The sequence below is a fragment of the Rheinheimera sp. genome (genome assembly GCF_965283995.1).
Classification (GTDB): Bacteria; Pseudomonadota; Gammaproteobacteria; order Enterobacterales; family Alteromonadaceae; genus Pararheinheimera.
In genome coordinates this window covers 2,652,891-2,710,561 of the sequence record NZ_CBDIQG010000001.1, presented here as the reverse complement: position 1 = coordinate 2,710,561, position 57,671 = coordinate 2,652,891, and the positions used below count along the sequence as shown (strand labels likewise).

At 51.5% G+C, this 57,671-nt stretch carries 42 protein-coding genes and 1 pseudogene (1 of these 43 only partly in view); 12 read left to right on the top strand and 31 right to left on the bottom strand.

The window, feature by feature from the left end:
* From ACQ66Q_RS12120 to rplU, 5 genes are all read right to left on the bottom strand, one after another.
* On the bottom strand, nt 1-336 hold the 5' portion of the coding sequence (locus ACQ66Q_RS12120) for a DUF3718 domain-containing protein (protein WP_430457042.1). The gene continues 42 nt to the left of window position 1, outside the view; 336 of the gene's 378 nt are visible here — the first part of the coding sequence; the start codon lies at nt 334-336; its stop codon lies off the left edge, out of view.
* Between the two features lie 77 nt (nt 337-413).
* Nucleotides 414-905: a type 3 dihydrofolate reductase gene (gene folA, locus ACQ66Q_RS12115; protein ID WP_430457041.1), complete on the bottom strand. Its 492-nt coding sequence runs from the start codon at nt 903-905 to the stop codon at nt 414-416.
* Between the two features lie 9 nt (nt 906-914).
* Nucleotides 915-2,072: an Obg family GTPase CgtA gene (gene cgtA, locus ACQ66Q_RS12110; RefSeq protein WP_430457040.1), complete on the bottom strand. Its 1,158-nt coding sequence runs from the start codon at nt 2,070-2,072 to the stop codon at nt 915-917.
* Between the two features lie 158 nt (nt 2,073-2,230).
* Entirely contained in the window at nt 2,231-2,488 is a 258-nt protein-coding gene (gene rpmA / locus ACQ66Q_RS12105) for a 50S ribosomal protein L27 (protein WP_031566953.1), read from the bottom strand.
* An 18-nt stretch (nt 2,489-2,506) separates the two neighbouring features.
* Nucleotides 2,507-2,815, bottom strand: a complete 309-nt coding sequence (gene rplU, locus ACQ66Q_RS12100) for a 50S ribosomal protein L21 (RefSeq protein WP_031566951.1) — start codon at nt 2,813-2,815, stop codon at nt 2,507-2,509.
* A 210-nt stretch (nt 2,816-3,025) separates the two neighbouring features.
* Between rplU and ispB the strand changes: the two genes are divergently transcribed.
* Nucleotides 3,026-3,997: an octaprenyl diphosphate synthase gene (gene ispB / locus ACQ66Q_RS12095; protein WP_430457039.1), complete on the top strand. Its 972-nt coding sequence runs from the start codon at nt 3,026-3,028 to the stop codon at nt 3,995-3,997.
* A gap of 67 nt (nt 3,998-4,064) precedes the next feature.
* Here ispB and mdh read toward each other — a convergent pair whose 3' ends face one another.
* Nucleotides 4,065-5,003 carry a malate dehydrogenase gene (mdh, locus tag ACQ66Q_RS12090; protein ID WP_430457038.1) on the bottom strand — a complete coding sequence of 313 codons (939 nt, stop codon included), beginning with the start codon at nt 5,001-5,003 and terminating at the stop codon, nt 4,065-4,067.
* 259 nt (nt 5,004-5,262) lie between these two features.
* Here mdh and argR point away from each other — a divergent pair, with 259 nt between their 5' ends.
* Nucleotides 5,263-5,730: a transcriptional regulator ArgR gene (argR, locus tag ACQ66Q_RS12085; RefSeq protein ID WP_208932069.1), complete on the top strand. Its 468-nt coding sequence runs from the start codon at nt 5,263-5,265 to the stop codon at nt 5,728-5,730.
* A gap of 30 nt (nt 5,731-5,760) precedes the next feature.
* Here the strand turns inward: argR and ACQ66Q_RS12080 are convergent, their stop codons facing one another.
* The 7 genes from ACQ66Q_RS12080 to ACQ66Q_RS12050 all read right to left on the bottom strand — a co-directional run bounded on the left by ACQ66Q_RS12080 (nt 5,761) and on the right by ACQ66Q_RS12050 (nt 16,221).
* Nucleotides 5,761-6,687 carry a Dyp-type peroxidase gene (locus ACQ66Q_RS12080; protein ID WP_430457037.1) on the bottom strand — a complete coding sequence of 309 codons (927 nt, stop codon included), beginning with the start codon at nt 6,685-6,687 and terminating at the stop codon, nt 5,761-5,763.
* Between the two features lie 1,404 nt (nt 6,688-8,091).
* Nucleotides 8,092-9,363, bottom strand: coding sequence for an ammonium transporter (locus tag ACQ66Q_RS12075; RefSeq protein ID WP_430457036.1), 1,272 nt, complete (start codon nt 9,361-9,363; stop codon nt 8,092-8,094).
* A 12-nt stretch (nt 9,364-9,375) separates the two neighbouring features.
* A complete protein-coding gene (glnK, locus tag ACQ66Q_RS12070; protein WP_031566939.1) occupies nt 9,376-9,714 on the bottom strand; it encodes a P-II family nitrogen regulator in 339 nt (112 codons plus the stop codon).
* 195 nt (nt 9,715-9,909) lie between these two features.
* A complete protein-coding gene (locus ACQ66Q_RS12065) occupies nt 9,910-10,278 on the bottom strand; it encodes a YacL family protein (protein WP_430457035.1) in 369 nt (122 codons plus the stop codon).
* An 89-nt stretch (nt 10,279-10,367) separates the two neighbouring features.
* Nucleotides 10,368-12,965, bottom strand: coding sequence for a bifunctional aconitate hydratase 2/2-methylisocitrate dehydratase (gene acnB / locus ACQ66Q_RS12060; RefSeq protein ID WP_430458554.1), 2,598 nt, complete (start codon nt 12,963-12,965; stop codon nt 10,368-10,370).
* Nucleotides 12,966-13,251: 286 nt separating this feature from the next.
* Nucleotides 13,252-15,324, bottom strand: a complete 2,073-nt coding sequence (locus ACQ66Q_RS12055) for a M13 family metallopeptidase (protein WP_430457034.1) — start codon at nt 15,322-15,324, stop codon at nt 13,252-13,254.
* A gap of 234 nt (nt 15,325-15,558) precedes the next feature.
* A complete protein-coding gene (locus ACQ66Q_RS12050) occupies nt 15,559-16,221 on the bottom strand; it encodes a TetR/AcrR family transcriptional regulator (protein WP_430457033.1) in 663 nt (220 codons plus the stop codon).
* Nucleotides 16,222-16,345: 124 nt separating this feature from the next.
* Here ACQ66Q_RS12050 and coaD point away from each other — a divergent pair, with 124 nt between their 5' ends.
* A complete protein-coding gene (coaD, locus tag ACQ66Q_RS12045) occupies nt 16,346-16,828 on the top strand; it encodes a pantetheine-phosphate adenylyltransferase (RefSeq protein ID WP_430457032.1) in 483 nt (160 codons plus the stop codon).
* Nucleotides 16,825-18,240, top strand: coding sequence for a capsule assembly Wzi family protein (locus ACQ66Q_RS12040; protein ID WP_430457031.1), 1,416 nt, complete (start codon nt 16,825-16,827; stop codon nt 18,238-18,240). The genes coaD and ACQ66Q_RS12040 overlap by 4 nt, the downstream gene beginning before the upstream one ends.
* Before the next feature lie 187 nt (nt 18,241-18,427).
* Here ACQ66Q_RS12040 and ACQ66Q_RS12035 read toward each other — a convergent pair whose 3' ends face one another.
* The 5 genes from ACQ66Q_RS12035 to nagK form a co-directional block, all read right to left on the bottom strand.
* A complete protein-coding gene (locus ACQ66Q_RS12035; protein ID WP_430457030.1) occupies nt 18,428-19,513 on the bottom strand; it encodes an acyltransferase family protein in 1,086 nt (361 codons plus the stop codon).
* Between the two features lie 69 nt (nt 19,514-19,582).
* Nucleotides 19,583-20,905, bottom strand: a complete 1,323-nt coding sequence (locus ACQ66Q_RS12030) for a sugar MFS transporter (RefSeq protein WP_430457029.1) — start codon at nt 20,903-20,905, stop codon at nt 19,583-19,585.
* 88 nt (nt 20,906-20,993) lie between these two features.
* Nucleotides 20,994-22,124, bottom strand: coding sequence for an N-acetylglucosamine-6-phosphate deacetylase (nagA, locus tag ACQ66Q_RS12025; RefSeq protein WP_430457028.1), 1,131 nt, complete (start codon nt 22,122-22,124; stop codon nt 20,994-20,996).
* A 110-nt stretch (nt 22,125-22,234) separates the two neighbouring features.
* Nucleotides 22,235-23,233, bottom strand: a complete 999-nt coding sequence (gene nagB-II, locus ACQ66Q_RS12020; protein WP_430457027.1) for a glucosamine-6-phosphate deaminase NagB-II — start codon at nt 23,231-23,233, stop codon at nt 22,235-22,237.
* Between the two features lie 13 nt (nt 23,234-23,246).
* The gene (gene nagK, locus ACQ66Q_RS12015; RefSeq protein ID WP_430457026.1) at nt 23,247-24,173 is read right to left on the bottom strand and encodes an N-acetylglucosamine kinase; all 927 of its coding nucleotides are present in this window, start codon (nt 24,171-24,173) and stop codon (nt 23,247-23,249) included.
* Nucleotides 24,174-24,485: 312 nt separating this feature from the next.
* Here nagK and ACQ66Q_RS12010 point away from each other — a divergent pair, with 312 nt between their 5' ends.
* Entirely contained in the window at nt 24,486-27,086 is a 2,601-nt protein-coding gene (locus tag ACQ66Q_RS12010; RefSeq protein ID WP_430457025.1) for a family 20 glycosylhydrolase, read from the top strand.
* Between the two features lie 76 nt (nt 27,087-27,162).
* Here ACQ66Q_RS12010 and ACQ66Q_RS12005 read toward each other — a convergent pair whose 3' ends face one another.
* The 3 genes from ACQ66Q_RS12005 to ACQ66Q_RS11995 all read right to left on the bottom strand — a co-directional run bounded on the left by ACQ66Q_RS12005 (nt 27,163) and on the right by ACQ66Q_RS11995 (nt 30,476).
* Complete coding sequence (locus ACQ66Q_RS12005; protein WP_430457024.1) at nt 27,163-28,155, bottom strand: Gfo/Idh/MocA family protein; 993 nt, start codon at nt 28,153-28,155, stop codon at nt 27,163-27,165.
* Nucleotides 28,156-28,582: 427 nt separating this feature from the next.
* The gene (locus ACQ66Q_RS12000; RefSeq protein WP_430457023.1) at nt 28,583-29,386 is read right to left on the bottom strand and encodes a hypothetical protein; all 804 of its coding nucleotides are present in this window, start codon (nt 29,384-29,386) and stop codon (nt 28,583-28,585) included.
* A 10-nt stretch (nt 29,387-29,396) separates the two neighbouring features.
* On the bottom strand, nt 29,397-30,476 hold the full coding sequence (locus tag ACQ66Q_RS11995) for a hypothetical protein (protein WP_430457022.1): 1,080 nt from the start codon (nt 30,474-30,476) through the stop codon (nt 29,397-29,399).
* 314 nt (nt 30,477-30,790) lie between these two features.
* On the opposite strand from ACQ66Q_RS11995, the pseudogene ACQ66Q_RS11990 reads away from it, so the two are divergent.
* Nucleotides 30,791-30,925, top strand: a pseudogene (locus ACQ66Q_RS11990) (hypothetical protein); the annotation flags it as partial.
* 557 nt (nt 30,926-31,482) lie between these two features.
* On the top strand, nt 31,483-32,991 hold the full coding sequence (locus tag ACQ66Q_RS11985) for a tryptophan halogenase family protein (RefSeq protein WP_430457021.1): 1,509 nt from the start codon (nt 31,483-31,485) through the stop codon (nt 32,989-32,991).
* Between the two features lie 61 nt (nt 32,992-33,052).
* On the opposite strand, the gene ACQ66Q_RS11980 is transcribed toward ACQ66Q_RS11985, so the two are convergent.
* The 3 genes from ACQ66Q_RS11980 to ACQ66Q_RS11970 all read right to left on the bottom strand — a co-directional run bounded on the left by ACQ66Q_RS11980 (nt 33,053) and on the right by ACQ66Q_RS11970 (nt 39,307).
* Nucleotides 33,053-34,573: a tryptophan halogenase family protein gene (locus ACQ66Q_RS11980; protein WP_430457020.1), complete on the bottom strand. Its 1,521-nt coding sequence runs from the start codon at nt 34,571-34,573 to the stop codon at nt 33,053-33,055.
* Nucleotides 34,570-36,120: a tryptophan halogenase family protein gene (locus ACQ66Q_RS11975; protein WP_430457019.1), complete on the bottom strand. Its 1,551-nt coding sequence runs from the start codon at nt 36,118-36,120 to the stop codon at nt 34,570-34,572. Before ACQ66Q_RS11975 ends, ACQ66Q_RS11980 begins: the two co-directional genes overlap by 4 nt.
* Before the next feature lie 121 nt (nt 36,121-36,241).
* A complete protein-coding gene (locus ACQ66Q_RS11970; RefSeq protein ID WP_430457018.1) occupies nt 36,242-39,307 on the bottom strand; it encodes a TonB-dependent receptor in 3,066 nt (1,021 codons plus the stop codon).
* Nucleotides 39,308-39,763: 456 nt separating this feature from the next.
* Here ACQ66Q_RS11970 and ACQ66Q_RS11965 point away from each other — a divergent pair, with 456 nt between their 5' ends.
* The gene (locus ACQ66Q_RS11965) at nt 39,764-40,792 is read left to right on the top strand and encodes a LacI family DNA-binding transcriptional regulator (protein ID WP_430457017.1); all 1,029 of its coding nucleotides are present in this window, start codon (nt 39,764-39,766) and stop codon (nt 40,790-40,792) included.
* Between the two features lie 57 nt (nt 40,793-40,849).
* On the opposite strand, the gene ACQ66Q_RS11960 is transcribed toward ACQ66Q_RS11965, so the two are convergent.
* Entirely contained in the window at nt 40,850-42,100 is a 1,251-nt protein-coding gene (locus ACQ66Q_RS11960) for a DUF819 domain-containing protein (RefSeq protein ID WP_430457016.1), read from the bottom strand.
* A gap of 427 nt (nt 42,101-42,527) precedes the next feature.
* On the opposite strand from ACQ66Q_RS11960, the gene ACQ66Q_RS11955 reads away from it, so the two are divergent.
* Both ACQ66Q_RS11955 and ACQ66Q_RS11950 read left to right on the top strand, forming a co-directional pair.
* A complete protein-coding gene (locus tag ACQ66Q_RS11955) occupies nt 42,528-43,280 on the top strand; it encodes a 3-hydroxybutyrate dehydrogenase (RefSeq protein ID WP_430457015.1) in 753 nt (250 codons plus the stop codon).
* Between the two features lie 77 nt (nt 43,281-43,357).
* Nucleotides 43,358-46,870: a PAS domain-containing hybrid sensor histidine kinase/response regulator gene (locus ACQ66Q_RS11950; RefSeq protein ID WP_430457014.1), complete on the top strand. Its 3,513-nt coding sequence runs from the start codon at nt 43,358-43,360 to the stop codon at nt 46,868-46,870.
* A gap of 12 nt (nt 46,871-46,882) precedes the next feature.
* Here the strand turns inward: ACQ66Q_RS11950 and ACQ66Q_RS11945 are convergent, their stop codons facing one another.
* The 6 genes from ACQ66Q_RS11945 to ACQ66Q_RS11920 form a co-directional block, all read right to left on the bottom strand.
* Nucleotides 46,883-48,352: a diguanylate cyclase gene (locus ACQ66Q_RS11945; RefSeq protein ID WP_430457013.1), complete on the bottom strand. Its 1,470-nt coding sequence runs from the start codon at nt 48,350-48,352 to the stop codon at nt 46,883-46,885.
* Nucleotides 48,353-49,579: a hypothetical protein gene (locus ACQ66Q_RS11940; RefSeq protein WP_430457012.1), complete on the bottom strand. Its 1,227-nt coding sequence runs from the start codon at nt 49,577-49,579 to the stop codon at nt 48,353-48,355.
* A gap of 95 nt (nt 49,580-49,674) precedes the next feature.
* Complete coding sequence (locus tag ACQ66Q_RS11935) at nt 49,675-50,253, bottom strand: DUF3617 family protein (RefSeq protein ID WP_430457011.1); 579 nt, start codon at nt 50,251-50,253, stop codon at nt 49,675-49,677.
* Nucleotides 50,254-50,293: 40 nt separating this feature from the next.
* Nucleotides 50,294-50,941, bottom strand: coding sequence for a response regulator (locus ACQ66Q_RS11930; protein WP_377244765.1), 648 nt, complete (start codon nt 50,939-50,941; stop codon nt 50,294-50,296).
* A 467-nt stretch (nt 50,942-51,408) separates the two neighbouring features.
* Complete coding sequence (locus tag ACQ66Q_RS11925) at nt 51,409-52,035, bottom strand: hypothetical protein (protein WP_430457010.1); 627 nt, start codon at nt 52,033-52,035, stop codon at nt 51,409-51,411.
* A 483-nt stretch (nt 52,036-52,518) separates the two neighbouring features.
* Nucleotides 52,519-54,756, bottom strand: a complete 2,238-nt coding sequence (locus ACQ66Q_RS11920; RefSeq protein ID WP_430457009.1) for a TonB-dependent receptor — start codon at nt 54,754-54,756, stop codon at nt 52,519-52,521.
* 271 nt (nt 54,757-55,027) lie between these two features.
* Here ACQ66Q_RS11920 and ACQ66Q_RS11915 point away from each other — a divergent pair, with 271 nt between their 5' ends.
* A complete protein-coding gene (locus ACQ66Q_RS11915; protein WP_430457008.1) occupies nt 55,028-56,329 on the top strand; it encodes a GntP family permease in 1,302 nt (433 codons plus the stop codon).
* A gap of 15 nt (nt 56,330-56,344) precedes the next feature.
* On the top strand, nt 56,345-57,556 hold the full coding sequence (locus tag ACQ66Q_RS11910; RefSeq protein WP_430457007.1) for an E22 family MetX-like putative esterase: 1,212 nt from the start codon (nt 56,345-56,347) through the stop codon (nt 57,554-57,556).
* Nucleotides 57,557-57,671: the final 115 nt, after the last annotated feature.

The following is a 57,671-nucleotide window of genomic DNA, read 5'->3' as shown; positions in this document are numbered from 1 at the left end:
CGCTGAGCCAGCATGATTAGATTCCGCCCAGGCGATATCACCTGATGCCGTAATTTGCGCGGCAGGTAACTGCTTGATAATAAACTCACCAGCACCAGCTGCGTTACTTTTTACGGCGAATCGAATCAGTGATAAACCGTCACAAAGCACACCATCATAAATGTTGCGTAGCCGTAATCGGTTATCAGACAACAACTTACGAAAGCGATTCTTATCATCTGCTTTGACATAATCACACATCGAAGCGGCCAGCTGTTCCTGAGCCTGAGCGGCTGGTGCAACGACCATTAAACCTGCAGCCAACGACAGACATAACGTGGCGTTTATTAATTTCATAGGCAACCTCTGAGGCAGAATTAGCAAAACAAAATTAATAGTAGCAACATGTTAGGTGATGCGCAACGCTGGAAATTTCAGCGTTCACGTTCAAGTTGTAAGAAGCGGTAATCTACCGGATTCTTATCATCCGCCTGAAACAATTGCTCCGAACTTATCCGCCACCGGCCAAAGGCACGGTAGTCAGGAAAATAAGCATCGCCTGCCACTTCCAGCTCAAACTCGGACAAGTAGAGCCGGTCGGCCATCGGCAATGTCTGGTGGTACAACTCAGCACCACCAATCACCATCACTTCTGGCTCTGCTGAAAGTAACGTTAAAGCGTCGTCAAGACTATTGACCCAATCGGCAGCAAAACCTTCGGGCTTGATTTGACGACTAATCACCACATTGCGCCGGCCGGGCAACAATCGTCCGATGGAATCGAACGTCTTACGACCCATTACCACCGGCTTCCCTATGGTCACTTGCTTAAAATGCGCAAGATCAGCGGGCATGTGCCAAGGCATCTGGTTGTTCAAACCTATTACCCGATTTTTCGCCATGGCTGCAATCAGACTTAACAACATGCGTCATCCTCAACGGCGATAAATCACTTCGACTTCGTAATCATCATCATCGAAATCATCATCGTCATCCAGATCGTCCGCCAGATTCATCGCATCGGCATGATAGTCGTCCCATTTAAACTGCACAGGGTCGAGCAACTGCTCTTTTGGCGCTTCTTTAGGCAACTGATCAAGGTAAGCCTGAATATCCTGACACAGCGCTTCTGTATGCGTTCTGGACGCAGCAGATACCTGATATACCGGGCCATCCCATCCTATCGCAGAGATCACTTTTTGTTTTATTTCTTCGAGCTCGTCTTCCAGTACCAGATCAATTTTGTTAAATACCAGCCAACGTGGTTTGTTTACCAGTTTGTCACTGTATTTGCCCAACTCGTGGATGATGACCTGCGCATTTTCCGCTGGATCTGAACCGTCAGCTGGTAAAACGTCAATCATATGAAGCAACAGACCGCAACGCTCAAGATGTTTCAGAAATTGGATGCCTAAACCGGCGCCTTCTGCTGCGCCTTCAATCAGACCCGGGATATCGGCGATCACAAAAGACTTGCTGCTTTCAGTCCTGACGACGCCAAGATTTGGTACTAATGTCGTAAACGGATAATCCGCAACTTTCGGTTTTGCAGAAGAAACCGCTCGAATAAACGTTGATTTACCAGCGTTTGGCAGACCTAACATGCCAACGTCTGCGAGCAGCAATAATTCCAAACGCAAATTACGTACTTCGCCAGGAGTGCCATTGGTTTTTTTCCGCGGTGTGCGGTTAGTACTGCTGGCGAAACGGGCATTGCCTAAACCATGCCAGCCGCCTTTAGCAACCATTAGTTTCAAACCATTTCTGGTCAAATCACCCAAGACTTCGTTCGTGTCAACATCAACTGCCCGCGTGCCAACCGGCACTCGTAGTACTGAATCTTCACCGCGCTTACCGGTACAGTTTGTACTCATGCCATTCTGGCCACGCTGCGCGATATGCAGTTTTTCAAATTGGTAATCAACTAACGTATTGAGGTTACTGTCCGCAATCAGATAGACGTCGCCGCCGTCTCCGCCATCACCACCATTTGGTCCACCTTTGGATACAAATTTTTCGCGGCGGAAACTGATGATCCCATTACCACCATCGCCGGCTTCGACCCGGATCAGAGCCTCATCAACAAATTTCATTTCGACCTATCCTGCTAAATACATTGCGAACATTATAAACCTATGATTCTTGAACTGCGAAAACAAAGGCCTGTTGTTTCAGAACTATGCGTTATCTTTTTACTGATAAGCAAAAAAAAACCCCGCTTTGTGCGGGGTTTCTTCGGAGATTTCAGCTGTTATTCGCTAACGATGCTAACGAATTTACGGCTGTGCTCGCCTTTCACTTCAAACTGAACTTTACCGTCAGTTAAAGCAAACAGCGTGTGATCTTTACCGATACCCACGTTGGTGCCAGCGTGGAACTTAGTACCACGTTGACGCACGATGATGTTACCAGCCAGAACTGATTCACCGCCAAAGCGCTTAACACCTAAGCGTTTTGCTTCTGAATCACGACCGTTACGTGTACTACCTACACCTTTTTTACTTGCCATGAGTCGTTACTCCTGAAATTAAGCGCTGATGCCAGTAATTTTCACTTCAGTAAACCACTGACGGTGGCCAGCTTGTTTACGGTAGTGCTTACGACGGCGGAATTTGACGATTTTAACTTTATCGCCACGGTCATGTGCGACCACTTCCGCAGTAACTTTACTGCCTTCTACGACTGGAGTACCGATTTTTACATCGTCGCCGTTTACGATCATCAGGGCGGCAAACTCAACCTTTGCACCCATCTCTAAGTCCAGTTTTTCTAGACGAAGGGTTTGACCTTCAGTCACACGGTGCTGTTTACCACCACTTTGGAAAACCGCGTACATAGTTAGAACTCCGTACAGATCACGCCAACCGCAGAGGGGGCGTGTTAATTAGATTCACAGGGCGCGAATTGTACGCAATTTCCCCTACCCTCGCAAGCACAAATATTAAAAAGATCATCAACCAACAAAAAGGATCGAGATTTAGTTTTGCCACTTTCGTTGTTGTTGTAGAATCCAACCATTCTGGTTTCCTGAATTAACTGACCCCGCATGACGCTCGATGAAATCCGCTTACTGAGCCAGCACGACATGAATGCCGTGAACGAACATATTTTTTCTCAGTTGAATTCTGATGTTGCGCTGATCAACCAGCTCGGCATTTATATTGTTAACAGCGGCGGTAAGCGTTTACGCCCGCTACTCGCGGTCCTGGCAGCACGTGCACTTGGTTACCAAGGTGTGCAGCATGTAACACTGGCGACCATTATCGAGTTTATCCACACCGCTACTTTACTGCATGATGACGTCGTCGATGAATCGATGCTGCGTCGTGGTAAAGAAACCGCAAACGCAGTTTTCGGTAATCAAGCCAGTGTTCTGGTGGGCGACTTCTTGTATACCCGCGCATTCCAACTGATGGTGTCGCTTGAGCGTATGCGCGTCATGCAGATCCTGGCAGATGCAACCAACGTGATTGCAGAAGGTGAAGTACTGCAGTTGATGAACGTGAATGACCCTGACACAACCGAACAAAGTTATATGCAGGTCATTTATTGCAAAACCGCGCGTTTGTTTGAAGCGGCAACTGAGCTGGCCGCAATACTGGCTGACAAAGATGCTGCAACCACAGAAGCTATGCGGCTATATGGTCTGCATCTGGGTACTGCCTTCCAATTAATTGATGATGTCCTGGACTACCAGGCAGATGTTCATGAACTCGGCAAGAATATCGGCGACGATCTGGCTGAGGGCAAACCGACATTGCCATTGATCCATGCACTCAAACACGGTAATCCGACGCAACAGGCGCTCATTCGGGAAGCTATTGTCGAAAGTAATGGGTTGCAACACTTCGACGCCATTATGGCCGCGATGCACGATACAAACGCTTTTGGTTACACTCGAAATCTTGCGGAGCAGGAAGCTGAATTGGCCAAACAGGCAATCGCGTTTTTGCCGCCCGGCCCTTATAAAAACGCCTTACTGACACTGGCGGATATCGCTGTGGAACGCTCTCACTAGAGCATCTGGTTGTTCGTGCTAAAATGCAAAAAGCCAGCTGATGCTGGCTTTTTTATAAGGCCTGATATTAGGCCTTATTGACGAACTCTTCACCAAGCGCGATATCTGCTTTTAAAGTCGGCAGCATATCGTTCATTGCTTTTTGTTCGTAGGCACTCAAAGTACCAATGTCTAACAGAGCTTCGACGCCGTTTTTGCCCAGAGTGATCGGCTGAGCGAAGAAACGTGCGTGCTCACCATTGCCTTCCACATAAGCGTACTCAGTAACTGTCTCGCCTTGCAGACCTTTGATTAGTGATACGCAGAAACGTGCGGCAGCCTGGCCCATGGACAGTGTGGCAGATCCGCCACCGGCTTTAGCTTCAACAACTTCTGTACCGGCATTCTGGATACGGTAAGTCAGAGCAGCAACTTCTTCGTCAGTAAAAGTCACATCTTTGACTTGCGACAACAGTGGCAGAATGGTGGTACCACTGTGGCCACCAATAACCGGAACAATCAGTTCAGCCGGGTTTTTGCCTTTTAATTCCGCGATAAAAGTTTCAGCGCGGATGACGTCCAGTGTCGTCACACCAAACAGCCGTTTTGCATCATAAGTTCCGGCTTTTTTGAATACTTCAGCTGCGATCGCAACAGTAGTATTGACTGGATTGGTGATCACACCGACCAGCGCTTTTGGACATTGAACAACAATGGCTTCTGCCAGAGTTTTTACCACACCGGCGTTGATGTTAAACAAATCAGAACGGTCCATGCCTGGCTTACGCGGCATACCGGCTGGGATCATAACAACATCTGCACCTGCTAAAGCGGTATGCAAATCGTCTTTCCCATAGCCCGTCACTTTTACCGCCGTTGGGATATGACTCAAGTCTACAGCAACACCCGGCGTCACCGGAGCCAGGTCGTATAACGCTAAATCAGTACCTGCAGGCAGATTTAACTTCAGTAATAAAGATAGGGCCTGACCTATACCACCAGCAGCACCTAAAACGGTAACTTTCATGCTTATCTCCAATTGTCGGTTCACCGAAAAAAACGCGCCAACAATACTGAAATACGGCGCAAATTACAAATGACTTATACCAAAGTAGCAGCACATTATTTAACCAGACCAATATAGGACAATATTCAGTACAGCCCATAGTTCATCGCATTGTTGCACGGAGCAAAGAATTCACTGGATCCAACAGTAGTTTTTGCTATGGTATGCTTTGCGGCATGATGCTTGAGTAAGACTTAATTAAGTGAATTAACTGGTAACTATGACCAAACAAACCAAACAGGAAGCGCTGATCCAAGCCTTTAAGGCGCTGCTGAAAGAAGAAAGATTCGGTTCACAGAGCGATATTGTCGATGCACTGAAAGCGGAAGGATTCGATAACGTCAGTCAGTCAAAAGTCTCTCGGATGCTGAGCAAATTCGGCGCCGTGCGCACCCGAAACGCTCGCCAGGAAATGGTGTATTGTCTGCCACCCGAATTGGGGGTACCAACGACCAAAAGCCCACTGCGTCAGCTTGTTCTCGATATCGAGCACAATGATGTAATGATTATTATCCGCACTAGTCCAGGCGCAGCTCAGTTAATCGCCCGACTACTGGATTCGGTAGGCAAAGCAGAAGGTGTGCTGGGTACAATCGCCGGTGACGACACTATATTTATCGCACCGACCAGCGTTAAAAACATAAATTTCACATTGAAGAAAGTGACTGAATTATTTGAAAAGGTCTGAGTTATTTGGATACCTTGTCAATATAAAGCATCATAGGCCGGCCTGATCTTCAAGAAACGAGATGGATGGTGCGAAAAAAGCCGCACCGCTATCAGCTTGAACATAATCCAGTAACAGGTCGTAGTTTTGCGCCCCAGAGTCGCCTAAACGCCGGTTAAGCCATGCCAGATAGGCCGTAGGTTCTGCTGAACAAGCCAGAATAACCAACCCCTGCACCTTCAATTGGCCAAACGGCATGTTTTGAAAAACCAGCGGGTAAAACTCGCCAAAATCATCTGTCACAGCAGCCTTAACCGCATGGCTTTGTTCACTTAGCTGCGCCATCGGCAAGTGCTGACCATCAAGTTTGCGCTGACCAATGATAACTTCTTGTTGTTGTTGAGTCAGTTGTTGCCAACGGTTTAAATCAAGCCGATAGCGCTGATAACAGACATAACTGCCTTGAGCCAACTCTGGTTGTGATGTCTCAGATATCAGCGCTAACTCACGTTTTTTGCGGCCACGTGGCGATTGGGGCTGGTCAATGAACCCGGTCAAATCACGACCATCCATAAACCGAAAGCAATGGGTTTGTTCGACCAACTCAAGATGTGGCATAAGCTGCTGATAGCATTGCTGAATAGCCAGATGCAATACATCATATCGATCTGCCCGGATCTTCAACAACACATCATAATGCACAGCAGGCATCGCCAGATCATCGACAAGTAAAGGTGAAAATGGCTGAAAATCCAAAGGCCGTACCGCCGGATAAAGAGCATCCCAATAACCCGGACCTATCGCAATGACGGCATTCAGATTCGCTTCGGAAAATTGATCTGTGAGCTTTTGAATCACACCTGGGATAAGCCCAAGTACGCGCCGGATATGGTGCTCGTGTCCATCTAAAGCATTCATCAGCAACAACAACCCATGTAGGTTTGGTTCTGCACAGACACCCAATTGTTCTCTTGCCATAGTCCCAGCATTACAGTTAGCAGATGTCATCATGCTAACCAAAAAACTTAGTGGCGCCAAATCTACGTGAACTTTGTGAGACATATCTCACATTTGAGTAAGCTAAAGCGCCTTTTGGTCAGTGTTCTTGAACTGAAAAAACACATATATCATTGTATTTATTAAACTTTATTATTTTTGTATGATTATTATTCTATTCTGATTGAGCGTAACCTGGCTCACAGCAACAAAACTCTCATAAATTCGGGGCATAATCCTCTCACCGGTCAGGAAGACATCACGGCAATTGCTGTGAAGACGCAATCAAGGATGGTTGATAAGTCGGATTGTCATGGACAGGCTCAGGAAGAGCTGAGATTTCAGGGTGAAGTCTCTACGGATATGGACACCGGGAACGGTGGTGTTGGCAGGATGCCAGCCAATGGAGTAGTCGCTCTGGAAGAGCAGATGTTGTTCAAGGATTGAATAACACCAAAAGGGACGCTACAGGACGTAGCAGTGGTATCAGGAAGATACCCAAGGGAACAGGACGCTACAGGACGTAGCAGTGGTATCAGGAAGATACCCAAGGGAATAGGACGCTACTGGATGTAGCAGTGGTATCAGGAAGATACCCAAGGGAATAGGACGCTACTGGATGTAGCAGTGGTATCAGGAAGATACCCAAGGGAACAGGACGCTACAGGACGTAGCAGTGGTATCAGGAAGATACCCAAGGGAATAGGACGCTACAGGATGTAGCAGTGGTATCAGGAAGATACTGCAAAGGAATGGAAAGCCAGGATTGGCTTGAAGTAGGACACTGCACTGGCAGCGTTTTATGAGCACGGATGTTAAAACCTTCACAGCGCGTGAATCTCCTTCGGGAGCCAGGGAAGACAACCCTCTGGGTTAGAAATGGAATTTGTTAAAGTATTACGGTAGCCGCATCCCAAAAGGATGCGGCTTTCCTGTTTTTAACACCCTTGATTCTGTTCCAAAAGTCTCTTCAGCCAGAAAAATGTTCAGCGACCACGCCATGAGGCCCATCAATTTTTGACCTATGTATTTTCATTTCCGGCCTGGCATCGGTTTTCTCATATTGACGATGTGACTCGGACTGATAAAAGACAGCACCAGCAAGATCATGACGATTCGACCTCCATAGGTGAGCACTGACAGATGAAATATTCTAAATCGTTGCTTTGACTACTTTTCAGACGAAAGCCTTGCTGATAGATTGGTTTTTGTCCGCACATAAATAAAAAACCCCACAGGTAAGTACCGGTGGGGTCGTCTTAGAAGACAAAGGACAAGGATAGACGATTTGGTGGTAAGGTTCAGTTTCCCGCTTCGGCAGTCACAACAGGCACTGCCGGGCGGGATACTCGCTCCTGAGAAGCCCCACCGCTCTCCTCAGGCTGCTTACTTTAAGGTCGACACAAATTCAGGGTATGCTTCAATACCACACTCAGAACGGTCTACACCTTCATATTCTTCCTGTTCGCTGACGCGGATGCCCATAGTAGCTTTCAATACACCCCAGACAATCAGACTGCAAACGAAAATCCAGACGAAGATAGTCGCTGCACCAACGAACTGACCCAGGAACGACGCGCTGTCTTTGGTCAGTGGCACAATCATCAGACCAAAGAAACCCACTACACCGTGCACTGAAATTGCGCCAACCGGGTCATCAATTTTGATTTTGTCGAAACCGATAATCGCAGCAACTACCAGTACACCTGCTACTGCACCAAAAATCGTGGCTTGCAGTGGCGTTGGTGTTGAAGGTTCTGCCGTGATAGCGACCAGGCCTGCCAGTGCACCGTTAAGTACCATCGTTAAGTCTGCTTTACGGAACAGCACCATGGATACAGTCAGAGCAGCCAAAGCACCACCGACAGCAGCAGCATTGGTGTTGACGAAAACCATTGCGACGCCGTGTGCATTGCCAATATCTGCAAGCTTCAACATAGAGCCGCCGTTAAAACCGAACCAGCCCATCCACAGGATTAAAGTACCCAGTGTTGCCAACGGCATATTTGAGCCTGGGAACGCGTGTGCTTTGCCATCTTTGGTGTATTTGCCTTTACGTGCACCCAGCAGTAACACACCGGCTAACGCTGCAGCACCGCCCGCCAGGTGGACGATCCCTGAACCAGCGAAGTCAGAGAAACCAAAATCAGCCAAACTATACAGACCAAATACTGGCTGACCACCCCAGGTCCATGAACCTTCCATCGGGTACAGGAAACCACACATCACCACCGCAAAGGCAAAGAATGCCCACAGCTTCATCCGCTCAGCGACTGCGCCTGACACGATCGACATCGCAGTAGCTACAAACACAACCTGGAAGAAGAAATCCGCAGCTTTCGAGTAAGCGGCTTTACCAGTGAAGCCATTTTCACGGCCGGCAATACTGGCCAGAGTTTCATCCACGTTCAGGGCTTCAATACCTGACAAGAAGAAACCGCCGCCGTACATGAACTGATAACCACAGATCAGGTACATCAGACAGGCAATGGCGTATAACACAAAGTTCTTGGTCAAAATTTCAGTGGTATTCTTCGCCCGGACTAAGCCCGACTCCAACATGGCGAAACCAGCCGCCATCCACATAACTAAGGCGCCACACACCAGAAAATAGAAGGTGTCCATGGCAAACTGTAAATGATAAATCTGTTCTTGCATGATGGACTCCTGCTAGATCGCTTCTGCGTCAGTTTCGCCGGTACGGATCCGTACCACTTGCTCAAGGTCATAAACGAAAATCTTACCGTCACCGATCCGGCCGGTGTGGGCAGCCTGTTGGATCGCCTGTAACAGACGGTCCACATTCTCATCCAGAGTTGCAATTTCCAGTTTGACCTTCGGCAGGAAGTCCACCTGATATTCCGCGCCACGATACAATTCTGTGTGGCCTTTTTGCCGCCCGAAACCTTTGACTTCCGTCACGGTGAGGCCTTCTATCCCAATGTCCGCAATCGCTTCACGGACATCGTCAAGCTTAAATGGCTTGATGATGGCTGTTACGAGTTTCATAGTTTTTATCCTCATTGATTCCCGGACCGGCGCAAATCGGCCCAGGCAACTTGTTGCTGTTGCTATTTGTATAAGAAAGTCGTGTGCCAAGTTTTTTATTTATTTAGATACAATGAGTTAGAACAATTCAGCAGTTTTCGCGCAAAAAAAACGCACCATGTTGGTGCGTATCTTCCCGATGCAGGTGCAGGATTTTCAGGCAGGCAGAAATTGTTGCCAGGCCTGTAGCAGCTGGATTAAATCTTCAAGGCCACACTCGGATTGCAGGTTAGCGTCGTCTGTGCTGAGTTCAGCTTCGAGAAACTGATCATCTGCATGTTGTTGATCACAGCTTTGATGAAATACTCTGACTTCCATCCGCTCCACCTGCAGCGAATATTCACGGCCATCAAACTGATATTCACTATAAAGACCGAGCTGTTGCAACGCATCCAGCAACGGCTGGTAGCTACCGGCACGCAAGCTAAACTCTTCCAGCAAAAAACACTGCAAGGCATGTTGTTCCGGCGCCAGTTTCAGCAGATAACGCCTGCTGTCCGGCAAATAGATAAAATCATGCTCCATATCGACTCCAAAACAGGTCTTCAGCTGACAGACTGGTACTGAAAAGACAAAAGCCCGCTACTGCGGGCTTTTGTGAGCGAACGAATAAATTAAACAGCTTGCTGAATAATGACGTTCGATGCTTTGCTGGTGTATTGGCTCATCTGATGGAAGTTCAGGTAGCGGTAAGTATCCGCAGCCGTCGTTTCGATCTGTTTCGCATACTCCAGATATTCCGCAACTGTTGGTAAGCGGCCAATGATAGACGCCACGCCAGCCAGTTCAGCAGAGGCCAGATATACATTGGCACCCTGACCTAAACGGTTCGGGAAGTTACGGGTTGAAGTTGACACCACTGTGGTGTTGTCGCCAACACGCGCCTGGTTACCCATACAGAGTGAACAGCCCGGGATCTCAATCCGTGCACCAACACGGCCATAAATACCGTAGTAACCTTCTTCAGTCAGCTGGTCTTTATCCATTTTGGTCGGTGGTGCGATCCACAGACGGGTTGGCAACTGGCCTTTGAACTTGTCGAGTAACTTACCGGCAGCACGGAAGTGGCCAATGTTAGTCATACAAGAACCGATAAAGACTTCATCAATCTTCTCACCGGCGACTGATGACAACAGACGGGCATCGTCCGGGTCATTTGGTGCACACAGGATTGGCTCTTTCACGTCGGCCAGATCAATCTCGATCACTGCTGCGTATTCAGCATCAGCATCAGCGCGCTCCAGTTTCGGATTGGCCAGCCAGGCTTCCATCGCGTTAACACGGCGCTCAATAGTACGAACATCACCGTACCCTTCACTGATCATCCATTTCAGCATCACGATGTTCGATTGCAGGTACTCACGCACTGACTCTTCTGACAGCGTGATAGTACAACCCGCAGCTGAACGCTCCGCAGAGGCGTCTGACAGTTCGAATGCCTGTTCAGCAGTTAAATGCTCCAGACCTTCGATTTCCAGTACGCGACCAGAGAAAATGTTGACCTTGCCTTTCTTCTCAACCGTTAAATGGCCTTGCTGAATGGCGTAGTAAGGGATGGCATGGACCAGATCACGTAAGGTGATGCCAGGCTGCAGTTCACCTTTAAAGCGCACCAGCACCGACTCTGGCATATCCAGCGGCATGACGCCTGTGGCTGCTGCGAAGGCAACCAGACCAGAACCGGCCGGGAATGAAATACCCAGCGGGAAACGGGTGTGTGAATCGCCACCGGTACCAACGGTATCCGGCAGTAACATGCGGTTTAACCAGCTGTGGATCACGCCGTCACCTGGACGCAGTGAAATACCGCCGCGGTTCATGATGAAATCTGGCAGCGTGTGGTGTGTATTCACGTCTACTGGCTTCGGATATGCAGCCGTGTGACAGAATGACTGCATCACTAAGTCAGCAGAGAAGCCTAAACAAGCCAGATCTTTGAGCTCGTCACGCGTCATCGGACCGGTGGTATCTTGTGAACCGACAGTCGTCATTTTTGGTTCACAGTATTGGCCTGGGCGAATACCTTTGACGCCACACGCTTTACCCACCAGTTTTTGCGCCAGCGTAAAGCCTTTGGTAGTGACTTCAGTCACGGCAGGACGCTCAAATACGGTTGAATGGGCCAGGCCAAGCGCTTCACGGGCTTTGTCAGTCAGACCACGACCGATGATCAGTGGAATACGGCCACCGGCACGTACTTCATCTAACAGCACGTTCGAACGCAGTTCAAAGGTTGAAATCACTTCTTCAGTGCCGTGACGTTTCACCACGCCCTGATGTGGGAAAATATCGATAACATCGCCCATCGCCATGCTGTTAACATCCAGCTCGATCGGCAGAGAGCCTGAATCTTCCATGGTGTTAAAGAAAATTGGTGCGATTTTGCCACCTAAACACACACCGCCAGTGCGCTTGTTTGGCACGAATGGCATGTCGTCGCCCATGAACCACAACACTGAGTTGGTGGCTGATTTGCGGCTTGAACCGGTACCGACCACGTCACCGACGTAAGCCAGTGGGAAACCTTTGGCCAGCAGCGTTTCGATTTGTTTAACCGGGCCTTTTGAGCCTGGTGCATCCGGCACAATACCATCGCGCTCGTTTTTCAGCATTGCTAAGGCGTGCAGTGGGATATCAGGACGTGACCACGCGTCTGGTGCCGGTGACAAGTCGTCAGTATTGGTTTCGCCTGTGACTTTAAACACCGTCACAGTAATTTTTTCCGGGATGGCAGGCTTGCTTAAGAACCACTCAGCATCAGCCCAGCTTTGCAGCACGTTTTTCGCATGCTGATTGCCTTTGTCGGCTTTTTCTTTCACATCATGGAAAGAATCAAACATCAGCAGCGTGTGTGACAGGCCTTTGGCCGCGATAGCGCCTAACTTGTCGCTGTCGAGCAGGTCAATCATTGGCTGGATGTTATAACCGCCGAACATAGTGCCCAGCAATTCTGTGGCGCGTTCAGCAGTCACTAACGGGCTTGGCACTTCGCCTTTGGCAACAGCTGTTAAAAAGCCGGCTTTGACATAGGCTGCTTCATCCACACCCGGTGGAATACGGTTTTCGAGTAAGTCGACGAGGAAAGCTTCTTCGCCGGCAGGAGGATTCTTTAATAATTCAACTAATTCAGCCACTTGTTGCGCAGTCAGCGGCTTCGGAGGAATGCCTTGGGCAGCACGTTCGGCGACGTGTTCACGGTATTGTTGCAGCACGGTAATGTCCTCTGGTTGGTCCACCCAAGCCTGTGCTCAAGCGGGTTTGCAGCAAATCAAACGACTGGATTATAAGAAAAATCAGCCGCAAATGACACCGAAGTATATGCCGCACTGCTTATAGTGGCTATAAGTTTGGTGAATGGTTGGCGTTTAAAACAATGATTCGGAAAATTATTGGGCGGGAAATCAGCGAAGCGCCGACAGCTGAATTGAAACTGCGACGTCAAATAACACAAAGGCCGCTTACCGCGGCCTTTGATTTGATTGCAAGCTGGCAGACGAATTACCAGATTTTGACGCGGTTTTCCGGTGCAATATACATCTTGTCGCCTGGTTTGACGTTAAATGCATCATAGAACTCAGGAATGTTCGACACGATACCAATCACACGGTACTCGCTTGGTGAATGCGGATCTGTGGTCAGCATATTGCGCAGATATTCTTCGCGGCCTTTGCGACGCCACACTTGTGACCAGCTCAGGAAGAACCGTTGTTCACCGGTAAAGCCATCCATCACCGGGGCTTCTTTACCGCCTAACGACAGTTTATAAGCCTTCAGCGCGACGGTCAGACCGCCGAGGTCACCAATGTTCTCACCTAAGGTCAGCTCGCCGTTGACGTGCATCCCTTCCAGCGGAGAATACTGGTTATACTGCGCGACTAACTGCTTACCGCGTTTTTCGAACTCTGCTTTATCTGCGTCGGTCCACCAGTTGCGCAGGTTGCCGTCACCGTCAAACTTCGCGCCCTGGTCGTCAAAACCATGACCCAGTTCGTGACCGATCACCGCACCGATACCGCCGTAGTTCACTGCATCATCCGCATCCAGGTTAAAGAACGGAGGTTGCAGAATTGCCGCCGGGAACACGATCTCATTATTGACCGGGTTGTAATAAGCGTTGACGGTTTGAGGAGTCATAAACCATTCAGAACGGTCCACTGGCTTACCAAGCTTGGCCGTCATCTGGCCATAAGCAAACTGTGCAGCTGCTTTATAGTTACCAACCAGGTCGTCGCCTTTGATGCTCAGGTTGCTGTAGTCTTTCCATTTATCCGGGTAACCGATTTTTGGCGTGAACTTGTTCAGCTTTTCATGCGCGGCTTTTTTCGTTTCCGGCGTCATCCATTCCAGCGTGTCGATGCTCTGGTGATAGGCTTTGATCAGGTTGTCGACCAACACCGTCATGCGCTCTTTCGCTTCTGGTTTGAAATGTTGTTCAACGTAAAGTTTGCCAACGATTTCCCCCAGCACTTCATCAGAAGCATTCACGGCTTTTTTCCAGCGTGGTTGCTGCTCTTTGGTGCCTGACAGCACAGTGCCGTAGAAGGCGAACTGACGGTCAACAAAAGCTTTGCTCAGTTTGCCTGAATATTCAGACACAAAGCGGATGCTCAGGTAATCTTTCCAGGTCTGCAGATCAGTGTCTTTGTAGATGCCGGCAAAAGCTTCGAAGTAGCTTGGCTGTTCAACGATGATGTCAGTCACGCCGTCCAGCTTGACGACTTTGGCATACTCTTCCCACGGGAAAGCACCCAGTTTGGCGGTTAAATCCGCCTTACTGAATTTGTTGTAGGTTTTGTCCGCATCGCGATTTTCTACACGGCTCCAGTGTTTCTCTGCAATCTTCAGCTCCAGCGCATAAATACGCTCTGCAGCTTTCGCAGGTTCGGCTACGCCGGCTAAAGTCAGCATGTCGACCAGATATTTTTGATATTCAGTACGGATAGTGTCGAATTTCGCGTCTTTGTTGAAGTAGTAGTCTTTATCCGGTAAGCCCAGGCCGCTTTGGCCGAGATATAAGGCGTTTTGCGTCGACGCTTTGGCGTCGTTATTGACGTACCAGCCAAATGGCAGGCTGGTGCCAGCCAGCTGGAATTCAGCCATCACGCGGGCCAGTTCAGTGTGGTCTTTGATTGCAGCAATTTTGTCCAAATCAGCTTTGATTGGCGTCACACCTTTGGCTTCGATACCGGCTTCGTCCATGTAGCTGGTGTAGAAATCACCGAGCTTTTGTTCGTCAGTGCCGGCGACTTTGTCTTTTTTCGCGGCGGCAGATTCGATAATCGTGCGCATTGCCACTTGTGAATCGTCATACAGTTTGGTGAAAGAGCCATAGTTAGACTTGTCAGCCGGGATCTCGGTTTTTTGTAACCAGGTGCCGTTCACGCTGTAGAAGAAGTTTTCAGTATGTTTGACCGCCGGGTCAAAATTTTCCTGCTCAACACCTGACACCAGAGTTTTGGCCGGGGCTGCTGCAACGACTGGCGTTTCAGCAGGCGCCTGTGCGGCTTTTTCACAGCCGGTCAAACCAAGCGCCAGTGCGACACTCAGCGCCAGTACGGAGATATTTTTCATCGGGATAATTCCTGGTTGTTTTTTTATAAGACCCTGAGTTTTGGGCATGTTGATCTTTATCTGGATCGGGCTGCAGCCTGCTGCAGATGCGCCTGAACTCTGTTTGCATGGTAACGCGGCGCACGTCAGTCGACAACGATACCAACAGGCAAGTTGTAACGAAATGCAACAAAACACTTCATCAGTGGTGAAACTTCTTTAAAGCTTTAGCATCATCTGACCAATACCCGACGATTAATTCAGCAATGACTGGCCAGCAAGATGCTGGTAATGCCGTTGCAGATTCTCGATGCGTGGCAGAGCCTGAGCCGACGAATAAGGTTTAAATAACAACAACACCTTCAAAACGCCCTGGTATGCCTGCGCTTGGTCGATCGCCGCCTGAGGCGCCTGCGTTTTCAGATAGCTAATCCAGAATGTCACCACCAGCTTAATGGTGTGGGCGAAATTGGCGATATCGGCATCATCAATTTCAATAACATCCGCCGCTTTGAGCGCTTGTAATACTGAGACTACTTTGCTTTGCACGCCTTTTTGCACATGTAGATAATCTTGCTGCAACAAAGGGTCGCGGCTGAGAATGTCCGGCAGGTTGGCGTAAAAAAAGTGAAAGCGCCACATCAGTTCAAACACGATATCGAGATATTGCGCCAACGCATCCAGTGCTTCTGAATGCCGGCTTGGCGGCTGCAAACGGTTTTCCAGCAACTTGGCGTATTCTTTAAAAATTTGCCGGACAATGTCTTCTTTATTGCGAAAGTGGTAATACAAATTGCCCGGGCTGATGCCCAGATGGGCCGCAATATGGTTGGTGGTGATTTGTCGCTCGCCTTGCTGGTTAAACAACTCGATGCTGGCTTGTAATATTTTATCTTTAGTGCGCAACTTCTTGTCCATGACCGGCACGGGCTTATAGTGAAAGGAATTATTTTGGTATAGTAACGTCAAATCGAAAAAAATTACCAGTCCTGACTGCTCCGCACGCGTTTGCGTCACAGCAGAGGCAACCACAGGTCCCTGCATGAAAACCAAAGCGATTTACCCCGGTACTTTTGACCCGCTGACCAACGGCCATACTGATTTGGTGATGCGGGCAGCCCGTTTGTTTGACGAAGTGATTCTGGCAGTTGCTGCGAATCCGAGTAAACAACCGATGTTCAGTCTGGAAGAACGGGTCGCACTGGCGCAGCAGGTCTTTGCCGACCTGCCGAACGTGCAGGTGGTTGGTTTTACCGGCCTGTTGGCTGAATTTGGCCGTATCCATCAGGCGCAAGTGTTGATCCGCGGGGTGCGTGCCGTGGCAGACTTTGAATATGAATTCCAGCTTGCCAGCATGAATCGTCAACTGAACCCGGATCTCGACAGCCTATTTATGACGCCATCAGAAAAAAACATGTTTATCTCATCCACGCTGGTCAAAGAAGTGGCGCGGCATGGCGGCGACGTGTCGCCATTTGTTGCACCGCAAGTGCTGGATGCTCTTAACCGGAAATTAGGCCGATGAAACTGAAGCTGTACTCGCTGTCATTCTCTTTGGCGCTTGCTGTCGCGCCAGCAGTTGCCACCCCCTGGCTCGATACGCAGGACAATTATCTGCGTCAGTCGTTACAAAGCCTGGCGCAAGCCGGTTTACTGAGCGGCCCGGTGAACACTTATCCGATCATGTGGAAAAATATTGCTTTGGATTTAAATCGGATCGATAGCGCAGCTTTAAGCCCGGCGCTGCAATTCGCGGTGGCGCATTTACGCAGTGCGTTGACGGTCAACCGGCAAAGTCAGCAGACTGGTCTGAAGCTTAAAGCCAACAGCGCTATAGCCAATCACCAGTATTTTGGTGAAACCTATTATGAAGACGCCGCAGTCAGTCTGTTTCATGAAATCCAATCCGATACGGTGGCTGGGCGGCTGCAAGTGAACCAACGCCAGCTGGATGACGACGACACCGAACAAGCCAGTACCCTGGACGGCAGCTACCTGGCGTTGATCCGCGGCAACTGGGTGTTGCAGGTCGATCAGGCAGCCGTCTGGTGGGGACCGGGTCAACAAAGTAGTTTATTGCTCAGTAATAATGCACGGCCGATGCCCAGTGTGCGACTGACCCGGCATGGCTGGCAGCCAGATGAACGCAGTTGGTTGCGCTGGTTGGGTCCCTGGTCGGCTACAACTTTCCTTGGCTATGGCCAGCATAACAGTATGGTGCCGCAAACCCGTTACTGGGGTGGACGACTGACGCTCAGACCAGTACCGGCGGTGGAACTGGGCGCCAGCCGTATGATCCAATGGGGTGGTCAGGGCCGCAGCAATGGGTTCAGTACCCTGTGGGATCTGGTCAGCTACGACAAACGCGATGAAATTCCAGCCGACCAGCGTGCTGCCGTCGATGCGGCCTGGCACCTGCAACTGGCTGGTTTTCCGCTGACGCTCTATACCGAACTGGCAGATGATGACAATCAGAGCGGCGCCCCGGACGAGCTGTTACAACTCTGGGGTGTACGTAGCTATTTTGGCGAATCAGCCGGCATTCATACAATTAACGTCGAGTATTCAGATACATATCTCAAGTGTGCCGACCAGTTAGACGCCGGAGACTGCGCGTATCAAGGCGGACTTTATCCGGACGGTTATCGCCGCTATGGCCGCATTATCGGCAGTGGTTATGGCGCTGATGCGGAGGTACTGAGCAGTGCCTATCATTATCAGACCACCGCAGGCATCAGCTGGTCGGCTCAATTAACGCTGGCACGCTATCATCAGGCCGCAGTCTCGGATACCAGCTGGCAGCTGAAGCTGGAACACCGCCGCGGGCTGTTTGATGGCTTGCTCAGTCTGCAGCTGCGCTACCTGCAGCAATCACCGCTGCGGCCAGAGCTGGACCATCAGGTCAGTGCCGCCGGCAGTTGGGAATACCGGTTCTAAGCGATTGCTCAGCGCACCGCGTGATTACTGAGCGTGGTTCGGTGTGAATAGCAGGCGAACGTTCAGCGACAGCTGTGCCGGCAGCCTGATACAGCGGATTGGGCCGGCGTTGCGGGATCCGGGCCTGAGCCCGGATACTGACCACACCGACCGGCACTACTGGTTTGTACCGGCCGATGTTACTGGCTCAGAGTTTGATAAAAATCTGCCGGCGGTACAGCCAAAGGGACAATGCCCAAAACAGCACGACATGTAACAGCGCAAACACTAACGACGCCAGTTGCAGTGGCATTGCCAATGATAAACCGTCATACAGGAGCCCGGCGACTGACTGCGTCCCCTCACCTGCCGACCAGCTGAGCCAGCGCCCGGTCGCTACCGCAAACATCCAGCTCAACATATAGATAAACAGTGGATTGGTGCCGTAAATCCGCAGCGGTTCAGTCAGCCGGGTCGCTTTGCGGATATCCACCAGATAGACCAAGACCGCCAGCAGCCACAGTAACAAACCACAACTCAGTGCCACATAAGTACCGGACCACAGCGCTTTATTGACCGGCCAGAACCAATGACCAGCCAGCGCCAGCATCACCAACACGGCGCCAAAAGCGGCGAGATCACGCACCGCTTGCTTTGGTGCTTTACCTTTGAGACCGGTCGCGACCAGATAGCCCAATAACACGTTGACGGTGGCCGGCAAGGAACTTAACAAACCTTCCGGGTCAAAGGGCACACCAAAGCCTTTGTAGACATGCTCAGTGCCAAAAATAGCTAAATCCACCGTACGGACAATATTCTGCTCTAACGAGAATGGCGCAGCGGACAACTGCAACAACGCAAAATAACCGCCAAGCAGCAACACAATCGCAAGCCAAATCCCGCGTTTGGGCAAGCTCAGGATCAGCACTGCCGCAATGACATAACACAGGGCAATCCGCTGCAACACACCAGGAATGCGCAGTGTCGCCAGATCCGGATGCGTTAAGAAATTCAGCAACAAGCCACAGCCAAACATCAACAGGCCACGCTTGAGAATTTTCAGTAGCATGGCGCCATTCAACTGCGCATCTTTTAACGAAAATGCCATCGCTGCGCCGACGACAAACAAAAAGCCTGGGAAGACGATATCGGCAAAAGTAAATCCATCCCAGCTGGCATGCAGCAGTGGGCTGTACACATGTGACCAGCTGCCTGGCGTATTGACCAGGATCATCAGCGCAATTGCGAGTCCGCGCAGCACATCCAGCGCGTAAAATCGTGCGGTATTTTGCATTGTTATTGTTCTCCGAAATACAACAGGGCTGACAAAGCCAGCCCTGTTGTTCCTGCCACTAAATGTCTGTTACCACTGACGTTTTTTATAGCCGCTGAAGGCGTAGTACAGGATAAAGGCGTAACAGGGGATCATCATCCAGTAAGCGCCCTGGGCATCGCCCGACGCGGTAGACAGATAACCATAAACTTTTGGCAGTATCGCGCCACCGGCGATGCCCATGATCAACAACGCGGAAGCTGTTGCAGTGAATTTACCCAGCCCTTCCAGTGCCAGTGGCCACACTGCCGGCCACACCAATGCATTGGCAAAACCCAGCATCGCGAGGAACAACACAGTGTCAGGTACCGTTGGAATACCGGCCCAGCCAAACATCAATGCCGACAGCTGGTGGCTTTCAGCCGAACCAAACATTACGCCCAGCGTAAACAGGATGCCAAACACCGCCGAGCCTTGCAGCGCACGTGGTTGTGACAGGTATTTAGGAATACAGCTGACACCAACCAGGTAACCTAACACCATGAATACCATTGTATAAGATGTCAGTGCACCCCAATGCGACACGTTGAGGTGCTGACCGTATAGACCAATAGTATCGCCAGCGATGACTTCGACACCAACGTAGAAAAACAACGCTGCCACACCCAGCATCAGCTGCGGGAATTGCAGAACTGTAGTGCGATGTTCCGGCGCAACACCTTGCTCAACCGGCTGTTCCAGCTCAGGCTCAGGTAATGGCGAGAACTTCACAAAAGCCATTAATGCCAGCAATGCAACAGTCATATAGATGTATGGCGTGACCAGGCGGTTAGATAACTCCGCAATACGGCTGGCTTTCTCTTCTTCGCTGAGCGCGGCCAGTACTTCAGGCGTGAACTGGTCCATACCAGTCAGGATCCAGGCGGTAAAAATCAACGGTACCAACACGCCGGCGCCTTTATTCACCAGACCCATGACACTGATCCGCATCGCGGCGGTTTCGCGTGGACCAATACAGACGATATAAGGATTCGACGCAGTTTGCAGAATGGTTAAACCAGTGCCTAGCGTAAATAAGGCGACCAGAAACAGACTGTATAACGTGGTTTGTGCCGCCGGGATAAACAACAGCGCACCGGCCGCCATAATACCAAGACCTGCCACCATACCGTTTTTATAACCAACTTTGTTCAGCACCCAGGACATCGGCAATGCCATCACCACATAAGCGATGTAAAACGCAAACGTCACCCACATGGCCTGCGATTCGGTCAGGTGACACACTAACTTCAAAAACGGGATCAAAGATCCGTTCAGCCAGGTGACAAAACCAAACACAAAAAACAAAGTCCCGATGATCACCATCGGCAGCACTGTATTTTTCTGCTGCGGTCGTTCCAATACCGTATCCATATTCACCTCTTATCGGTTGTTCTTATGTGAGCTGACATAGACGTCAGCCTGGTTGCCCTGTGATCTTGCTAGTTGTTGTTACTTCAAACTATTTAAACGACTGACCTGCGATAAAGCACTGTTGTACCACACCTTTTTGATCAAGCAGAACCAAATCGGCGCGGTAACCGGCCGCAATCCGGCCTGCACGGTCAGCGATGCCCAAAAACTCGGCCGGATATAATGCCGCCATCCGCAGCGCTTCGCCTTGTTCAGTGCCGAGTTCTGTCACGGCATACTGCACCGCGCCAGCCATATCCAGTACTGAACCGGCCAGTGAGCCGGCATCATTGGTCAGTTTGTTGCCGACGCGGGTAACTTTACCGGTAAAAAACGGAAATTCAGTATCATTGGTGCCCACCGGTGACATGGCATCAGTCACTATCAGCATTTTGCCACGCGGTTTGGCGGCCAGCGCCAGTTTTGCTGCAACCGGATGAACATGGTGACCATCAAAGATGATACCGCACCAGCTATTGCGATCAGCGAGCGCGACACCCACCATGCCGGGTTCACGCGAGGTCAGCGGCGACATGGCATTATACAAATGGGTAAAACCGGTCGCACCGGCGGCCAGCGCAGCTGCCACTGTCGCGCCGTCAGCGTTGGAATGGCCGAGACAAACAATCACGTTCAATTCAACTAACTGGCGAATTTGTTCCGGCGTTACATTCTCCGGTGCGACAGTCACCAGCTTGATGCCTAAATCGGTGCGGCCATATAAAGCGAGTTCGTCGGCGGATAAACCGCGGATATGCTCCGTCGGATGCACACCGCGTTTTGGTACTGATAAATGCGGGCCTTCGAAATGCACACCGAGAATACCGGGTTCAACCGCGGCAACAGCCGCAGCAATGGCATCGGCGCATTGCTGCATCGTTGCCACAGAGTCAGTGATCACGGTCGGTAACATCGCGGTCGTGCCAAAACCAGCGTGGGCTTTGAGCATGGTGCGCAGACTGTCGATGGTCGGCGCAGTGTTAAATAAAGCACCACCGCCACCGTTGACTTGCACATCAATAAAACCGGGGGCCAGCGTCAGATCAGTACATTCAGCCGCTGAACAGGCCGCGATTTCTGTGATCAAGCCAGCCTCGGCCGTCACTCTGACGTTGGTGTGCCACTGTTCGCCATCAAATAACCGCGCGACTGACCACTGCTGTTGCGTGGGTTGTTGCATCAATTCCGCTCCTCTAATCCTGACTTTTCCAGACGTCCAACAGCCATACTACGTCAGGCACAAGAAAAACGAAACCATTCGTACATTCAAAATGGTTTCGTTTGATTTCGTTAAACTGTTTTGGTTACTTTATTTAAGCCCGGCGGTGCATCCGGGTTGACACCACGGCTGCGCGCGACCGCTTCCACATCGAGATAAAAGCGTTGTAACAATAACAACGGCAGGACACGTGGATGGCTGGCAAGCAGACCATGATGCAGGTGGACCAGACTGGCGCCACGGCTTTGCACTTCAGCGATCTGCGCTTTGTGCGCCTGATAGGCTTCGTCCTGGATCGACACGTCAATAATGGCGAACTGATCTTTCACCAGCGTGACCGGGCCGTGCAGAAACTCTGCGCTGGAGAAAGCTTCGGCATGAATGCCGCAGACTTCTTTTAACTTCAGCGCAATTTCACGAGAAATCGCATAACCAGGACCACGGCCGAGCACCACACAATGCTGCACGTTAGCCACAGCTTCAGCGGTCAGTTGCGCCGGTAATTGTTGCGCTTCGAGCAGCAATTCCGGTAAACGATCAACTGCCGCCTGCAGGTCTGCATCACAGGACCAAACTGCAACCAGCTGCAATAACGCGCTTAAAGTAGCCAGATAACTCTTCGTCGCAGCAACAGCTTTTTCCGGACCGACAAATAACGGCACGACAAAATCGGCCTGCTCTGCCAGCGGCGACGTGGTGTCATTCACCAGGGCAACCACCAGAGCGCCGGTGTTCTTCGCCATCGCGACCTGCGCCAGAATGTCCGGGCTGCGGCCACTTTGCGAAATACAAATCACCAGTGCATCAGTCAATTGAAGCTGTTTGTTGTACACACTGGCAATCGATGGCGCAGCCGCCACAACCGGCAGACCAATCACACTTTCAATCAGGTATTTGCCAAACACACCGGCATGATCTGATGAACCACGGCCGACCATGTAGACATATTTCGGCTGACGCTGACGGATCTGCGCAACCACGGCGGCAATAGTGGCCGCATTGGTCTGGAGCTGCTCACGGATACGGATTGGGGCTTCTGCGGCTTCTTGCGCCATGATGGTGCTGGTCATGCGAATACTCACTTCATTGATTGGAGACGGATAAAAACTCGTGCTGACCTTGGGCCCGGCGCTGCCGCGCGAACCAGACAGCACCGAATTCAGGGGACGCCTGCGCAGGTACAATCAAGGCCTGGACCTGTGCGGATAAATAAGGCTGCACTTTATAAGCAAGGCCGCCGATCAGTGCAAGGCGCGGCGGATCCAGACTGAACAGCCGCAAAGCAATATTCTCGATATGACGGGCACCGGCCTGAATAATCTCAGCAGCGACCTGATCTCCCTGTTCTGCTGCAGCAAAAACTAGCGGTGCATAGCGGGCAAATACAGTTGGGGTGGCATGCATAAAATGACTGACGATTTCCAGCGTGGCGCTGACACCAAGCGCTTCTGTGAGCAGCTCAGTCAGCAAAGTCGCGGCACCAATCTGATCTTTGTGCAGCAGCACATGGTGTACCAACTGATTACCGAACCAGGCGCCACTGCCGTTATCGCCATAAGGGAAACCATGGCCACCGATATCCAGACACTGGCCTTTGACATCTGCCAGGCCGCAGGAACCTGTACCGATAATAATTACGGCGCCATCTTCGCCTTTGTGTGCGCCAATGCACGCCGTATGCAGATCGGAGGTCAAATGGAATTCGGCAAACGGATGTTGCCATTCACTGAACAATTGGAAATATTGCGGCATATTGACGCCGGCAAGGCCGGCACCGGCGATAAGACGTGACATGTCATTAAATGTCATGCCGGCAGCCTGCAAAGCCTGCTGGGTAGCGGTCAGAATAGAATCCGTCGCGACTTTCATGCCACGCAATGGATTGGCGGGACCACCCAGCCCCTCGCCTAACAGCTGATCCGCTGCATCAACGATCACGACACGGCATTTGCTGCCGCCGCCATCAATGCCTAAATACAATGGGCTGTGCTGCCCTGCTTCGCTACTCATCAAGCACCCTCGTTGCACGCAATGCGGCTGTCTTTGCCGTGTCTGAAGGCCGGTAATGGCCCCTGTAGAAAAATTCGGCACTTTTAATTATGACAGCGTTGTCATTTTTTCAGTTCAGCATATAATAATTTTGACAAATAACAAGACCCCTGATTAAAAATCAGACTTAATTTAGCTGTATTGTCAGTGCGCGTAGGAAAAATAAAATAAAAATCAGCGAGTTAACTCAGTCACTATACCGTAATCTCTGAGGAAAACCGCTTAAAACAGATCAGCAGTGTGTCCGCACTGCTGTTTGCAACAGGAAATACGATGAAGAGATCTCAGCTTGTTTTTGCTACAACCGCCGCTGCGCTGCTGTTTGCGCCGACGCTGTTTGCCCGCCAGTTTAGCCAGCAGACAGATTTAGAGACATTCGCCAGTCAGGCCCAGTTTGAAATGGCCGTGATCAGTAATTTTCAGGACAAACCCGGTACTTTTAAAGGCCAGTACCGTCTGCACAACAAATCAACCCAGGCCTTAGCCGCCGGGACCGGCAACTGGCAGATTTATTTTCATGCTGTGCGCCTGCTCAAAGCTGAAGCACAATCCGGCCTGAAACTGGAGCATATTCAAGGCGACTTGCATCGGCTGACACCGACCAAAGCATTTAAAGGTCTGGCGCCCGGCGCTGCTATTTCGATTGAAGTCAGCGGTGCGCCATCCCTGGTCAGTTACAGCGATTTTATGCCGCGGGCCTTTATTGTCGCTGGCAATTTAAAGCCAGAGATTTTTCGCAATACCAACACGGAAGATTTGACGCAGTTTGTTGCACCGTTTCGCCATAAAGAACAGCTGTACCGCTACGAGAAGCCTCAGCCTGACTTATATAAAGTGGCCGATACTCAGAGTCGTTATCAGGACAACTTAGCGGTCAATGCACCGCTGAATACGGATCTGAAAGTTGCGGACCAAATTATTCCAACGCCAAAACAACAACGCCTGACCGGCGGCACCTTATTGCTGGATAAACAATGGACCATCCGTTTTCCTGGCCGACTCACGGCTGAAGCGGCTTATCTGCAGGAACGTTTTGCTCAGGCCGGACTGGCCCTGAATAAAATGCCCGGCATTGTCGATGCGGCGAAAAAACAGATTGTGCTACGCGTCGACCCCAGCTTAAAAACGGCGGAAAGTTATCGCCTGGCGCTCACCGACAGCCAGATCAGCATCAGCGGCGCGGACAATGCCGGTGTGTTTTATGGCCTGCAATCGCTGTTAAGCCTGACGCCGGCGCAATTTGACAGTGTCAGCCTGGCACAACAGGAAGTCAGCGACAGTCCGCGTTATCGCTGGCGTGGGATGCATTACGATATGGGCCGGAATTTCCATGGTAAAGCGGTCACGCTGCGGCTGATCGAGCAGATGGCCCGTTACAAAATGAATAAACTGCATCTGCATTTAACCGAAGATGAAGGCTGGCGTCTGGAGATCCCAGGTCTGCCGGAACTGACCGACATTGGTGCAACACGCTGTTTTGACCTCAGTGAGCAGCAGTGCCTGCTGACCCAGCTGGGCACAGGACCGCACAAAGATGGCTCCGGCAATGGTTTTTACAGCCGAGACGATTTTATTGAGATCCTGAAATTTGCCAATGCCCGCCATATCGAAGTGATCCCGGAAATTGATATGCCGGGCCATGCCCGCGCTGCAGTTAAATCGATGCAGGCGCGTTATCAGCGGCTGCTGAAACAAGGCAAAAAAGCCGAAGCAGAGCAATATCTGCTGAGCGATCCGCTGGATACTTCGAAGTATCTGACGGTACAGAATTACAACGATAACTCGGTCAACGTCTGTATGGATTCGAGTTATGCCTTTATTGACAAAGTGATTTATGAGCTGCAGCAGATGTACCGCGCCGCCGGCCTGAAGCTGAGCACTTATCATATGGGTGGTGATGAAGTCGGTGCCGGCAGCTGGACTGCGTCGCCACAATGTCAGGCCTTGTTTGCCAAAGCGCTGCCGGGCGTGGCCGGTGTCGCTGATTTAAAACCTTATTTTGTCAGCAAAGTTGCCGACTTACTGCACAAACGTCAGCTGGGGCTCGGCGGTTGGGAAGACGGGCTGATGTACGATCCGGTCAACCCGTTTAACCGCGATCAGTTTGCCAGCAAACAGGTCTATGCCAACGTCTGGGACAATATCTGGGAATGGGGGGTGGCAGATCGGGCGTACCGGCTGGCCAATGCCGGTTATCAGGTGGTGTTGTCACATGGTACGCACTTGTACCTGGACCACCCGAATGAAGCCCATCCGGAAGAGCGTGGCTATTATTGGGCTGCGCGTTATACCGACCCCAAACGGATCTTTGGTTACATGCCAGACCATGTTTATGCCAACGCTGATAAAACCCGCAGTGGCGCGGTGATCACTGATTTGGAACAGCTAGTCGGCCGCGCGCTGCCGACGTTGGAAAAACCGGAGAATATTCTCGGCGTGCAAGGCCAGGTCTGGACTGAAACGATCCGTACCGCCGAGCAATTAGAGCAGATGGTATTTCCACGACTGGTGCCGATCGCTGAACGTGCCTGGCATCATGCGGCATGGGAAGGTGATAAAGCCGACACTGCTGCGCGTGATAAATCCTGGCAGATGTTCGCCCGTGTCCTGGCGGAAAAAGAGCTGCCCAAAATGAGTGTGGCCGGCGTGCATTATTATTTGCCGGTCGTTGGCGCTGAGATCAAAAACGGTACACTACAGGCCAATGTAGCGTTGCCGGGCCTCGGCATCGAATACAGCCTGGATCAGGGCAAAAGCTGGCTGCGGTATCAGGAAGGTGTGCAAGTGAGCGCCAGTGCCGAAGTCTGGTTGCGCAGCCGCAGTTTCGATGGCCGCAGCAGCCGGATCAGCAAATTGCCGGATCACAGGCCGTAGAACTGATCACTCGGAACCATCACAAAGCCGGTGTAAACCGGCTTTATTCTATCTGGCGCATCAAACAGTTTAAACCTTAAGCCCGCCCCGCCAGGATCTGTTCCATCACTGCGGTTGCCCGCAACGCGCTGTCACCTGATGAAGGATGCTGCAATTCACCCCGGATCTGCGCAGCGATATTCGCGACATGGTACTGCTGAATATGCGGCGGATTCTCGATAAAGACCTCCTCCGTCACTCCCTGTACTGTCAGTTGCAACGACTCGTCCTGAAATACGGAAAAACGGATATGGCCCTTGCTGCCAATAATTTCGACCGCATCGCGCCGGCCGTCGGTGCCAAAATGCCAGAAACCACTGCCAGTCGCGATATGGCCAGCCGCATCCGGTGCAAATTGCCACTGCGCCGTGACTGCGTCTTCTGCGGCATATAAGCCTTGTTGGTTCAGCGCCTGCCCTTGCACTTGCGTAATGTCGCCAAGTAAATACATCAATAAGTCGAGGCCATGACTGGCAAGGTCAACAAAATAACCGCCGCCAGCCTGCGCCGGATCTGTGCGCCAGTTGGCGGCGCCAGTTAAATCGAGCGGATTGGCGCTGCGGCTAAAGTTCCACTGCACATGTCGCACAATGCCAATGCGCCCGCTATCCAGCCACTGCTTGATTTGCAAAAACCGCGGCAGACTACGCCGGTAATAAGCGACAAATAACGGCACTCCCGCCGCAGCAAATGCCGCATTCATTTCTGCACACTGCTGTGTATTCAGCGCCATCGGCTTTTCGACACAACAGATTTTGCCGGCCGCGGCAACTTTCAGCGCATACATCAGATGGCTGTCTGGTGGCGTGGCGATATACACCGCGTCGACTTGTGGATCGTTGATCAAAGCATCGGCATCGCTGTACCAGACCGGCACATGATGCCGTCTGGCGTAATCAGCGGCCTTCGTGGCGTCACGGCGCATCACCGCCTGCACCACAAAACCCGGTGTTTGCTGATAAGCCGGACCGCTCTTAACCTCGGTAACATTGCCACAACCCAAGATGCCCCAGCGCAACCTGTTGTTCATGATTTGACTAACCTCTGGTGAAATAAAGCAGACTATCGCAGATGTTGGGCTGACTAAATGGCCTAAATGTTCAGTAAAGAAATAATTGCGTGAGCAGGATGAATGCCAGAGACAGCATGCACAAAAAAAAGCAGGACACTGAACTCAGTATCCTGCAAATACCCTTGGATAAGGATTGGCAAATAAACACAACATCCGTGTGGCTGGTCAGCCTGAAACACCAACTACCAATGCGTCAGTCTGCGACAAGGGAGACAGTACCGGACACCAGTCAATCCGATACTGTGCACCAGGATCAGGTCGCGCTGCGTCAACTGATTCTGGCTGGCATAAACAGAAGTACAACTGACTTTGTGTTCATGTTAAAAGCATCCTACCAGCATATGACAACGCTGTCATTATCTATTTGTCGAATTTTCAGACATTTTTACAACACACGCGCGCCTGGGATCTGATAATTCCGGCAGGCCACCGGATCTACCGGTAAAGCTTCCTCAAACAGCTCAGTATCTGATGACAAGTGAGTATTGCTGTATACGGCTGTCCCGCTGAGCTGGTAGCTTCTGCTAGTGTCCGAAACGGAGCCGTAGTAATCAGCTTTCAGAAAATAGCTGCCGCTAAAAGTGAGCAAAGTATCGGCGCGGGCATTACGGTAACCGATGATCAGTGCAGTATAAGCCGGTACCGCTTCTTCAATTTCCACACTCTCAATACGTTTATGCTGACCATTTGTGGTTTGTGATTTCGACAGGTTCACCGATACCGATAAATCCTTATTTGAAGCTGCATTCAGGACATCGTCAGGGCCTGTTACCGACACTGCGAGGCTATTGCTGTATGTCACTTTTACCGAGTTGCTGGTGGTCGCACTTAAAGCATCAGCTAATTCAATTTTCTGCGAGCGTTTATGAACTTCGGTTTGTCCTGTGCAATTTTTAATCACGACTCTGGTAGAACCGGCAGAAACCGGATCTCCTTGCTGCATGGTGTATTGCTGAATCCCGGAAGCAGGTATCAGGCTGATATTGTTCATTAAACTTCCGTATTCGCGGATTGTGCATTGCTGCATAAACTGCGTTTTATTCATCGCTGAGCCACCGCCAGCCCACTGCGCATTACATCTGTTATAAACTTTATCCTTAAACACAGCACTGCTATCGAGCGGGATCTTCAGTTCACCGGCTTGTGCAAAACTTGCTGCCAACAAAGACACTACAAATATTTTTTTCATCTTAATATCCTTATTCCGAGACCAGGCTGTATTCAATTTGTGGCGTGGAATCACAATTGTGAGCCATCGTCAGTCGCTGCTTTTTGCTGTCAGCAACAGATAACACCTGCCAATCTGACCAGACCCCCCTTGTGCCAAGGACCGCAATCTGGTCACGGCCAAAGTTAAAGGTGACGGGACATGCAGAAGCGTTGTCAGGCAGTCGGACTCTGACCATTAGTGGTGATGGTGTTGCCACTTTCACGTCTGCCGATTCCTCGGTTAGAGGATGAACATTGTGTCCAGACCGAGTGGTCGCCTGCAGACCATGGCTTGGACTTGCAGCCGCGGCAGGAATACTAAAGTTGCGGCAGGCTGTTGCGTTGCCTTGCGGATATTCATAGAACTCGTGGCGGATTTCACTGTGTTCGAATGCAAGTAAATCGCCGGTCAACGTCACATATGGCGTCGAAACTACAGTGCTGTAGTCGCCAAATCTGGTGGTGCCATTAATTTTACCAGTCGCAGTTAACGGTAATTTTCCGCTCAGTGCTATTGAGTTGTATTTGACTATTTTGACGGTGTAAGGCGGGACTGTTGTAGTGACGGGAACTGTTTCAAAAATGCTGGTCGTACTTTCAGCCACATTGGCAGTACTGAAATCAACCGTTTTTTCGTAACTTGATTTCAGGCTGCTGCCAAATTTGAAGCTTTTCACCGGAAACTTCAGATTGATTTCTCGGGTGAGCTTTTGTCCCGTGACAACACTGTCTTTCGTTTCGATTTTAATCCCAGACACTTTACTGGTACTAAAGGAAGTACTTTGCGTGCGTGGTAACGAAGTACAGTTACGAACCGTGTAAACGCGGCTGTCTACCGATACTGGCAAACCATTGAATTCAACTTCACCGTAGTGAAGTGTCATCGGGCTGACAACGATATTGACCGGTTCATTAAACCGGCTATTGAGGCAGCTCGTATCTCCCTGACAGCGCTGGTTAAACGGTGACAGTAATTGATCGGAAGTCAGTTGGTCTAACTGGACAACCGCAGCAGAAGCTGAGGCCACCGTCAGTAAACTACTTAATACCAACATTTTGTTATGAAGCATTATGTAAATTCCTTATATATTTTTTGTGCAACTGCACGGAAATAAAATACAAAAAATTTACTCAACCGTTCATGCAGCAAAAAAATATCATATTTTTATATGATCTTTTTCGCTATACATTGATAAATATCAGCTTTTAATCAATCACTTGCCGTATTGTTTCCAGCTCAGCACCCCGCGATCGAAAAATTTCGTGCCGATCCTGTTCATTTACATGACGTTGGATAGCGGCGGTCTTGTCCGGGATATGACTGAAATCAGCAGCGTCCTGACGAAACACAAAATAATCAAATAATGCCTGCCAGTGCCGCGCACATGACCATCCAAATCTGTATCTTAATAGCGGCAATGTGTTTGCCAGTGGATCCAGTGTTAATCCTACCCTGACGATCGCGGCGCTGGCTTTGCGACTGGCTTATCATCTGAACAATAGGCTCAGCGCAGCATGAGTCGCCGCTGGCAGTCAGCCTTGCGGCGAATAAACTTGCTGGCACTATGTGGCAGTGTGACACCGGCTCAGGCGGAATCGGCAGCAACTGCCGGCACTCAGCGCCTTGCCGTCTTTTCCACAGTCTGGTGATCATGCGGCCTGGCCGGCGCTGCGTCAGCGAGTTGACCACGCGGCACGGACCGCTGCGCTTGCACAAATACAGCACAGTGGCGTGACGTTGGCTGAGCAGACTGTCCCCGGTCTATGCACAATATTCAGCACAGTTTCCGCCAACATTGATCCAAAGCGGCGGTCGTGAACTGCTGCTCAGCGACAGTATCCGGCTGTATCGCAGCTGGATCTGTATGATGGCATGCTGCATGTCTTTGCTGCTGCATTGCCGCAGGCACCGGAGACACGCATGTTGCTCAAACAAATGGCGAGGTTTTTGGCGCAAAAACTGCCGATGCCGCCAGCGCAACAAAGCCAGCACCAGCACTGCCGCCACAGCGATTGACAACGCTGTCAGTGCAGTGCTAAATAAGCTGTCAATTTCATTATATAAGCAGAGAAGTCATGGCAAAACCCATTTCGTCGGTTGTGATTGTTGGCGGCGGAACCGCAGGCTGGATGGCGGCAATCAGCCTGGCCCGAATGGCCAGAGCAGAGCCGCTGCACATCACCTTGATCGAATCCAGCCGGATCGGCACCGTCGGCGTGGGCGAAGCGACTATTCCTGGTATCGTGCATTTTAATCATCAGGTTGGTCTGGAAGAAATTGCCTTTATCAAAGCCACCCAGGCGAGCTTTAAACTCGGGATCCAGTTTGAAAACTGGTATCAGCAGGACAGCCGGTTTTTCCATCCGTTTTCTGATTTTGGTCTGCCGATCGATCAGGTCGCCTTTCATCATTATCTGAACCGGTTGGCTCTGGCTGGTCATCCGGTTAATTTTGAAGACTATTCCTTTGCCAGTGCGCTGGCACGACAGGACAAATTTGCCCAGCCACATCCACAGCCCAGCTCGCCGTTGGCTGATTTTAATTATGCCTATCACTTTGACGCCTCGTTGTACGCGGCATATCTGAAACAACATGCGATGGCAGCCGGCGTCAAACACCTGGATGCAGAGATCAGTCAGGTGGTGCTGCATCCGACCAGCGGATTTATTGATCAGCTGGTGCTGGATAATGGTGAAACCCTAAATGCCGAACTGTTTATCGACTGCTCCGGTTTTCGCAGTCTGTTACTGGGCGAAGCGCTTGGCGTCGGCTATCAAAGCTGGCAACAGTGGTTATTGTGTGATGCGGCGCAGGCGGTCCAAACGGTCCGTACCGGTCCGATCCTGCCCTACACCCGTTCGATAGCAATGGATGCCGGCTGGCAGTGGCGCATCCCATTGCAACACCGCATGGGCAATGGCCACATCTATGCCAGTGCCTTTTGTAGCGACGAATCCGCCCGGCAAACTCTGCTGGACACCGTCGAAGGTGAAGTGCTTAACAGCCCGCGGAAACTAAGTTTCACACCGGGCCGGCGTGACGTGATCTGGCACAAAAACTGTTTTGCCCTTGGCCTTGCCAGTGGCTTCCTTGAACCTCTGGAATCGACCAGCATCTCTTTGGTGCAGACGGCGATCGCAAAACTGCAGGCATTTTTCCCGGATCAGGATTTTGCCCCAGCAGCCATCGCTGAAGTGAACCGGCTGCATAATACAGAGCTGGAAAACATCCGTGATTTCCTGATCCTGCACTACAAACTGACTGACCGGCGTGATTCCGAATTCTGGCGGTACTGCGCCGCGATGCAAGTGCCCGACAGCTTGCAGCACAAGATGGACCTTTACCGCGAACGCGGTCATCTGGTGCAATATGATCAGGAATCGTTTAAAGGCGCCAGCTGGCTGGCGATGTACAACGGCTATCGCTTTCAGGCGCAGGGCTATGACCCACGCGCAGGCCAGGTGCCACTTGACCTGATGCAACAACGTTTAACTCAGCTTAAGCAATCGATCCAACAAGCGGCAGGTTCCGCCGTCAGTCATCAGGACTTTATCAGCAAGCACTGCGCAGCCGCGCCGCTCTGATCCATCAGACGCAAGATTGCCGAATACCCGGCGTTTTCACGCGCCGGGGCTCAGCACACCCTCACATCAACTTTGGCGCCGCACAATATTGGCGCAAGAAATCGCCATGCGAAGGTTGTGTCTGCGCGTAACGCAAAATACCTTGTTGGCCAGCTTGCAGGCTCTGCTGCAGCTTCTGTGCATTCAGCACGTCAACGGTTGGGTTATACCGGGTCGGGAGCACGCCCATACCGGTGAATACCGCATACCAGCTGGTCGGCTGGAATAACTCTTCGGCGCCCGGAATAATGCTGCCGCTGTGGCGGAAATAATCCAGTTTGTAACGCAAGCTGTCGGAGACCGGCATCTGCTGACACCAGCGCCAGAACTCGGTGTCGCTGCGGTTAGTTTCACAATAATGCAGTGCCAGAAAATCGCGGATCTCCTGATAATCGCTGTACACCCGACGGTTAAATTCATTGCGTAGCGCCGTGTTGTCGCCGCGGTCCGGGAACATCCGCACAAACAGCGCCAGCGTTTTTGACACTAAGTGAATAGCGGTCGATTCCAGCGGTTCGAGAAAGCCCTGCGCTAGTCCGAGTGCCAGACAATTGCGCTGCCATGGTTGTTTGCGGATGCCGGTGACAAATGGGATCACCCGTGGCTCGATCAGCGGTGTGCCTTCGACCGTCTGCAACAACGTCTGTTTCGCTTGCTCGTCGCTGATAAAATCACTGCAGTACACATAGCCGTTACCGGCGCGATGCTGCAGCGGAATTTGCCAGGTCCAGCCGGCGTCTTGGGCGCGGGCGATGGTATAAGGTCTTGGATCCGCGACGTTTTCCGTCTGTACCGTCACTGCCTTGTTACAGGGCAGCATATAGGACCAGTCCTCGTAACCAGCTTTTAACGTCTGTTCAATCAACAAACCACGGAAGCCGGTGCAGTCGATAAAAAACTCGCCACTTAATACCCGGCCATCATCCAGCAGCAGTTCCTTGATATCGCCGCAAGGATGTTGCTGCACCGCAGCGATTTTACCTTCGTGGCGCACCACACCGAGATTTTCGGCATACCGGCGTAAATATTGTCCGACCAGCGCCGAATCGAGATGCAGCGCATATTGCGCCATCGCCAGCGGTGTATTGGCGGCCTGATGTGGCAGGAAAAACTTATTGGCTTCGGCCAGCACCGCTTCCGGTGAATGCGCCATCAGCACTGACGTATCGCCCATCGCGCGACATTTTAACCAACACTGATAAAAATCATGGCCGTCGATTTGTTTTCCCAATACACCGAAGGGGTGGAAATAACCTTGCCCTTTGGTATGCCAGTCTTCAAACCGGATGCCCCATTTAAATGTGGCTTGTGTCGCTTTGATAAATTCAACCAAATCAATGCCAAGGCTCTCTAAAGTTGAGAGTAATGGTGGGATCGTCGCTTCACCGACGCCAATAATGCCAATCTCTTCAGATTCAACCAGCTCGATGCGGACTTTACTGCCGGCAAAAATCCGTGCCAGCGTCGCTGCGGCGATCCAACCGGCAGTACCACCACCGGCGATAACAAATTTCTCAATAGGTTGTGCTGTTGTGCTGTTCACTTGCTGGCCCCTGCTACTACTTGTGGCATGCTCTGATAGCCACAGAAACGCCGTAAAAATTCCTGATGTTCCGGTACCGCCTGCACGGTCCGGCTGATGTAGTCACGCATCTGCTTTAACTGAGTCAATAATTGCTGCGGTGGTAAGCTGTCGGCTCTGGTATCAAAGGCGCCGGGCTTGACGCCCAGGCCGTCATACAATGCCAGCCAACTGTCAGCGCCAAAGATTTCCCACGGCAGCCGCGGCACCTGAGCATGCTCCTGATAGGCCTGCATTTTGGCCGCCAGCTCAGAGGGTAAAGTCATTGCCCGGCTTTGTCGCCATAACGGCGCATCATCCCGCTGATTCGCTTTGTAATGCAGGATAATAAAATCGCGGATCCGCTCGTATTCGAGTTTGGTGACTTCATTAAACCGATCCACATCAGCCTGATCATAAGCCGGCGTGCTGAACGTTTGCAGCAGCCGGTCAATCGAGGTTTCAATCAAGGCGATACTGGTCGATTCCAGTGGCTCGAGAAAACCGGAAGCCAGGCCCAGTGCCACACAGTTTTTGACCCAGGACTGTTTGCGCCGGCCAGGGGTAAAACGGAACTGACGTGGATTGTGCAGTGGTTGACCACTGACATGCGACAACATCGTTGCCGTCGCTTCGTCATCGCTGATGCAGGCACTGGCATAGACATAACCATTGCCATGACGGTGCTGTAATGGAATTTGCCACTGCCAGCCGGCGCTGTGCGCGGTCGCTTTAGTGCGGGCCACCGGTGCGCCACTGACTTCACTTTGTACCGCGATGGCCCGATCGCAGAACAACCATTGCGACCAGTTCTCGTAACCGCTGTGCAGCGTTTCTTCAATCAGCATGCCTTTAAAGCCGGTACAGTCGACATAAAAGTCGCCTTTGACCACTTCGCCGCTTTGCAACACCAACGCCTCAATGCCATTGGCATTGCTCAGCACCTCGCTGATCACCGCATCAGTGCGCTCAACCCCGCGAGCCTCGCTGTATTCCCGCATCAATACTGCAAAGCGCGAGGCATCGAAATGCAGTGCCCAGTCAAAAATACTCAGCATCGACTGCGGTTGCGGCGCCGGTAAACAAAATTTGTTCTGCAGTGCCATATTCACGCCGAGCGAATAGGCCGCCAACGGCGTGGTGTCACCCAACTGCTGCGCTTTGAGATAACAATGAATAAAAGGCACGTCCTGCACCGGCTGGCCAAACAGACCAAACGGGTGGATAAAACTGCTGCCAACAGTGCGCCAGTTCCTAAATTCGATACCGAGTTTACAGGTTGCTTTGGTCGCTGCGATCACTTGCGGATCAGTCAGGCCGAGCCGGGCGTAAAACCGGCGGATGCTCGGGATAGTCGATTCACCGACCCCGACTGTGCCCAGTTCCGATGATTCAATCAGCCGGATCTTTACCGGTTGATTGCGGAATTGTTGGGCGCTGAAATGCTGACAAAGTGCCGCGGCGCACATCCAACCGGCCGTGCCGCCACCGACAATCACAATGGTTTTTATTGTAGTTTTTTGCATCATTATTGCTGCTCTGTCTGCTGTGAATTCGCTGCACTCGTCAGTGCTACCTTATTGCAGTTTCTGCTGAAAAAAAACCGCCGCAGAGGCTGCGACGGTTTTATTTTTTAGCAATTAACTGCGCTTAGAACTTCACACGTACACCGGCAGTCCAGCGTGCTTCATACACGTTCTGGAATGCTTTTTGGCTTTCGAATTCCAGGTAAGTTTGCTGGAATTCTTCAGTGATGTTTGAACCGTTCACGTAGAAGCTGGTCATGTCGTCGTAATCATATGACACACTCAGATCTAACTGTGAATAGGTGTCCTGATACAGTGACTGGCCGCCAACCGCATCTGAACCCTGCGTGATCAAACGTGGGCTACGTGAGTTCCATGCCAGACGGGTTGAGAAACCACCCTGCTCGTACCATACAACAAAGTTGTAGGTATCTTCTGACATGCCTGGGAATGGTAACTCTTTACCCAGTACGTCTTTTTTGTCTTGTTTCGATTTGCTCAGCGTGTAGTTCGCATCTAAACCGAAGTGCGACAGGAAGCTGCCTTCATCCAGCACGTCGTTCAGTGCCAGACGACCGCCGATCTCCAGACCTGTCACGTTACCGCCGTCACCCTGAACTTGTGTAGTGAATGGCCATGGACCACGTTTCACACCGTCCAGATCCGGCTCATCAACCATGATTTCGCCGCTCTTCGTGAAGCTTTCGATGTCGATTTTGTAGGTAGACACATAGGCCATTGACGCGCTGCCCATGTAGTATTCAGCTGACAACGAGAAGTTGTCTGAACGCCACGGATTCAGGCTTGGGTTACCCGTCAGGTTACCGTTACGGACCCGCAGACAGTTACAGCTGCCGTCGATGGTCATACCGACTGACTTACCACCACCCCAGACCATCAGGTCGAGCGGTTGCATGTTTTTCGAGAAAGCACCACGCAGAATCACATCTTCTGCTGCTTCAACATTCACGTTTAATGATGGCAGGTAGTCGGTGTAGGTGCGGGTTGTCACGGCATCACCGGCATCTGGTGCCAGGCCGCTGTGTGGTAAGTTTTGACCAGTCAGGTTTTGTTTGACGTACAATTCGGTTTCGATCACTTTGATACCGAAGTTACCGCTAACAATGCCTTGCTCGAAGTTGGCTTGTGCGAAGTAGTTGAACTCGTCCAGACCAACATCATAGCTGGCGCCGGCGTTTTCAACGCGCTTGACGTTGCCGAAAGTTTTTTCGTGGAATGCACGTGGGTCACGGAAGTTGCTTGGGTCAATCACCCAAACGCCAGGAATACCCTGTACACCACCAAAGTTAGTCTGATAAGACACTGAGGTGTATTTATCCAGACGAGTTGGGCCTAACAGGGTGTAAGGCATCCAGGTGCCCGCTTTGATTACTTGACCATCAAACACGGTATCAACTTTCAGTTTCTCACCCGCTGCAGGATTGCCTTCACAACCTGCTGAGTTGATGTACTGATCCACCGCTTTCCACTGTGCGATATCACAGCCATTACCGAAATCTGACGTGTAAGTGAAGTCAGCACGGTCAACTGAACGTTCCAGCGCGCGGATACCGAAATCGACGCTCTTAACGAAGCCTTCCTGGAACTCATAGTTCCATTTGGTGCTGACGGTATTGATTTCGCCGTTAGTGTCAGTATTGCCTTCTGAAGAGAACGCACCGATATGGTAAGAATTCAGATCTGCCATGTAGGCCGCAACACTGCGGGCACCGGCGCCACCATTAACGATTTGATCAAAACCACCAAATACCGGGTGTTTGCCTGACGCGTCATAAGTCAGCAGGAATTTGTTGTCTTCGATGCCACCTGGTGAGAAACGGGCGAAACAACCACCGTTCACACCAACAATCGCTTCACCGTTTTTACAGTTAGCACCTTGTGAGAACTGACCAGGGCCTGTAACCAGGGTGCCTTTGTCGATGCTCAGCATATCGCCTTCACCGTAACCGTGGCGCATGGTGTGTGATGCGTCAGCGCGCGTCACGCGGATGTCGCCTTTCAGCGGGCCGCCCTGATCGATTTTCAGTTGCAGGTTCAGGTTGCGTGATTTTTCTTCGTTGATATTCACCTGAGTGAATGACTGCATACGCCATGGACGCAGCTGGAACGCATTGACTGCTTCCCACGCATTGCCGTCTTTGTCAGTGAATTTGTCACCAGTACGACCATTGGCCGTTGGGAATGCGTAGTCGTTGAAAGTGTACCAACGGTTATTTTGTGAGAAACCACTGCGGGCGTTAAACCGTTCCTGATCGGTATAGAAGTAATCAGCGATCAGTTCAAAACCGTTGGCAACTTCAGCCTGGAAAGATGCCTGGAATGCGTTACGATCACGCTCTTCCTGCTTGTTAAAAGCAGCAAAGCCTTGTGGTACGACGTGACGGACTTTGTCACCACGTGGGTTGGCACCCCAGGTAAAGTTGTTGTTTGCCGCACCGATACCACCGTTTTCAGAGGTATCGAAGTAACCGTTGTAGTCAGTCGCCAGATTCGCTTCTGACGTAACGGCAGAGACTAACACGCCCCATTTATCTTCGCGGAATGAAAACAGGCCGTTGACTGACGGATCAGTTTCTTTGCTGATTGAACCGCGAGTCGCTTCTGCACCACCGGCAAAAGTGAAACCTTCATCCATATCAAACGGGCGACGGGTTCTTAAATCGATGGAACCTGAAATCCCTTTGGCGCTTTGTTTGGCTTCGCCGGATTTAAATACATCAACACCAGAGAACAGTTGAGATGGCAGATCGCCGTAGTCGGCACGTGAGGAGTCAATCGTCGTCGCGCTTAAAAATACTTCGCCGTTCAGTGTTGTATCGATTTGTGGTAAACCACGGATCGCCACCGGGCCACCTTCACCAGCCACACGTTCAATCTGTACACCGGTGATCCGTTGCAGAGAATCTGCAATAGTCACGTCCGGTAACTTACCGATGTCTTGTGCAGTGATACCGTCGACCTGTGAAGTACCAAAACGTTTGGTGTTAATTGCTGCGGCAGTACTGGCACGGATACCACGAACCTGAATCACTTCGACTTGTTGTTCTTTTTGTTGTGCGCCATCAGCCTGTGCCTGCTGAGCGAATACCGGCGCGGTAAACGCCACAGTACCAACCATCAGACCCAGTTTGACCGCTACGGCACATTTATTCATTTTATTGTGCGACATAAGCTTCTCCCATTCCTGTTTTTTTCTTCGTGTGCGATGAATTTTTTCTGTCCTGCAATGACAACGCTGTCATTAAATCTCAACATACACAAATTAAATTTACTTTGCAAACCCCATTCGCTGATTTTTTAGACTGATTTTACCGATCAGGACAACCAGCTCATCGCGGCTGATTTTAGAACAGGACAGTGGGATTTTCCTCATCTCGCTGCTCAAACCACTCATAACAGGCTGTATTTTCTATATTTTTTTGAAAAATAAATATTCCATCCATTCCACTGTTCATTTTTTGATAAATAAACAATTGCTGTTTTGGCCAAAACGTTGTATCCCTTAGTTCAATAATTCTTACAAAATGACTACCGCTGTCATTGTTGGTGCAAAACACCGGCGTTTCGGGCTGTCACAGGCATTGTGACGACCCGGCTGACAGCGTTTAATTTGCCTGGAAGCGCTATGAAAGTAACGATTAATGACGTCGCTGAACTGGCCGGAGTGTCAATCAAGACGGTATCGCGGGTGATGAACAACGAGCCGTCGGTGAAAAAAACCACGCTGGATAAAGTCACGGCCGCCATTGCCCAGCTGAACTATCAGCCTAATGCGGCCGCGCGGAATTTGGCCAGCACGCGTTCTTACAGCATCGGTTATATCTACGATAACCCAAACGCCTACTACATCATTGATATGCAAAAGGGTTTGCTCGATGCGTGCCGCAAACACGGTTATGAACTGCTAATCCACCCAACCAATGCCAAGTCTGCCAACATCGTGCAGGAAGTGATTGATGTGGTGCAGCATGCCCGCCTCGCCGGTCTGGTGCTGACGCCGCCATTTTCTGAAATGCCGGAAATAGCGGAAGCACTGGAACGGATTGAAGTGGATTTTGTCCGGATCATTTCCGGCTCAACGCCATCGCCAAAATTGAATAATTGTGTGCTGGTCGACGACTTCACAGCTGCCTTTAAAATCACTAATCATTTGCTGGAACTGGGGCATACCGAGATCGCGTTTTTGTGCGGTGATGAAGAACACAGTTCGAGTGGCGAACGTCTGGCTGGCTTTCAGGCTGCACTGACTAAACGCGGTATTCAGGCCAATCCGAAATTTGTTGTACCTGGCAGCTATTCGTTTGAATCCGGCATCAAAGGCGCCAAGCACTTGTTGGGCCTGGCGCATAAACCGACGGCGATCTTTGCCTGTAACGACGAAATCGCCGCCGGTGCGCTGTTTAGCGCCCGCCTGGCTAATGTCGCTATTCCAGAGCAGCTGTCGATTGTCGGTTTTGAAAACAGCCCGTTCTCGCGCCAGACCTGGCCGCCGCTGACCACTGCGAACCAGCCCAACAGTACCATCGCGTCGCAAGCTGCAGAATTGTTGTTCCGTCACACCAGACCCGGCAATACCCGCAGCGCCGTTGAACAGCAACCGGTATTTATTCCGGAATTGCTGGTGCGTGAATCCACCGCCGTCTGCCCACGCTGATAAACCATCGCAACAAAAAAAGGAGCCAACCGGCTCCTTTTTTATTCGATACAACCGTTATGGTGCAATCGACTGCATGATTAATGCGGACAGGTAACCGCCATAAGTCCCCAGCGCGTAACCCAGTACCGCCAGCAGCACACCAACTGGCGCTAACGCCGGATGGAAGGCTGCGGCAACGATGGGCGCAGATGCCGCACCACCAATATTGGACTGACTACCCACCGCCATATAAAACGCCGGCGCTTTTAACAGCCGCAACATGCCGAACATCAATAAACCATGGAAAGAGATCCAGACAACACCGGCCAGGAACATCACTGGGTAATCGACGACTGCGGTGATATCCATATGCATACCAATAGTCGCGACCAGCACATACACCATCACAGAACCGACTTTTGACGCGCCAACGGATTCCAGCTCACGCGCTTTGGTGAAAGACAGTAACAAACCAAAAGTGGTCGCCAACACCACGATCCAGAAGAAACTGCTGGTCAGGCTATACATCGCCAGTTCTGGCGCATTGGTTTTGATAAATGGCACGATGTAATCAGACATCCAGTGCGCCAGACCGGCCAAGCCAAAACCAACGGCCAGCAGCTTAATCAGATCTGACGTAGACGGATTGCGGGAATTTTCCGCCTGGTACTTCTCAATTTTGCTCTGCAGTGCTTCGATAGCCCGGGTGTCTGCACCATTGGCTTTATCAATGCGCGACGCGTTCGCGGCCATCCACAGCAAAATCGCCATCCAACAGTTCGCAACAACCACATCGACGGTGATCATCACCGAGAAAATCTCACCGCTCGGCTGAAACACTTCTTTCATCGCGGCCTGATTGGCGCTGCCACCGATCCAGCTGCCGGCGATAGTCGCCATGCCGCGCCAGACCGCATCCGCGCCTTCGCCACCCATTTGCTCCGGGAACAAAGCTCCAACTGTCGCCAGTGCGATTGGGCCGCCCAGAATGACGCCGACAGTACCGGTCAGAAACAGTGCCAAAGCTTTAGGTCCAAGTCCTAAGATAGCTTTGAAATCAATGCTCAATGTCAATAACACTAAACAGACCGGCAACAAATAACGTGACGCCATCTCATAGAGTTTCGACGTATCACCATCGATAATACCGAAAGTGTTGAATAATGACGGAATGAAATAACACAGCAGTACCGAAGGCACATATTTATAAAATTTTTGCCAGAACGGATGGCTGCTACTACTGGTGTGGAATACAAATCCCAGGATCAGTGCCAGCAAGCCGAGTACGACGGCATCGTTGGTGATTAAAGCGGTTGAAGTCTGCATGCAGAATTCCTTACGTGACAGGTCTACAGAATGAAGTGCAACTGAGCAGGACTTTTTCCGACTTAACACGAAACAACGGCACAACACATTGTTATCAGCTGTTTTTTACGGTCTAAACTGCGATCGAAGCACGAGATAATTTTATTGTTATGCCCAGAAACATAGCATAGATATGGGCTCTGGCAAAGACTTGTGCGGTTTTCTAACTGCTCAGCGCTATGAATGAGCCTGTGTGGAGTTCTCTGCAATCTACTCGGTTCGACGGCGCACTGCAGGTCGCAGTTAATTGTATTGGTGTTGTTATTTTCACCAGCTGTTTTTGGTCGCTTCTCGTTATAGCACTAAAGTACCGTTTACCTACGGTGTACAACCTTCTAGCCTGAACTTCAGATCTTTAGGCCTAAAACTTTTGAGCAATGAGGCAGTTATGCGGGTTTTCATCACAGGTGGCAGCGGTGGTATCGGGTTTGCGGTGGCTTCAGCTTATGCCGCCGACGGACATGAAGTGATCCTGGCGGATATTAATCTGACGCTGGCACAGGAAAAAGCAGCGGAGCTGGTCGCAGCCGGCGGTATTGCATCGGCGATGTTATTAGATTTAACGCAGCAGCAAAGTATCGAACAAGCGGCAGCCGCCGCCGGTGCTGTGGATATTCTGGTCAACAACGCCGGGATCCAGCATGTTGCCCGGCTTGATGAATTTCCGGAACACAAGTGGCAGCAGCTGCTGCAGGTGATGCTGACCGGCCCGGCGATGCTGAGTAAGGCTTTGCTGCCCGGCATGCGCAGTCGTGGCTTTGGCCGCATTATCAATGTTGGTTCTATTCATGCGCTGATCGCTTCGCCGTTTAAATCAGCTTATGTCGCCGCCAAACATGGCTTGTTGGGTTTTAGCAAAGTTGTGGCGTTAGAGAATGCCGATTTCGATTTCACCATTAACACCATTTGCCCGGCTTATGTGCGCACCCCACTGGTCGACGCGCAAATCGCCGCGCAGTGCAAAGAGCATCAGCTCAGCGAAACCGAAGTGATTGAGAAAATCATGCTGGCGCCGATGCCGCAAAAAGCTTTTATTGGCGTCGATGAAATTGCCGCCACGGCAATGTTTTTGACCGCGCCGGCAGCGCGGCATATCACCGCACAAACGCTGGTGCTGGATGGTGGCTGGACGGCACGTTAAGCCAGATCGTGACGCACTAAGCGAACGGCTGCTCCTTTGCGCCAGCCAGAACTTCAGGCACAATCAAAGGCTTCGCGGTGGAACCGGTAACATCTGAGATGATTCTGAGTCAGGGCAGTATTGGGATTGGCAGCATTGCCGCGCTGTCGCTGCTCTATTTATTGGTGTTATACAGCGTCGGTCGTCTGGGTCGGCGTTTTACCGGCAAACATCCGCTGGCGCCCTGGGTCTTTAGTTTTGCGCTGGCGATTTATTGCACCAGCTGGGCCTTTTATGGCGTGACGGCACAAGCCGCCGTCAATGGTTGGTGGATCCCCCCTACATATATCGGATCGTTGTTACTGTTCTGGTTTGGCTTTGGCCTGATCAGCCGCATTGCCATGGTCTGCCGGCGGCTGCGCATTACTTCCGTCGCTGACTTTATTGCCACCCGTTATGGCCATTCCCGTCTGCTGGCCGTGATCACCACGCTGATAGTATTGATGGCGGTGATCCCCTATATCGCCCTGCAGTTGCAGGCGGTGTCGACCAGTATCAATGCACTGGTCGGCACGGCCAAAGCAACCCACTGGTATCAGGACACCGGCTTATATGTCAGCCTGTGGTTGGCCGTTTTTGCCATGTTATTTGTTGGTCGCAGCGCCAAAGCTCACCAGCCCAATCCGGGCCTGATGACCGCAATCGCCTTTGAATCTTTGGTCAAACTGCTGGCGCTGTTGGCGGTTGGCTGTTTTGTTGTGTTTGGCCTGTTTGATGGATTTGCCGATATTTTTGCCAAAGCGGCGCTGTCTGACGACGTCGCTACGCTGCAAAGCCAGGGTGCTCCGGTCTCCGTGTACTGGATCCATGTGCTGCTTGGTTTTGCCGCCACCTTATGCCTGCCGCGCCAGTTCCATGTCAGTTTTGTCGAAATTCAGCACTTGCGGCATCTGAAGCATGCACGTTGGATCTTCCCCGGTTACCTGCTGCTGATGAGTCTGTTTACGCTGCCGGTTGCACTCGCCGGCACCTTATTGCTCGGCCACCATGCCAGTATCGATTTAGTCGTGCTGCAGCTGCCGTTATCAGCCAATCGCACCGACATGGCGCTGCTGGCCTATCTCGGTGGTTTTTCCGCGGCCACCAGTATGGTGATCGTCGCCACTGTGGTGCTCGGTATTATGATCACCAACGACTTGCTAACGCCGCTGATTTACCGGCAACAACAAAAACCAGCCGACGGCAAACCCTGGATCCGGATGGTGACGCTGCGCCGGCTGTCGATGCTCAGTGTGTTAACGCTTGGCTATCTGTATTACCTGTTGATCGGTACCGAAACCGGCCTGGCTCAGCTCGGGCTGATGGCATTTGCGCTGATCGCCCAATTGGCGCCGGCACTAATTTTGGGGCTGCGCAGCCGCCGGGTAAACCGTCAGGGCGCGTTAGCAGGCTTACTCAGCGGCGCCGCGCTGTGGGCTTATATTCTGCTATTGCCGGAACTCAGTCGTGCGGGCCTGCTGAACTGGGATTGGCTGGATGATGGGCCTTTTGGCTTGTCGGCGCTGGCTCCGAATGCTTTATTGGGCGGCCAGTTTGACCTGATCAGTCTTGGTGTCGTGGTCAGCCTTAGTGTTAACACACTGATGTTGTTGCTGGTCAGTCAGCTCAGTCAGACCCGGTTGACCGAATATCTGGAAAGTGCACGGTTCTTCCGCCAGAGCAAACCGCAAGCTGCCCACCCATCGCCACCGCTGACGGTGCAGGATTGTTATCTGCTGGTGCGCCGCTTTGCCGGCGAACGCGAAGCGCGGCTGTTACTGCAACGCCACTTTAAGACCACCACACCACAACTGGATGCGCGTGCGCCGCAAAGCCTGCAACAAAGTGCCGAACGCACACTGGCAGCGGTCGTTGGTGGTGCGTCGATGCGGTTGCTGCTAAATGCCGCCGGCAAAAACAGTCAATTGCCGCTGGAATCGGTTGCCCGTTTTGTCGACGAAGCCAGTCAGGTGTATTTGTTTAATCAGGCGCTGCTGCGCGCCACCATCGACAATATCAGTATGGGCATCAGCGTGGTGGACGCCGATCTGCGTCTCATCGCCTGGAATCAGCGTTATTTGCAGATGTTTGCTTATCCCGCCGGTTTGATTGAGGTGGGTCGGCCAGTCGCAGACCTAATCCGCTATAACGCCGAACGCGGCTGGTTTCACGATGCTGTGCTGCCGGATGCGGCGCAAATCAGCGCCGAGATCGAAAAACGACTGAATTTCCTGCGTCAGGGCAGCAGTTATCGTTTTCAACGCCGCCAGCGTGATGGCCGGGTGTTTGAGATGCAGGGCCATCCATTGCCGGGCGGCGGCTTTGTCACCACTTACAGCGATGTCAGCTCGTTTATTGCCGTGCAGCAGCAACTGGAAGCGAGCAACAGCACGCTGGAACAACGCGTGATGAGCCGCACCTCAGAACTCGAATTGCTGAATCAGCAGCTGGCCAGTGCCAAACAACAGCTGGAAGAGCATACCGCCAGCAAAAACCGTTTTTTTGCCGCCGCCAGCCACGATTTATTGCAGCCGTTTAATGCCGCCGCTTTGTTTTGTGGCCTGATCCGCGAAAAAAGCACCGACGCTCAGGTGCAGCAACTGGCGCGCGACCTCGCCGCTTCGTTGAATTCCGCAGAAGAACTGCTGGCCAGTATTCTGGAACTGACCAAACTGGATGCCGGCGTGATCAAAGCGCAAAAAGCGCCGGCCAGTGTCAGCAGTCTGCTCGACCAAATCGCCCGTGAAGCTGGGTTATTGGCGAGCGGCAAACCGATCCGGTTCCGCTACCGGCCGAGCCGGCTTTGGGTCGATACCGACAGCCGCTTGCTGCGCCGCGTGATACAGAATCTGGTTGCCAACGCTTTACGCTACACCCATCAGGGTAAAATCTTGCTCGGCTGCCGGCGCACGCGGTTACATGGCGCACCGGCACTCCGGATTGAAGTCTGGGATACCGGCATCGGCATCAGTCCGGATGAACAGCAACGGATCTTTTTGGAGTTTCAGCAAGGTAAACAGGCAGATAATCAAGGGCTTGGCATTGGTCTCGCCATCAGCCAGCGCATCAGTGATTTATTACAGCACCCACTGACGCTGCGCTCAGAACCCGGTAAAGGCAGCTGCTTTGCCGTCACGCTGCCACTGTGCGCCTCGGCCGCGACTGCAGCTCCGCTGCTGCAACCCCGTGAGCAGCAGGTCAGTTTCGACGGCAAAACGATTTTGTTACTGGATAACGACCCGCAATTATCCGGCGCGGTGGCGGCACTGCTCAGAAGCTGGGATTGTCAGGTGTTAGTGGCGCAGCAGCCGGCGCAGGCGCTACATTGGCTTAGTCAGGGCCATGCGGTTGACCTGTTGTTATTTGATTATCATCTGGATCAGGGGGCGACAGGCGTGGAAGTCGCCCAGCAGTTACAGCAGCATTATGCGCTGCAGGTACCGGTGCTGATCCATTCGGCCGACCAACAACAACAGACCCGCGACCACGCGCTGAATGCCGGCTTCCACTTTATGCTGAAGCCATTAAAACCAGCCAATCTGAAACGGTTGTTGCAGCGCCTGCTGCGCTGATCAGGACTGGCTTTAATCTGTCGCCAGACAAGCACGGTTGCGGCCCGCCAGCTTGGCCTGATACAAAGCCCGGTCGGCACGTCGGAATAGTTGATCGTAGTCTTCGTCCTGCTGCAGCTGCGCCACGCCAAAACTGGCCGTTAGCTGATGCACATCGGCGATATACACCTGTTGCAACTGCTCAATGATCCGCTCAGCGATATGCTGCGCCGCGGCGATCTCGGTGTGCGGCAATAACACCACAAACTCATCGCCACCAAAGCGGCCGAGTAAATCAGCTGGGCGCAGCGACTGTTGTGCCAGCCGTGCCAGTTGCTGCAGCGCCTGATCGCCGACATGGTGACCAAACTCATCGTTGATCCGCTTGAAATAATCGATATCAAATACCAGCAACGACAGCGGTTTTTGGTCTTGCTGACTACGGATAATTTCCAGTGCCGCGCGTTGTTCCAGCCGATCGCGCGACGCGACTTGGGTCAGACTGTCGGTGAAGGCAACTTTGCGTAGCTGCAGGTTATCCGCCAATAAAGTGGGGATCGCGAGGCCAAATAAGGTGTTGGCCGCAATCACATTGATGGCGAACTGGTACACCATGACATAGTCCATCAAACCAAACAGATGTACCCAGAAGGCGATTAAAAAACTCGATAGCGCCACACTGCTGACATTCAGCAATGCCGATTCAGAACAGGCGATCCACATATGCGGGATCACCAGGAAGAAAATGGCAAAAGCGCTGTTGGGCGAGTCGGTGACCTTGGCGAGCAGCATACAAAAGGTTAGTAACAGGGCATTCAGCAACAGTTTCATCAGATACTTCGAACTGAACTGCTGTTGCTTTAAGCCGGCTAAATCGGTCAGGCGGAACAAAGCACTTGGCATGACGCGGCTTAACAGGCCAACAAAAAATGGCGCCAACACCATCACGCCCGCCATATCCCCGATCCAAAACGGCAGCCAGGTGGTCGCCACTTCCGCCTGGGACATCATGTCAGTCGCCACTAGCGTTGGGATCACCAGCCAGGTCGCGCAAAACGAACTGACCGCCGCGACCACCAAAAACTGTACGATGATCCGGCTGATGTCGCGGGCGCCCTGTTTTGCCAAGGTGCGCAGCACAATAGCGCCGATGGCATAAGGCAGAATATGCGCCAGACCAAATAACAGCCCGGCTTTGAGCAGCTGCAGTTGATCCAGTGTGATCTGATAATGCTGCGCTGTGTAAAAGGTGATCAACACGCAGCCGGTCAACAAGGCCGGCAAGATGGAAAAACCGAGTAATAACAAAGACGCGAAAGTCAGCCCCGCGACCGGATACCAGACACTGGCATGATGGGTATATTCCACCAGCCAGCCGATCTCAAACACCAGCAGCCAAAGGAGTAACAACGCCACATTGCGCAACAGCCAAGAATGTTGCAACCGCTCCTGCCAGAGCCGGCGGTCAAACAGCGATGCGCGGTGCAGACTTTCGGATTTCACTTACGACAACTTCCAGTAATAAATACTGCCATCATCACTGCCACCGACCGCGGTACTACCGTCGGGCGTCAGCGTCATGGGCCAGTTCATCAGCTTGGTGCCATATTGCCACAGCTGCTGACCAGAGCAAGCATCGAACAGATAAAAGTTGCCCGGCGATTCCTTTTGATTACTACCGCCATTGGTCTCATCTGGCTTACCGTCAGTCGCACTGACCAGCGTCGCGGCCAGATCCAGCGTTACGCCGGGATTGACCGCATATTGCACCGGCTGACTCCAGCGCAGCACGGGTCCCCAGACTGGAAAATTGGCGATCTCTGATGCAGTTTGCTCTGCATCGACCCGATACAACACGCCGCCTTCGCCTTGATTGGCGCCAACCACTATCACCAGCTGTTGGGTCGGTGTCTGAGTGATTGCAATGGCATACGCGATATTCAGTCCGGTCAGATCGGGTTTATAGACAAAAGCCGTGCTGGGTTGCACTGCCTGAAAAAAGGCACAGCTGCCATCGTGTAACGCGGCGGCGGCATAAGCACCGTCAGTTGTCGTAACCACCCGCATCACGCCTTGCGCCTGCTGATAGCCGGTCACTACACCGAATTTGCCGTTATCCAGCACAATCTGTTGCACCAGACCGGTATACACCGGTTTGACGTTGTAATTAATCGCACCGACCCAGACCCGGCTGCCATTTGGCGCCAGCACTGCGCTGTAACTGGAAAAGTCGGCTGAAAGCGCCAAGCTGTCACTTTGTGACCAGACGGGCGCCACAGTACTGCCGGTGGCATAGTGGTACAAACGTAATTCGTGCTGGAAATCCGCCAGCAACAAGGTACCGTCGCTACTGAAAGACAGTTGATTGACCCGTGCCGGCAAGTTGTTGTCTTGAAAAAGAATGGTGCCAGTACTGGCATCGAGGATACAAAGGAAGCCACAAGTTTTACTGGTTTCACCGCCACAGGCAGCAAAGCGTTTATCGTCGCTGACGGCGACCCAGAAAATGCCTTGCGTCACATTGGCGGCAGTAACCGGCACTGACCAGAGCTGGCTGCCTGTAGCGTCATAGCCATAAAAGTTAAACTGACCACTACCAAATTCACTGGAGGTGCCGCCGACGGTCAGTTGTCCATCCGGACTGACCGCGACTGAATTCACCTGTAGACCGGCTTGTGGTGTCTGTTGCCAGCTGGGCTGGCCGCTGACGGAGTTGGAGATTGTCATCATGTCATCCTGTTGAGCAGAAATACCGCCCTCAGCATGCAACAAAGGCCAGCGGGCAGCAACATTCTGCTAACAAGAAATCAGCGTGCAGCGCCGGATTAACGCATCCCGGCTGGGCAGCTGGCGCTTTGCCAGCGCGATTCGCTGCTCAGTTTAAATTGCACATCACCGTTTTGCGCCTGGCCCGGCAGCGGCATCTTATAGCGGCCAGTGCCCTGCATATTCATCTGCATCCATTGCGGCGTTTTTAACGTGACTGTGCCTTGCAGCGAACCGGTGTAACCACCCTGGTCCTGACACTGGCCTTTGACCGAGACCGAATTGGGGGTGCTGCCGGTCAGCTGCAGCTGACAACGGGGTAGCTGCTGTTTGGCTCTGCTGAGCCACTGCTCCGGTGTTTTTAACAAGGCGACTTCAGCGGCGGTCAGACATTCCTGCGCAGTACTTAAGTCTTTTTTTGGCATCATACCGGCGACCAAAGCCCGTTGTTCGGCCGGCACTGCCGCCAGCACCTGTGATTGCAAGGTCTGCATTTGCTTCAGGATATCCTCGCCATTGACCAGCACCTGATGCTGGCTGCGCCAGTGCCCGGTTTGCGGCTGAAGCTGAGTAGCGTGGCTGTGAAAAGAACTGAAAAGAGTCGAACAAGAAAAAACAAATACAGTGAAACGGCGCATGCGGCGCTCTCCCGGGGTGCTGAAGACTGGCAGTTAGAGGCTACAGGGTATCCGGAAGTTTCAGTTTTTCAAATAAGATCCCGGCCAGGGTACGATTATTGACATTGAGTTTGCGCAAAATCGCCGACACATGCTGCTTGACCGTGGTCTCCTGCACATTCATTTCATAGGCGATTTGTTTGTTCAGCAGGCCGTCGGCAATCATTTTCAGCACACGAAATTGTTGTGGCGTCAGCTGTTCCAGCCGGCCAGCAAATTCGGCGTCAATCAGATCCTGCGCCTGCGCCACACTTTGCTGTAAATCCGCCGGTAACCAGGTATCGCCGGCCATCACTGCATCGACCGCTTCGGTCAGCACTTCCAGCGGCGCCGATTTGGGTAAATAGGCCGCAGCACCCAGTTTCAGCGCTTGTTTAATCACGGCAGGATCTTCAATCGCCGACACCATCAACACCGAAATATCCGGGTATTCAGTACGCAGTGCGGTCAGGCCGGCAAAACCTTCGGCATCCGGTAGTTTTAAGTCGAGCAAAATCAGCTGGGTATCCGGATGTGCGCGCAGCAAAGGCCACAACTGCGCCATGCTATGCGCCTGATACAGGCTGGCATCCAGGCCCAGAATAGTCTGCAGCGCCTGGGACAAGGCAACGCGGAATAACGGGTGATCATCAGCAATAATGGCAATCATAAGTCACAGGTCCAGATAGCAGAACGACCATGATGCGGTAGGGCGTGCAATGATGCAAGCGCGCATACTACCGCCCCCTTAAATATCTGCAAGATTCAAATAAAGCACCGACAAAAAAATATATAACCAAGCCATACACAATATGGTCTATCAAATCTACAAAATTCACCAGCCATGTAACTAATGTAAACATAACAATCAAAAGAACGACTTGAATAACGAAAACCCTAACCCTGTCAGCCGAAAAATTCAATTTTAGCGACGGCGCGGTTACTTTACGCAATGCTGAGATTTCAACAAAAACCGACAAGGCGATCGAAACAAAAAATAAAACGATGAAAAATATGAACTGGTCACCACGAAAGTACTGATTAAAAAAATCAACACTGAATAACAAATATGATATAACTGCTGCATATGCGAAATATCTCAATCAAACCTCATGAATAAAAATTAAAAAGCTCACCCTAAAATTTAAACTCACAGTAATCAGAATAAACAACATTACTCAAAGTAAAAACAAAATATCGCGTGTTATGTTTCTGTTCTCCAGAAAACGCGACAACCATGTAATAACGACCATTTAAATTCACCAAATCCTTATATGATACGGTATAATTCAACAGCAAACTGTCTAGGAAACGGTATGGAATCAACTCATGAGAATTGTTATCCGAGTACAAATATGACTTATTCAACAATTTATCATCATCTACAAACTTACCTGGCGCAACATCACCTAGATCGATTATTTCTTCCAATTTCTGCGTAGGAAATGAATTTAAAACGACAAATCTAGCTCTGTAATTTCCGTATGCAGATTCATCATATCGACCAACAATTTCATAATCACCATCAGCATCTAGATCTAATATTTGGATACGACCAAACGGCTCCCAACGTGGGTCATGCGAATTTAATGGTTCAATAATTCGAATATTAGAACTAAATAAACTTCGATTCAAACGACCTCTTAGTTTATTACTCTCATACTTGCTCAACTCTAGCTGAATCTCTTTAACACAAACCTCTTGCCCATATGACATTGCCGGGCTCAGTAAAACAGCCAAAAATATCCATATTTTCATTTTCACCCTACCACCTTTCATACCCAAGATCCCAAAAATGATATTTACCGCATTTTCTGTGCTCAGTCCGTGTTATTTAAAAATAATACGCTACGACTAACTTTTGATTGATTAAAAGAGTTGAGATCAGCACTTTAATCGATTCCTGGCCAATCAGAGTAATGCCTTACTGTGGCTGATGGGGCTGTTTGTCCAGCCGACGCACACTCAATCCAAGCCCGAAAACAGCATAACAATAAAACCATTTTGTTCACATATAAAGTGCGTATCTGGTCACGTCGGGTAATTCTAACCAGATATGCAAAACCGAAGTTTCAAGCAATGGCGAAGTTACCTTAGGGTCTTCATGGCGCGTTCCCATGGCTTCACCACCAGCACATAGCGTTTTTGCAGTCGGGCTGACACACGTCACTGACAATAAAAAAGCCCTGTTTTTCAACAAGGCTTTGCTTCAATTAAAACACCGCGAATGCTTCAGTTGCTGTGTGATCAGAACCGGTAGCCCAGCGACAGGCTGACTGTTCTTGGGTCACCGTAATACGCGGTGATGGTTTGCTCGGCCGCCAGCAGCGGGAAGTTGTAACCGGCGATGCGGGTGATCTTATCGCCTAAGTTACGGCCCTGCAGTGACACATCCCAGTGACCATCCGCGGAATACCAGGTGGCACCAGCGTTAAACAGCGTGTAACCGCCGTAGTCCAGCATCGATGGCAGTTCAAAGATCTGCGTTTCGCTGCGGTGTGACAGGTTAGCGTTCAGCACCAGTTCGCCGCCGTACATCGCCACTGTGTATTTACCGCCTAAAGTAGCTGTCAGTTCCGGCGTGTTGGCAAAAGACCACAACCCAGATACGTCTGACGTGGTTTTAGTCACGGCATCGTAAAACAGCACTTCATTAAACTTGGCGTCGGTGTATCCGACAATCAGGTTAAATTGCAGCGCATCAGAGGCAACTGCTGTCGCTTCCAGTTCAATGCCGTTAATATCGGCACTGGCAGCGTTCAGTACTTGTGACGCTACAGTGTTATTGACGGCGCGTTGTACTGTCACCTGCATATCATCGTAAGCTGAAGCAAACACCGCAGCGTTGACACGTAAGCGACGGTCCAGCCATTCGCTTTTCACACCCAGTTCATAAGTATCGACCGTTTCTGGCTGGTACGGGTCGCCGGCATTCGGGTTGACCGACTGGTTGCCGCGCATATCAAAACCACCGGATTTAAAGCCGTCGGTATAAGAGCCGTACACCATCATGTTGTCGTCGGCCTGATATTCAAAGCCAACGCGTGGTGAGAAATGGCTGAAGTTTTCGCTACCTTTAAAATCAGACTGAGTGCCGATTTTGGTCGCACTAATACGTGGCAATTTGTAACCGAGATAAACATAACGATAGACGTTGGCGTCTTTGTCATCTTCGGTGTAACGCCCGCCTAACGTGAACGACCATTGGTCATTGACCTGATAAGTCCCCTGCGCGTAACCGGCAAAAGAATCCGTTTGCACACAGCCACCGTTTTCGATGGTCACACCCAGGCCAGACACCAGCACAGTGCCAAAAGCACCACAGGCATCGCCTTCAAATGAATACAAACCTGAAGCAAACTTCAGCGGGCCGCTGTTATACAGGAACTGCAGCTCGTGTGAGGTTTGTTCATCTTCATAAAAGGCCGGTACATCGAGCGACGGGAGTTTGGTGGCATCAAAGTCGATATTAGTGTCGGTGACGCCTTCACGTTTGGCTGTAATAGCTTTCATCGTCCAGTCGGCATTGATATCCCAGGCCATCGTCAGTGAGTGGCCTTCGGTGCGCACCATGTTGGTGGCCGGCATGCTGGTGTTGGAGTCATACACATTGGACGGCGGAGTTTCTTTAGTCAGCAAACTCGGCGTTAAACGGTGGCCGCCTTTTGAATTCGAATCATCTTTGGTTTTGTCGTAGGCAAAGTTAAAACGCAGATTGTCCAGGGCTTGGTACTGCGCGCTGAAACGACCAGTGATGATGTCTTTGTTGTAGTTTTCTGCGCCGGTATTGAGGTATTTACCAAAACCGTCGCGGTCATAAAATGCGCCGGCAGCACCGATGGAGAATTTGTCGGTAATGGCTTTTTGTCCGGACAGTTTTAAGTCGCGTTGATGGTAGCTGCCGACAGTGCCGCGAATGGCAAACTCGTCTTCACCGCTCAGTGGCTTGGTGACATATTTCACCGCGCCACCAATAGTGTTGCGTCCGTATAAAGTACCTTGTGGGCCACGTAATACCTCGATGCGCTCGACATCATAGATATCCATCGCTGCGCCTTGTGGCCGCGCCATATACACGTCATCGATATAAATGCCGACGCCCGGTTCAAAACCCCACAGCGGGTCTTGCTGACCAATACCGCGGATATAAGCCGTTAACGTGCTGTTAGTACCACGCGATACCTGCAAAGTGGTATTTGGTGATTGTTGCTGGATAGCCGTCAGGTTTTCGATACCTTTTTGCTTTAAGTCCTCAGCGCCAATCGACGTTACCGCCACCGGCACCGATTGCAAGTTTTCGGCGGTGCGACGGGCTGTGACCTGGATCACTTCCAGTGCCGCCTCTTCTTTTTTCGCCGCAGGCTCAGCGCTTTGCTCAGCCGCATAAACCGGGCCCGCCAGCACGGCGCTGATGGTCAGTGCCAGCACTGCAGGTTTAAACGAAGTGTGAGTGGTACGGTGCAATTTATAATTATTCTGGGCCATCGGGCATCTCCTGCTGATCTCGGCTATCACTTATCTTTCTGATGTATTTCAGTTACTTGTTATAGGTCCCCCGAGCGGTCGGCTCTGATACTAACCCGCTTGGTTGCCGCTGTCATAAAAATCGGGGCACGGGTAAATCAGTGACGGCACGCTCAGACTGATAGCGTTACTTTAGGCTGAACTGATGAAATGTTAATCTGTACCTTAGTACTATAGAGATACCTGCCCTGATGGCTCAGACTCAGAAAAAACCGAATCAAGGACCTTTTTTATGCTGAGTTTAACCGGCTTGCTGCTTGGGCTGTGCCTGCTGATCTGGCTGACGATGCGGGGGCTGAACCTGTTTATTCTGGCGCCTTTGTGCGCCTTGTTCGTCGCAGTCACCAACGGCATCCCATTTTGGCAACAAAGCGGCAATGCCGATTTTATCCACGCCTACATGAATGGATTTTCCGGTTTTGTCGCCGCCTGGTTCCTGATGTTTTTGTTGGGCTCCCTGTTCGGCAAACTGATGGAACATAGCGGCGCTGCCGATGCGGTCGCTTTGTGGATCGTGAAAAAGCTGGGCCGGGCGCATGCCGTGGCCGCCGTCGTGCTGGCCTGCGCTGTACTGACCTACGGCGGCGTTTCGGTGTTTGTCGTCGCGTTTTCGGCTTACCCGATGGCCGTCAGTTTATTTAAAGATGCCAACTTACCACGCCGCTTTATTCCGGCTGCGCTGGGCTTAGGCTCTGTGACCTTTACGATGACCTCAGCTGGCTCACCGGAAATCCAAAACTGGATCCCCATTCAATATCTGCACACCTCGCCTTATGCCGGCTGGGAAGTCAGTATTGTCGTGGCGATTTTTATGGCCGCTTTTGGTTATGCCTGGCTCAGTAAGATGATCCGCAGCGCCGTAGCGCAAGGCGAAGTGTTTATTGGTCGTGACAGCGACCCGCAGCTGACCGACCGCGCCCTGCCGCACCCGTTAATGGGGCTGATCCCGCTGCTGGTGGTGCTGGGATTATCAAACTGGCTGCATCACAGCCTGCAACAGGCGGCGCTGATTGTCGCGCTGAGTGGCGGTGTGCTGACGCTGTATTTATTAAACCGGCGTTTTATTCAAAACCTCGATAAAGCATTGAATGAAGGCGTGATGGGCTCTTTGCTGGCGATTGGCAACACTGCGGCTGTGGTTGGTTTTGGCGCTGTTGCTAAGCTGACGCCGGCCTTTACTGATATTGTCCAGACAATGACACATCTCCCCGGGCCTGAACTGTTAGGCGCTGCGGTGGCGGTTAGTGCAATTGCCGGCCTCACCGGCTCCGCCTCTGGCGGTCAGGCGATTGCGCTGCCGGAATTAGCGCCGGTGTATCTGGACCGTGGCGTCGACGCCGAAGAATTACATCGTGTTGTCGCCATTTCTTCCGGCGCTTTGGATTCGTTGCCGCATAACGGCTATGTGGTCACAACTATTCGGGCGATCTGTGGCGAAACCCATCAACAGGCTTATTGGCCGGTGGCCGCAGTCACCGTCGTCGTACCGGCACTGGGCACTGGCTTAGCGATTTTATTATTTCAGTGGTTTTAAACAGGATAGTTTCGCATGCGAAATTTAGTGAAATCGGGCGCCCTTTTACTGAGCTTAGTACTGAGCTTGCTGCTGTGCAGTCTTGTTAGCCAGGCCGCAGCGCTGCCGCTGGTGCAAAAACAGCGGTTTGAACTGGCAAGCTTCACCACGCAAAATGGGGCCGCATTAAAACAAGTGCAGGTCGGCTGGGAGGCTTATGGCAAGCTCAATACAGACAAATCGAATGTGATCCTGATCACGCATTATTTTTCCGGTACTTCGCATGCAGCCGGTCGTTATCAGGCAACGGATGCGGCGCCAGGTTACTGGGATGCCATTATCGGCCCCGGCAAAGCCATTGATACCAATCAGTTTTATGTCGTAAGCGTCGATACGCTGGTCAATGCCAATGTCAAAGATCCGCACGTGATCACCACGGGCCCGGCCAGCATCAATCCGCTGACTGGCAAACGCTACGGCCTCAGTTTTCCGGTCGTGACCATCACCGATTTTGTTGAAGTGCAAAAAGCCTTATTGGATAGCCTTGGCATAAACAAACTGCATGCGGTGGTCGGTGCCTCGATGGGGTCTTTTCAGGCGATTGAATGGGCGCAGCGTTATCCGGAGCGCGTGCAGCGGCTGGTGCCGGTGATTGGCACTGGGTATATCGATGCCTACAGTGCGATTAAGTTAGAACGCTGGGCTTATCCAATCAAAATGGATCCGCACTGGCAACAAGGCGATTATTACGACAAACCGCAGCAACCCACTGCCGGCCTTGCCATGGCGCTGGCCTGGGTCACGTTAGATGCACTCAATCCAGCCGGTTTTAACCAGAAATATCCGGATTTGCGCGCAGATAAAGCCGCCCATCAGGATATCCGCGCCAGTTTCAGCGCACTGGACCAGTTGCTTGCTGTCGCCACGCAGCGTGCAGCGCTGCAGGATGCCAATCATCTGCTTTATCTGGTGCGTGCGTCGCAATTATGGCGCGCCGGCATGGGCGATAACTGGCAACAAGCGATACAGGCTATCAAAGCACCGGTGCTGTGGCTGCCGGCTGCCGGTGATTTATTGCTGACGCCGCAGATGGCGCAACAGAGCCAGCAAGCGCTCAGCGCGGAGGGCACCCGCAGCAAAGCAAACCAGCTGTCGGCGATCCCGGGCCAGATGGGCCACCTAGACGGATTACTGAATATTCAGGCGGTCGCACCTGAACTGAAAGCGTTTTTACAACAACCGCTGTGATCGACCCTGTGCTTCCTTGTCCTGCCTGCCCCGGCGCGGCCAGTTTCCGCGCGCTGTTGGGGTCAACCGTGGCAAAGTAATGCCTCTTTGCCCGGTTTTTTCTTCTGCGCGAAAA

Bases quoted from the DNA above. Each gene is read 5' to 3' on its own strand.
- nagK (WP_430457026.1), bottom strand. From the start codon at position 24,173: ATGAGTAGCGAAGCAGGGCAGCACAGCCCATTGTATTTAGGCATTGAT.
- ACQ66Q_RS11995 (WP_430457022.1), bottom strand. From the start codon at position 30,476: ATGCTTCATAACAAAATGTTGGTATTAAGTAGTTTACTGACGGTGGCC.
- ACQ66Q_RS12040 (WP_430457031.1), top strand. From the start codon at position 16,825: ATGAAACTGAAGCTGTACTCGCTGTCATTCTCTTTGGCGCTTGCTGTC.
- ACQ66Q_RS11960 (WP_430457016.1), bottom strand. From the start codon at position 42,100: ATGCAGACTTCAACCGCTTTAATCACCAACGATGCCGTCGTACTCGGC.
- ACQ66Q_RS12005 (WP_430457024.1), bottom strand. From the start codon at position 28,155: ATGAACAACAGGTTGCGCTGGGGCATCTTGGGTTGTGGCAATGTTACC.
- glnK (WP_031566939.1), bottom strand. From the start codon at position 9,714: ATGAAACTCGTAACAGCCATCATCAAGCCATTTAAGCTTGACGATGTC.
- ACQ66Q_RS11940 (WP_430457012.1), bottom strand. From the start codon at position 49,579: ATGATGACAATCTCCAACTCCGTCAGCGGCCAGCCCAGCTGGCAACAG.
- rplU (WP_031566951.1), bottom strand. From the start codon at position 2,815: ATGTACGCGGTTTTCCAAAGTGGTGGTAAACAGCACCGTGTGACTGAA.
- folA (WP_430457041.1), bottom strand. From the start codon at position 905: ATGTTGTTAAGTCTGATTGCAGCCATGGCGAAAAATCGGGTAATAGGT.
- ACQ66Q_RS11975 (WP_430457019.1), bottom strand. From the start codon at position 36,120: ATGATGCAAAAAACTACAATAAAAACCATTGTGATTGTCGGTGGCGGC.
- ACQ66Q_RS12000 (WP_430457023.1), bottom strand. From the start codon at position 29,386: ATGAAAAAAATATTTGTAGTGTCTTTGTTGGCAGCAAGTTTTGCACAA.
- argR (WP_208932069.1), top strand. From the start codon at position 5,263: ATGACCAAACAAACCAAACAGGAAGCGCTGATCCAAGCCTTTAAGGCG.
- ACQ66Q_RS11965 (WP_430457017.1), top strand. From the start codon at position 39,764: ATGAAAGTAACGATTAATGACGTCGCTGAACTGGCCGGAGTGTCAATC.
- ACQ66Q_RS11935 (WP_430457011.1), bottom strand. From the start codon at position 50,253: ATGCGCCGTTTCACTGTATTTGTTTTTTCTTGTTCGACTCTTTTCAGT.
- coaD (WP_430457032.1), top strand. From the start codon at position 16,346: ATGAAAACCAAAGCGATTTACCCCGGTACTTTTGACCCGCTGACCAAC.
- ACQ66Q_RS12030 (WP_430457029.1), bottom strand. From the start codon at position 20,905: ATGGATACGGTATTGGAACGACCGCAGCAGAAAAATACAGTGCTGCCG.
- ACQ66Q_RS11985 (WP_430457021.1), top strand. From the start codon at position 31,483: ATGGCAAAACCCATTTCGTCGGTTGTGATTGTTGGCGGCGGAACCGCA.
- rpmA (WP_031566953.1), bottom strand. From the start codon at position 2,488: ATGGCAAGTAAAAAAGGTGTAGGTAGTACACGTAACGGTCGTGATTCA.
- ACQ66Q_RS11910 (WP_430457007.1), top strand. From the start codon at position 56,345: ATGCGAAATTTAGTGAAATCGGGCGCCCTTTTACTGAGCTTAGTACTG.
- ACQ66Q_RS12075 (WP_430457036.1), bottom strand. From the start codon at position 9,363: ATGCAAGAACAGATTTATCATTTACAGTTTGCCATGGACACCTTCTAT.
- ACQ66Q_RS12065 (WP_430457035.1), bottom strand. From the start codon at position 10,278: ATGGAGCATGATTTTATCTATTTGCCGGACAGCAGGCGTTATCTGCTG.
- ACQ66Q_RS11920 (WP_430457009.1), bottom strand. From the start codon at position 54,756: ATGGCCCAGAATAATTATAAATTGCACCGTACCACTCACACTTCGTTT.
- ACQ66Q_RS11955 (WP_430457015.1), top strand. From the start codon at position 42,528: ATGCGGGTTTTCATCACAGGTGGCAGCGGTGGTATCGGGTTTGCGGTG.
- ACQ66Q_RS11970 (WP_430457018.1), bottom strand. From the start codon at position 39,307: ATGTCGCACAATAAAATGAATAAATGTGCCGTAGCGGTCAAACTGGGT.
- ACQ66Q_RS12035 (WP_430457030.1), bottom strand. From the start codon at position 19,513: ATGCAAAATACCGCACGATTTTACGCGCTGGATGTGCTGCGCGGACTC.
- nagB-II (WP_430457027.1), bottom strand. From the start codon at position 23,233: ATGACCAGCACCATCATGGCGCAAGAAGCCGCAGAAGCCCCAATCCGT.
- ispB (WP_430457039.1), top strand. From the start codon at position 3,026: ATGACGCTCGATGAAATCCGCTTACTGAGCCAGCACGACATGAATGCC.
- ACQ66Q_RS12050 (WP_430457033.1), bottom strand. From the start codon at position 16,221: ATGGACAAGAAGTTGCGCACTAAAGATAAAATATTACAAGCCAGCATC.
- ACQ66Q_RS11930 (WP_377244765.1), bottom strand. From the start codon at position 50,941: ATGATTGCCATTATTGCTGATGATCACCCGTTATTCCGCGTTGCCTTG.
- ACQ66Q_RS12055 (WP_430457034.1), bottom strand. From the start codon at position 15,324: ATGAAAAATATCTCCGTACTGGCGCTGAGTGTCGCACTGGCGCTTGGT.
- nagA (WP_430457028.1), bottom strand. From the start codon at position 22,124: ATGCAACAACCCACGCAACAGCAGTGGTCAGTCGCGCGGTTATTTGAT.
- ACQ66Q_RS12080 (WP_430457037.1), bottom strand. From the start codon at position 6,687: ATGGCAAGAGAACAATTGGGTGTCTGTGCAGAACCAAACCTACATGGG.
- ACQ66Q_RS11915 (WP_430457008.1), top strand. From the start codon at position 55,028: ATGCTGAGTTTAACCGGCTTGCTGCTTGGGCTGTGCCTGCTGATCTGG.
- cgtA (WP_430457040.1), bottom strand. From the start codon at position 2,072: ATGAAATTTGTTGATGAGGCTCTGATCCGGGTCGAAGCCGGCGATGGT.
- ACQ66Q_RS12010 (WP_430457025.1), top strand. From the start codon at position 24,486: ATGAAGAGATCTCAGCTTGTTTTTGCTACAACCGCCGCTGCGCTGCTG.
- mdh (WP_430457038.1), bottom strand. From the start codon at position 5,003: ATGAAAGTTACCGTTTTAGGTGCTGCTGGTGGTATAGGTCAGGCCCTA.